Here is a 54059-nt window from a genome sequence, read left to right on the forward strand (position 1 = left end):
TTGTTCCGCGCTGGCAGAGAATGACTATGCGGCGCGCGAAACGCCTCGATTCGGCGCAAAACGCATCCCGGCGCGACAGCTCACTAAACGTCAACAGCCCCTAGAGCTTGTGAACCTGAAAGCGGTATTGGATGAGATACCTTCCACGCCTCAAGAAATCATCCAATGGCTTCGGCATGAAGCAAAGGAAGTCTTGCGGGAAGGTTTGGGGCTGTCGTCAGGCGATGTTTCAGAAATGATCATGCTGCGCAAACAGGACTTGAAAACCCTGATATCGGAAGGTTCTGGGGCGCCAGCGGATTTCATGAAGCTGGAAGCCAGTTTGGAGCTGCTTGATGCTGCTGCCGCGAAGACTGACAAGCAGAGGTGCTAGTGCGTGTTGGATCGGGCCGGCGAGATCGATTTGGAGTGGCATGGCTGTATGCATTCATATCAATGGTATTTGTTGTGCCGCTGGCTACTCGTGAGGCCCACTGTCTCGCAATGTCGCGCTAAGCTTTCTTGGATGAGAAAACCCGCCTTGGCGGGTTTTCATATTGCTGGTCCTGCGAGCAGAGTCAGGCGAGAGCAACCGAGTGATTGATCGGTTTGCCGTTAGCAGTGACGCCGTTTTCAGTGATGCTGATGTTATCTTCAGGGAAGACGATGTAGGCGGTGCTCTTGCCGCGTACTTGCAGCGACATCACGAAGCCGCGAAAGTCAGTGCGGTCCCAGCTGTCGTTTTTGCCGGGAGTCAATGCAAAATAGCTGGTATCGCCGCCGGTACCCCATTGGTTGATCGCGACTTGGTAGGTTTCGTTCGAGTTGTTGGTGACTTTGATGGTCATGATTCAGCTCCAGAAATAAAGTTGGGTGGAGAGTGCTACGGTGAAGCGCATGTGTTCATCCCGACTGAGCACATTCGCGGGCAACTCTTAATCAACCATCCTCACATCACACTTGTAGGTATGGGTGCCTACAGTGAATTGGCCTTGGCCGGTCCAGTCAGCGCCGAGACCGAAGCTGGCGGAGAAGGGGGCGAGGTAGGTGCCGATCGCCGGCGGGGCGACGGATACAGCGGCTTCGCCATGAACGGCGCCAACCCTGGTGATGTGGCCAAAGCCAGTGCTATGCATGGCGCCTGTGGCCGGGGAGCTGAAGGTTGGGGAGTGCTGCGTGCCTTCCAGGATGGAGCCATGTGCTTGGCCGTGTAGAGCGCCGGTGGAAGCATTGACCGTTACGGCCAGCGTCATGGAGCCTGCGCCAGTCATGCCTTTTTCGGGAGTGAAGCTCAGCTTAAGCAAATACAGGCCTGTCTTTTCCATAAGAAAATCTCCATTGAATTCAACAGCGTTGATATGACTTTCAATCGTCTTTCCAGGCTGAGCAGATGCCGATTAGGCCTGCTTGGTTCAGCCGGAACATACGATGCTGCCCCCTCGTACTGCCAATCTGAATCGCATCAGCCACTCGCAGGGTGGCGATGGATCAAATGCTCTCCCCCAGGGAGGGGAGGTGGTTCGCCCCCTCGCTTATCGTGATAAACGAGAGGGCATTTCTTGAACTCTTACTCCATGGCCAAGGTGAGCTGACCATTCTGGTTGGAAATATCCAGCAGGGAAGCGGCCTGTGTGGCGTCGAACGTAACGGACGATTTCACAAGCTGGCCCGCGATGTTCCGGCATGAGGCATTGATGGTGATGGACACCGGCTGACCAGTCAGGATGTAGCTGCCTGCAGGTATGAAGGGGTTGCCACTCGGCGTCGGCATGCTGGGCGTCGCGCCCGAGGCAGCAAGAGCCAAGGTCAGCTCGCCGTTCTGGTTCGATATGTCGCAAAGCCGGACGGCTTGGCCCGCGGAGTAGGTAATGGACGTGGTAACCGGGACGCCGGCAACGCTGAAGCAACGAGCTTCAAATGTGACCGAGATATCTTGGCTGGAGAGGTTATAGCTGCCGGCTGGCACAAACGGGCTGCCGCTGTGGGCCAGCGCGGCCGATGAGGCCATCCAGTTGATGGCCAAAGCCAATGCCGCATTCTGGCTATTGCTGACGTTGTCGGTGTAGAGGATGTTGGGGTAACACTGGCTGGTCAATGACGGCCACAGCATGCTGGGCAGTGCCGGGTTGGCGGTATTGGCCAAGTCCAGGATGCTATCGATACCAGGCAAAGTGAAGCAGGTCGCGGCTTGGGTATCGCTTTGGGTCAGAGTCCAGGACAGCAGGAACGGGTTGGAGTTTTGGCTCGTTCTTTGCTCCTTCATCTTGGTCATTTGGTCCGACGACATGTGGTTCAGGTCGTTCGTGCCTGTGTAGCTGTCGTAAACGTTCAGGTTCTTGTTGGTGTAGAAGCCTTGGGAGGCGAAGTTGCCAAGCGTGATGGAGTTATCGCTTGGTTGAACAATGATCAGCACGCGCGCCTGCCGATTGCCGATGTACGCGCCAAGGGTTTTGTTGCTCAGGTCAACGGTTGTCGGATTGGGGTCGATGTAACGGTTGTTGATGCCTTCCAGAGCGGTCAGCAGAGCGTTCCACTCACTCTGATTGAATGACCTGTAACTGCCGTTGCCCACATCCGTGTTCAGGTCGTGAGACAGATTCAAGATCACCAGCTCGCTGTTTGATGCGGTGTATGCGTTGACGTCGGAAATAATGGAGGCGATCGACTGACCGTTGGCGCCTTGCCAAGAGCTCAATGCGCTGATTTCAGAGTAATGGCCGGTGTAGTACTCGCCGCCGCTGATCACTGGGCGGAGATCGAAGTAACGCGCGCCCTGCGTGAGCTGGCCAAACAGGTTAAGCGTTTGCGTGATGGTATTGCACGGCTGGCCGAAGGCGGTGTGGGAGTGGTTCTGGCTCATGCCGGAATCGTGGGAGCCTGGGAGGCAGAGCTGGCGCAATGTCCGCTGTCGTAAGAAGATCAGGTTGCTCTGCATCCATGATGTCGGCGGATTGCTGGATGTGAAGGATCCAACTTGCCCGGCTAGGATGAAGTTGACGTAGCCATCATGATCCCAGCCTAGCGGCAGGACGCTGCCTTGGGGATTGTTCTGCGTGGCAATGCTGAGGAAAGCGATTTGCAGGTTGAAGCCATTGCTGGCGCGTGCTTGTACTTGGAAGGAGAGAGGGATGCCTCCGGCGTTCATGGTATAGGTCGCTTCCCCTCCGTCGTCGCTTGTGTGGTGGAAGATGTTCTGATCCCACTCCACGTAAACGGTTGCAGCCGTTCCCGCAGGTATGGTTTGCGGGAAGGACCAGCTGTTCATTTGATACGAGTGCTCATAGCTTTTATTCCAGTCGTAACTGGTGCTATTGACGAGGGTAATGCGGCCACCTTGACCCATAATTCTCTCCTTGACTCGTTTGATTGCAAAAATTCAAGATGCCCTGAAATGAAAAAAGACCGCAATTAGATGATGCGAGCTTTTTAATCCACGTACTCACAAGAACAGCTTGTGTATTCCAGCTTTGTGTTTACGTATACGTGGCATGACTTTTCATGCTTATTGTTTTTGTAGAGCCTAACGGTTAGGTGAGTATTTTTGTCAGTTGGAGTCTCATGCGGGCCAGCTACAACCATTGCGCCGGAGGTTTGTCCGGCCATGCTGTAATAGGCTTTGACGGTGCTGCATTGCATGACCACATTGCTAGCGGCTTTTTTGGACATGGGCTTTGTCGATGGCGCATCCCAATTCGAACTGAAATCCAAATAGCCCGCCATGGCATTGTGAGATGCCATCAAAAAAAGAGTGGCGATTGCCGGTAGGACAATTTTTCTCATGCGAGCGCAATCCTTGGCTTGGTTCAAAGGCGACTTGGATGTGTCTTGGAACTGGGCGTCAGGCTAGAGCTCGGCTGGGAGGGTGTCAAAAAGGGTTGTGATTTTCCAAATCACGACATTTTGTCATGCATTTGAATATTGGGTTGGGTGGTTTATATTTGCAGTTTGCGTCGACTCATAGCGCAGATTTCTTATGACCTCCCCCGGAGGCCCCTTCGGCTCGGCGTAAGCCGAGTGCATCGCCTGCTCAAGTTGGCTAACGTTCTTCTTGCCGTAGCGATGCAGGGTGGTGTGGTGGACGCCGTGGCGGTCGCCCAGGTCGCGGCAGCTGGGGCCTTTGCCGGTGGCCCATTTGCGGATGATGTCCCGGTCGGTTTTGAAGCCGTACTTGCAGAGCGTGTGGGGGGTAAATCATTTCGGTTTCGCGCTGGACGTGCAGGGCCCATAGCATGGCGCGCTGAAAATTGAGCAGCCGGTTGATCTTGGCCATGATCATGGCGGCCTGGGCCTTCTTCTCTTGCATCGTCAGCGCCTCGAATTCGGGCGGTTCGTACTGGCCAAAATGCTGGGTCTTCAAAAGCAACGTGGTTTCCATTTGGAAGCACAGCCCCGCCAGGTTCTGAATCGTCGATGCGTGCATCTCGCCCCTGCTTGCTCAGCATGCGGCCTGGGCGTTTTCGATCGGCTTGATCGTGATCTTTACCCCTGGTTGTTCTGCGTACCCATGTCAATCAGTCCCGGCCGGCCAGATTGAGCTCATCCAACTGATAGTCCGCGAGCTGACCGAAAACGGCGTGATGGAGCCGAGCCGCTTATTCGAATCGCCGTTTACCAGCCTGAGCGCGACCGGGCCAATGGCGATTTTCCCGGCAGCTACGGTCCAGCGCATCATCGCCGTGCTGGGCGACATCAAGCAGAAGGCGGCGGGGTAGGCGTGGCAGTCGATCTGCCGGAATCTATACACACATAAGCAAGATTGCAGAGAACATTTTTGTGTGTAGTTAATTGGATGATGGCGTGTTTGCCGTGGCGGGGGCGAATGGCAAAGGCCCGGACGATCTATCCGGGCCTTTTGTATTGGCGGAGGCTGTGGGATTCGAACCCACGGACGGTTGCCCGTCGGCAGTTTTCAAGACTGCTGGTTTAAACCACTCACCCAAACCTCCAAAATCTCAAATTTTCCGGCTTATCCAAAACCATGGCATGAAAACAGCTTTGCCTGGTTGCGGAATCGGTAAGAGGCGGCAATTCTAACCGGAATCGCCGCGCTTGGCTAGAGGGCGGCGGCGTTGGCTGCCAGCATTTCCGCGGCGTGTTCGCGCGTGGTTTGGGTCAGTTCGGCGCCGCCCAGCATGCGGGCGATTTCCAGCACGCGCTGTTCGGCGTCCAGCGGCGCGATGCGGCTGAGCACTTGGCCTTTGTGTTCGCGTTTGCTGACCTGCCAATGGTTTTTGCCGCAGGAGGCCACCTGGGGCAGGTGGGTGATGCACAGCACCTGATAGCGCTGGCCCAGGTCGCGCAGCATGTGGCCGATGACCTCCGCCACGCGGCCGCCGATGCCGACGTCCACTTCGTCGAAGATCAGCGTGGGCACGCTGGCCACCTGGCTGATCACCACCTGCATTGCCAGGCTGATGCGCGACAGTTCGCCGCCGGAGGCCACCTTGGCCAGGGGCCGCAGGCTGGTGCCGGCATTGGCCGCCACCAGGTATTCGATGGATTCCATGCCGTGCGCGCCGGGCTCGGCCAGCGCGGACAGTTCGATGGCGAAGCGGGCGCCGCCCATGGCCAGCTTTTGCATCTCTCCGGAGATGCGGTCGGACAGTTCGCTGGCGGCTTGGCGGCGCTTGCCGGACAGCGCTTCGGCCAAGGTGCGGTAGCGCGCCAGGCTGGCGGATTCGGCCACGCTCAGCGCTTCCACGTCCACGCTGGCTTCCAGCGCGGCCAGTTGCCGCTGCCAGTCCGCCAGTTTGTCGGCCAGGTCGGCCGGCTGTACCCGGTATTTGCGGGCGGTGCTCATCAACAGGTCCAGCCGGCGCTCCATTTCCACCAGCTGGCTTGGGTCCTGGTCGATGTCGCTGGCGTAGTCGCGCAGGCTGTACACCACTTCGCGCAGCTCGGCGTCCACCGAATCCAGCAGAGACAGCGTGTCGGCCAGCCTGGGGTCCAGATTGGACAGCTTGGACAGGCGGTTCTGCACATGGGCCAGTTGGCTCAGGCAGCTATCGTCGTTTTCTGACAGCACGTCTACCGCCTGCAGGGCGCTTTGCACCAGTTCGGCCGAGTTGGCGAGCCGGGTGTGGCTTTGGTTCAGCACCACCCATTCGTCCGGTTGCAGATTGAGTTCGCTCAGCTCGCCGATCTGCCAGGTCAGGCGTTCGCGCTCCACTTCCGATTCGCGCGATAGCCGTTCGGCGTCCTGCCGGGCCTGGCGCGCGGCCTGCCATTCCTGCCAGGCCTTGTGCACATCGCGCGCCAGGGCGGCGGAGCCGGCGTAGGCGTCCAGCAGCTGGCGCTGGGTTTCGCTCTTCATCAGTGACTGATGCGCGTGCTGGCCGTGGATGTCCACCAGGAATTCGCCAAGCTGTTTCAACTGGGCCAGGGTGGCGGCCTGGCCGTTGACGAAGCTCTTGGAGCGGCCGTTGCGGTCGATCAGCCGGCGCAGCAGCAGTATGCCTTCGTCGCCGGCCAGCTCGTTTTCCGCCAGCCAGGCGTCCACTTCCGGTCGTTGCGCGATGGAGAATTCCGCGGTGATTTCGGCGCGCTCGGCGCCTTCGCGCACTTGGGCGCCTTCGGCGCGGTCGCCCAGCAGCAGGCCCAGCGCATCCAGCATGATGGATTTGCCGGCCCCGGTTTCGCCGGTGAGCACGGTGAAGCCGGGTGTGAAGTCCAGCGCGATGCTGTCGACGATGACGAAGTCTTTTACGGTCAGCGAGAGAAGCATGGTGTGTGGTGTGCCGGTTAGATCAGCCGTTCGCCCCAGTGCAGCTTGTGGCGCAGCATGTCGTAGTAGTTGTAGCCCTCGGGGTGCAGGATGCGCAGCGGATTGCGGTAGCGGCGGATCAGCACCCGGTCCATTTCCATCAGGTCGCAGTGCAGCTGGCCGTCGAAGTGCACGCGCGCGTCCAGCCCGCGGGTGAGCATGAATTCCACCTCGCAGGAGTCGTTGACGGCAATCGGCCGATTGGACAGCGATTGCGGGCAGATCGGCACCAGGGCGATGGCCTGCAGCGTGGGGTGCAGGATGGGGCCGCCAGAGGCCAGCGAGTAGGCGGTGGAGCCGGTGGGGGTGGACACGATCAGGCCGTCCGAGCGTTGGCTATAGACGAACTGGTTGTCGATGAACACTTCAAACTCGATCATCGACCCCACCGCGCCGCGACTGAACACCACGTCGTTGAAAGCCAGCGCGCTGGCCACCTCGGCGTCCTCGCGGATGACGGCGGCCTGCAGCAGGATGCGGTCTTCCGGCACGAATTTGCCGAGCAGGATGGCGTCTATCGAATCCAGCATCTCGTGCAGCGGGATGTCGGTCATGAAGCCCAGCCGGCCCTGGTTGATGCCGACCAGCGGCACGCGGTACGGCGCCAGTAAGCGGGCGATGGACAGCATGGTGCCGTCGCCGCCCAGCACGATGCACAGATCGGCCAGCTTGCCCATGTCGTTGCGGTCGATCAGCGCATGGCCGCCGGCCTCGTCCGCGGCGATGCTGTCCTTGTCGATCAGCACCGTGGCGCCGCCGGCTGCCAGATGATCAGCCAGCTGCAGCAATGAGGGCGTGATGCCGGGTTTGCTGTGGCGCGCTACTAGACAAATGTGTTTGAACAGTCTTTGCATGCGACGATTTTACTGGTTTGGCGGCGGTTCGTTGAAAAAAACGTCGTCGCTGCGTTTTTTGCCGGTGGCCTCCAACGCCTTGAGGTAGAAACGCACCAGGTCGGCCAGGGAGTCGACGCCGAGCTTGCTGAACAGGTTGGCGCGGTGAACCTCGATGGTGCGCGGCGACAGGTCCAGTTCGCGCGCGATTTCCTTGCTGGACAGGCCATCCGCCACCAGCTCCAGCACTTCGCGCTCGCGGCCGCTGATGCGGGAGAGCTGGCTCATGACCTCCTGGGTTTCCTCTTCCTGCTGGTGCTGCTGGATGCTGATGCGGATGCCGCGGCGCAGGCTGGAGATCAGCCGGTTCTGGTCTATCGGCTTGGTCAGGAAGTCGATGGCGCCGGTCTGGAAAGCGCGCCGGCATTGTTCGATGTCGCCATGGCCGGTGATGAAGACGATGGGGATGTTGATGTCGCGCTCGATCAACTGTTCCTGCAGCGCCAGGCCGGTGATCTGCGGCATGCGGATGTCCAGCACCAGGCAGCAGATCTGGTTGCCTTGGTAGGCATCGAGGAATTCCATCGCGTTGGGATAGCTGACGGTGCGCATGCCCTGCGCGGTGATCAGCATGGCGAGCGAATCCAGCACGGCGGGATCGTCGTCGACGATGAAAACGGTAGGGGTGGTATTTTGCATCAGGCTTCTACTCCGGATGGTGCCGCCACGCAGCTTGCGGCGCATGGCAGGTCGATGATGAACTCCGCTCCCGAGCCGGGTTTGTTGCCGGCGATCAGCTTGCCGCCAAAGGCTTCGATCGCTGTCTGGCAGATGGCCAGACCCAGGCCCATGCCGTTTGGCTTGGTGCTGAAAAACGGGTCGAAGATCCGGTCCAGCGTGTCCGGGGGAATGCCGCAGCCATTGTCGCCTATGATCAGCTGCACCCGGTCTCCCTGTTTGCGGGTGGTGATGCTCAACCGTCCCCAGGGGCGGGTCTGCTCCATGGCTTCTACCGCATTGCGAGCCAAATTCAGCACCACTTGTTCAAGCTGGATAGTGTCAGCGTATACCAACGGCAACTCATGTGCGAAGTTTTGCTCGATATGGATGTCGTGATCATGCAGCTCGTAATCCAGCAGCGATAGCGCATTGTGCACGGCCTGATTGAGCTGCAACGGCACCAGCTGCTGGTTTTTGCGGGTGACGAATTCGCGCAGGCGGTGGATGATGCGGCCGGCGCGGTCGGCCTGGTTGACCGACGAAGTGAGGGCACGGCGCAGCATGGCCATATCGGTTTCGTCGTCATCCAGCAGGCTCAGCGCGGCCTGGCAATAGCTCATGATGGCCGATAGCGGCTGGTTGATCTCATGGGCGATGCCGGAGGCCATTTCGCCCATGGTGTTGATGCGCGCCACGCGGGCGAGTTCCATCTCATGCTGGCGCAGACGGGTTTCGCTGGCCTCCAGCGCGGCTAGCATGCGGCGCCGGATCGGCGCCGTGTCGCGGAAGGTCAGCACGGTGCCGATCAACTGGCCGTTGCGGCCCAGCAGCGGCGACACTGAACCTTCTACCAGCAGCTTTTCGCCGCCGCGCCGCTTCAGGTAGCAGTTTTGCGCCAGGTATACCACTTGCAGCGTGGCTACGGCTTGTTCCACCGGGTCGCGCACCGGCTGGCGCGAGAACTCGTAATGCAGCGGCGCCACCTGCTGCAGGCGCCGCTGCAGCGCCTGGGCGGCGGGCAGGCCCAGCAGCATTTCCGCGGCCGGGTTCAGGTACTGGATGATTTGCTGGGTGTCTATGCTGATGACGGCGTCGCCGATGCTGCGCAAGGCGACGCTGGCGTATTCGCGTTCGCGGTAGATATCGTCCTGGCTGCGTTCGCGCGCGCGGCGTTGTTGTTCCAGCAGCGCCAGCGCCAGCCACAGCAGATAGGCCGGCAGCAGGGCGAACAAGCCGCATAGCGCGGCTTCGCCCCATGTGGCGCGTTCGAAGCTCAGCTGTCGGCTCAGCAGCAGGTCATAGGGCAGGCCGGGCAGGCTGTCCTGGCGTTGCAGCATGGGCAGCCATTCGCTCAGGCCGTTTGCCAGGCGTTCCCGCGCCAAGGGCAGCGCGGCGGGCGTTTCGCCATCGCGCCGCAGCAATTGCACGGTGTAGCGTTGGGCGGCGGCGTCCGGCAAGGTCAGCAGCGGTTTCAAATAAAGAATCTGCATGACCACGCCGGCCGATTGTTCTATCCGCACCATGGGCACCGGCGAGGGCGGCTCGACGCGGTATACGGTTTGAAATAGCGCCACGCCGGGTTCGCCATTGTAGAGCCGCAGCGTGGGGGAGATGGCCTGCATGTGGCCCAGCGCCTGGTGGATTGAGGCGCTGAGCACGCTGTCGTCCAGCAGGTCCAAGCCCATTTCGCGCCAGTCCGGGGAGGCCAGCCCCGGTTCCGCCATGCTCAGAGGCAGATAGCGGGAGCGGGCGGGGGCCTCGCGCCAGGCTGCCGGATTGCGCCAGCTGTTGTTCTGGTCGTGCAGGTAGTCCTGTATGCGATAAGGCTTGCCCAGCGCGCGGGCCTGTTGTTGTTCGAAGCGCTTGCGTTCCGGCTGGCTGATCAGCGGCTGATAGCCGATGAAGTAAAGTTGCGGTTGGTTGGGCGCAGCCGCCTGGGCCAGTTCGCGGATTTGGGATTGGCTATTCTGCGGCGCGGCGGCGGCGATCTCCTGCGCTCGGTTCTGCAGGCGCAGGCTGTCGCGCAAGGCGCGATCGGCGCTTTGCCGCAGCAGGCTGGCGGTTTCGTGGAATGCCTGGCGCTGTTGCCGGATATCCTGCAGCAGGGTGTGGCCAAACAGCATGCCGAAGGCCAGCAGCCAGCATAAGGCGCTCAGCCATTTGCTGCGGCTTGAGGCGTCTCGCAGCAGTTGCAGATGAGTAGACAGTGCGCAGAGGGCAGAGGAGCGGGGCACTTCAACGTCTGGCATGCTTCTGGCTTCGGTGGGGGCAAGTATGTGGGCGGAATGTCAATGCGGTTGGGCGCGCGCCATTATACCGGCCCCGCCCGGCATTGCGCCTAGCTGTTTTGCAATAAATGCGAGAATTTTTGCCTAATCTTGCTCAGTTTGGGCGAAATCACCAGCTGGCAATAGTTTTGCTGCTGGTTTTGCGCATAGTAATTCTGATGATAGTCTTCTGCGGGGTAGAATGTGGCCGAGCCTTCCAGCCGGGTGACGATGGGCGCGTCGAATACGCCGTCCTGCTCCAGCTGGCGCATGGTTTCCACTGCGACGGCGCGCTGCGCGTCGTTCTGGCAGAAAATCACCGAGGCGTACTGGCTGCCGACGTCGTGTCCCTGGCGGTTCAACGTGGTCGGGTCATGCACGGCGAAGAAGACTTGCAACAGGGTGGCGTAGTCGATGACCGCCGGGTCGAAGGTGACGCTCACCACTTCCACATGACCGGTGGCGCCGCCGCAAACCTGTTTGTAGCTGGGGTTCGCTTCCTGGCCGCCGCAATAGCCGGATACCACGCTGCTGACGCCGCGCAGCGGCGCGAAAGCCGCTTCCAGGCACCAGAAGCAGCCGCCGCCCAAAACCGCCTGTTCCATGTTTTCTCCTTCAGCTTCCATTGATTCGAGACGCCGCGGCGCGCAGTTCTGCGTCGCCAAAGGCGGCACAAGCCAGTCTGACGGTTTCCGCCTGGATTGTCACGGTGTCTTCTATCGGAACGGCGTAGCCGCCGGCCATGGTCAGCGCCAGCGCGGCATCATGGCGGCGGCATGCATCCAGCACCATGCGGTCACGCTCGGCCAAACCCTGCTTTGATAAGCCCAGTCGGCCTAACCGGTCGCCGTGGTAGGGGTCGGCGCCTGCCAGGTAGAACACCAAGTCTGGCCGGGAGGCCTCGAACACCTGCGGCAGGGCACGGGCCAGCGTGGCCAGATAGGCGGCGTCGTCCGTATTGTCCGGCAGGTCGATGTCCAGCGTGCTGGCCTCGCGGCGGAACGGGAAGTTGCGCGCGCCGTGCATGGAAAAAGTGTAGATGCGGGGTTCGTCCGCGGTCATGGCCGCGGTGCCGTTGCCCTGATGCACATCGAGATCCACCACCAGCACGCGGCGCACGCGCGCCTCGCTCAGCATCAGCATGGCGGCGACGGCGACGTCGTTGAACACGCAGAAGCCGCTGCCCTTGGCGCGGGAAGCGTGGTGGGTGCCGCCCGCCAAGTTGACGCCGCATCCCTCGAGCAGGGCGCAGCGGCTGGCGGCGATGGTGGCGCCGACCGAGCGCAGGCTGCGTTCGACCAACTCCGGCGACCACGGCAGGCCGATTTCGCGTTGCAGCCTGGGATTGAGCGTGCCGCTCAGCACGGCCTCTATGTAGTGCGGATCATGGGCTTGGGCCAGTTCCAGCCGCGTAGCGGCCGGCGCCGGCTCCATCCATGGCGCGGCGAAGGCCGCCACCCTGTCGGCCAGCAGCCGGTATTTCTCCGCCGGGAAGCGGTGGCCTGCCGGCAGCGGCAGCGGAAACTGGTCGGTGCGGTAGAGGCGCATCGCACGCTCAGAGAGGCTGGATCAAGGCAAAGCGCGGCACGACACGGCCTTCGTGCTCCACCGTTTCGGTGAACATCGCAGCCGGCCGCGCCCACAGGCCGTATTCGCCGTACAGCGCGCGGTACATCACGATAGGTTCATTGGTTTCCGTGTGCATGGCGACGTCCAGTACCTGATAGAGCTGGCGATTGCGGAAATGTTGATAGATGCCGGGAGCGGGCATGCTGGCCTCCTGCTTGGGTAGAACGGGGGGCGAGGATGCCGCAAGCCGGGCGGCAGCGTCAAGGATGCTCGCTGTTCCAGTAGTAGACCCGGAAATCCCGGTCCAGGGTAAAGCCGGTGCGCTCGTACAGTTGTTGCGCAGCATGATTGTCGTGCGCGGTCTGCAGCATGATCTCGCCGCCGCCCAGATCGCGGGCGTATTGCTGGCAGCGCTGGATCAGCAGCTCGCCGATGCCGCTGCCGCGCGCCTCCTGCGCGACGTAAAGGTCGTGCAGCACCCAGCAGGGTTTCAGCGTCAGCGAGGAAAAACCGGTGTACAACAAGGCAAAGCCCTGCGGCTGTTCGTTTTCGCTGGCGACGAAGGCCACGGCCTGGCGGCGGCGCAATCTTTCGCTTAGATAGTCCTGGCAAGCTTCGGCCGGGTGGCTGACGCGGTAAAAGCCCAGATAGGCCGTGAACAGCGGCAGCCAGTCCGCGACGGATTCCGGAGTGGCAATGGCGATGGAGGCGGGCATCGGTCAATCTCCCTGATGTTTATGTTGGTGTTGGGTTACAATAACGCCCTTTTTCTCAGCAGGTTAGACAATGAAGCTGGTCCTCGCCCCCATGGAGGGTCTGGTCGACGATGTGATGCGCGATGTGCTGACCCGCATTGGCGGCATCGATTTGTGCGTCACCGAATTCGTCCGCGTCACTTCCGTGTTGCTGCCCACCCGCACCTTCATGCGGCTGGCGCCGGAGCTGGCCCATGGCGGCAAGACCCGCGCCGGCGTGCCGGTTCGCGTGCAACTGCTGGGGTCGGATCCTGCCTGTCTGGCTGAAAACGGTGCCAAGGCCGCCGCGCTGGGCGCGCCGGGGGTTGATTTGAATTTCGGTTGTCCCGCGCCGACTGTCAACCGTCATCGCGGCGGCGCGGTGTTGCTGAATGAGCCGGAGCTGCTGCATCAGATCGTCGCCGCCACCCGGCGCGCGGTGCCGGCCGACATCCCCGTCACCGCCAAGATGCGGCTGGGCTACGAAGACAAGAGCCGGGCGCTGGAGTGCGCGCAGGCCATCGCCAGCGCTGGCGCCGACGAATTGACGGTGCATGGCCGCACCAAGGTGGAGGGCTACAAGCCGCCGGCGCATTGGGACTGGATTGCCCGCATCCGCGAGGCGTTGACGATTCCGGTGATCGCCAATGGCGAGGTCTGGACCTTGGACGACTATCGGGCGATCCGCGCGGAAAGCGGCTGCGACACGGTGATGATAGGCCGTGGCCTGGTGGCCTGTCCGGATCTGGCGGCGCGCATCATTGCCGGCGCGCCGGCGCAGCCTATGGCCTGGGCTGATATGCTGCCATGGGTGGAGGACTTTTTCCGCCAATGCTGGCAGAAGTCCGCAGAGAACCGTTATCCGGCGGCGCGGCTGAAGCAGTGGCTAGGTTTGCTCAAGCGCAGCTGGCCGGAGGCAGCGGAGCTGTTTGAGCAAGTGCGGCGCGAGCAAGAGGCTGAAAAGATTGAGGATATTCTAAAGTCAAAATTGGGTAAGTAGATATACTCATATCGCCAGCGGGATGTTGTTGATAACATCAAATGGCGTTGTGCTTTGGTATAAGCGCAACGTTGTAAATTCTGCCGGCCGCCTGGCTGCGGAACTTACACTTCCCCGATACCTTGCACCCTCCCTTAAAACGGGAGGGATTTTTTTTGTACTCTGTCATGAACTATTAATAAAACAAAAGTCGTGACGGAAAATACATGGAATCTCTTCCTGCGGTCGGCTGGCTGGAAAGCCTGATGTCCATTGCCTGGCATGGATCGCTGGCCTTGTTTGTCGGCGTGACGGCCTTGTTCGCCGCGCTGCTCTATGCCTTGCGCCACGATAGCCGCACACGCGTCGCGCGCTCCATGGGAATCGCGCTGTTTTGCCTGTTGCTGATCAACTTCAACCTGACTGGCGTTGTCGGCCAAGTGCTGCGTCAGGCAGCGGTGGTGGTGGTGGGCCTGGCGCTGATCCGCGTATGGGCCATGCTGCTGTTCCGCTTGCTGATTCCTGTCCTCAGGCTGCATCCATCGCGGATTCTCGAAGACATCGTCGTGGCCATAGGCTATGTCGGCTGGGGCTTGGTGTTATTGCGCCTGGCCGGTCTGGATCTGAGCCACATCGTCACCACGTCGGCCGTCATCACTGCGGTGCTGGCCTTTTCCATGCAGGATACGCTGGGCAATCTCCTGGCCGGGCTGACTCTGCAGTTTGACAACTCCGTCGATATCGGCGACTGGGTCAAGGCTGGCGATCTGATCGGGCGAGTGGTCGAAATCAATTGGCGCGCCACCATTCTGGAAACGCGCAACTGGGAAACCGTGGTGATTCCCAACAGCGTGCTGGTGAAGAACCACTTTTCCATCCTCGGCAAGCGCCATGGCGCAGCCAGGCAATGGCGGCGTTGGATCTGGTTCAATATCAATTGGGAGACGCTGCCGACGCAGATCATCAGCGTGGTGGAGCATTCCTTGCGCGAGGCCCAGCTGCCGGGCGTCGCCCAGTCGCCGGAGCCGAGCTGCATCCTGATGGCCTTTGAAAACGGCTTCAGCCGCTATGCGGTGCGCTATTGGCTGACCGATCTGTCGGCGGACGACTATACCGACTCCATCGTGCGCACCCATATCGACGCGGCCCTGCGCCGGCATAATATGCGCATGGCATCGCCGTTCTTCAATGTGCTGACGATCAAGGAAAACGAGAAGTACATCGAAGCGCGGATGAAGCGCCACCTGGAGGAACGGGTGCTGGCGCTGCGCAAGGTGGAGTTGCTGTCGGGCCTGAACGATGAAGAGATGGTGATCCTGGCCGACCGCTTGAAATTCACGCCGTTTGTCACCGGCGACATCATCATGCATCAGGGGGCGGTGGCGCACTGGCTGTACATCATGCTGTCCGGCGAGGTGGAGGTGTGGGTGACGCTGCCGGACGGCCGGCGCAAGCTGGTGGATGTGTTGAAAGCCGGCAGCTTCTTTGGCGAGATGGGCTTAATGACGGGGGAGTCGCGCAGCGGCACGGTGATCGCCCGGTCCAATGTGGAGTGCCTGAGGCTGGACAAGGAGGCGTTTCAGGCCATCCTGGTCTCGCGCAAGGAATTGGCCGAGACGATTTCCTCGATTCTGGCGGAACGGCTGGAGGAGCGCCGCAGGAAAATGCCGGAAGCGCTATTGGACGAGACAGAGGGGGTGCCGCATGGCGGCGAATTGGTGGAGCGCATCCGCAATTTCTTTGGGCTGAACAAGCATTGACCCGTCCTCCTGCCTGCCATTCCTGAGCCGCGCCTTGTCATTTGCCAGGACTTCCGGCCTGGCGAGGTTCAGACAAATTGCACCGGCACAAACACATGGCGGCCGGTGCGGCTGGTCAGCACCTGGGGTTGGCCTTCTATCATGGCGCGATAAGGGCGCGGCAGACGCTTCCAGTCGTTGAACTTCATCTTGATGTGATCGCTGTGCTTTCCCATGGAAGATCTCCTGTTTTTGCTTGAGCTGACAAAACAACGAGCTGTGCATTTGCTTGCCGATAGGCGCCGCTAAGCACGCCGTGATCCTGGGTTGCGCATTCTTGGCTAGCATGCGCTGCGAGGCGTGATTGGCGACGATTAGTCGACTTTGTGGATGACATTGGTCACCACGCCCCAGATATGAAACGAAGCGTCTTCCGGCACGGTTATCGGCTGATAGGCCGGATTTTCCGGCAGCAGCCGCAGGCCATTCGGGCCGCGTTCCAGCCGTTTTACAGTGAGTTCGCCATTGAGCGCGGCCACCACCACTTTGCCATTGCGCGGTTCGCTGACGCGCTCCACCAGCAGCAGGTCGCCATCATGGATGCCGGCGCCCTGCATCGAATCGCCCTTGACCCGCACCATGAAGGTGTCGCCCGGGCGGCTCACCAGGTGCGTGTTCAGGTCGATGTCGGCTTCCTTCATATCGTCCGCCGCCACCGGCGAGCCGGCGGGCACGCTGCCGGCGAACAGCGGCAGCGACAGCTCGCTCAACTGCGCGCCCAGCGTGCGGAAGTCGAAGGCTTGCTCGCTGTTGACGGTGCGCCAGCTGCGATAATCCTCCAGCCATTGCTGCAGAATGGCGCGCAGCGGCTCCGGCACGCGGACGGCGACGGTTTTGTCGCCGCCGAAGGCGGACTTGCGGCCGGCGCCTGAGCGTTTTCCGCCGTGCTGATTGGGCTTATCGGTTTCCATGGTTTGATTTTGTACAATTTCAAATGCAATTGCAAGCGGCCTGAACGGAAATGGCGCGGCAAACCGCGGAATCGTTGAGAATACAGGCTTGCACGCTGTGTGATTCCAGCCACAGCCCGGGCTGGGGTGGCGTGTCTCAGCGATTTGGCGCTCAGGCTAGGCCTGCGGAAGGCATTTCGGCTTGATGGCGATGCTTGCCAGGGTGGTTTTGCATAGCTAATATATGTTTCATATATTAAACGTATATCGAGAACCACATGGGCATCGTCAAGATTTCCGAGCAAATGCATGACAATCTGCGCACCGCCAGCGAGGCGCTGAGCCGCTCCATCAACTCCCAGGCCGAGCACTGGCTGCGCATAGGCATGCTGGCGGAGCTGCATCCCGACTTGCGCTACAGCGAAATCTGCCAGCTGTTGCTGCGCGCCAGCCAAGGCGGCATGGGGCTGGACCTGCAGCGGCAGGGCGAGGAGGTGGCGCGATGAGCCGGGTGGTGATCAAGTCCCCGGCCGAGGTGTCCAAGGCGCGCGAGGCGGGCAAGCTGGTGGCGGAGCTGCTGGCCATGATAGGCGAGCACGTCAAGCCCGGCGTCAGCACTGAGGAGCTGGATGCGCGCTGTCACGAGCACATCGTCAAGGTGCAGCGCGCCAAACCGGCCAATGTAGGCTATTACGGCTATCCGAAGACCATCTGCGCCTCGGTCAACCAGGTGGTGTGCCATGGCATTCCGTCGCCCAAGCAGATTTTGCGCGACGGCGACATCATCAATATCGACGTGGCGGTGATCAAGAACGGCTGGCATGGCGACAGCAGCCGGATGTTCTATGTCGGCACGCCCAGTCCGGAAGCGAGGCGTCTGGTGGACACCTGCTATGACGCGATGCGCGCCGGCATCCGCGCGGTGCGTCCGGGCGCTTCGCTCGGCGACATCGGACACGCCATCCAGACCCTGACCGAGGGCGCTGGCTTCAGCGTGGTGCGCGAATATTGCGGCCACGGCATCGGCAAGGTGTACCACGAGGAGCCGGAGGTGCTGCATTACGGCCGTCCGGGCATCGGCATGAAACTGAAACCAGGCATGGTGTTCACCATCGAGCCGATGATCAACGCCGGCCAGGCGTCCACCCGCCAGCTGGGCGACGGCTGGACGGTGGTGACGCAGGATGGTTCCTGGTCCGCCCAGTGGGAGCATATGGTGGCGGTCACCGAGCATGGCTATGAGGTGCTGACGCCATGGCCGGACGGGACCAACGGTTACCCTGCGATAAGCTGAGCCATGGCGCGTTCCGAACGACTGCTTGACTTGCTGCAGCTGCTGCGGCGCTATCGCCTGCCGGTGACGGCGCAAGCGCTGGCCGACCAGCTCGGCGTCAGCGTGCGCACCGTCTATCGCGACATCGCCAGCCTGCAGCTGCAGGGCGCGAATATCGCCGGCGAGCCGGGCATGGGCTACCAGTTGCGGCCGGGCTTCCTGCTGCCGCCCTTGATGTTTGCCGAAGAGGAGATCGAGGCGCTGGTGCTGGGCATGCGCTGGGTGGAAAAGCGGGCCGATGCGCGTCTGGCCCGCGCCGCCGGCAATGCGCTGGCCAAGGTGGCGGCGGTGCTGCCGGACGATCTGCGGCGGCGGCTGGAGGATGAAACCTTGCTGGTCGGGCCGGCGGAGGGGCCGCAGATGGCCGTGGACATGGCCGCGTTGCGCGACGCCATCCGCCAGCAGCGCAAGCTGGCCTTGTGTTATCGCGACATCAAGGGAGACGATAGCCAACGGATCGTGTGGCCATTCGCCGTCGGCTTCTTTGAAAAAGTGCAGGTGCTGGCGGCATGGTGCGAGCTGCGGCAGGATTTCCGCCATTTCCGCTGTGATCGGATTCAACAGTGCGACAGCCTGAATGAGCGCTACCCGCGCCGCCGCCAGGCTTTGTTAAGGGAATGGCGGCAGCGTTTGGGAATCGCCGCCGATGCGGTTTGACGACATGTCAACGTAGTGCCGCCCGCACAGAGGCCCTGAGCCAAGGCGCGCGACAAGGAGGCAAGCTAAGCCCGCTTGCGATGCTCGGCGGCGTGCATGGCCAGGTAGGCATCCAGGTCGGCGCCGCCGAAGCCCAGCGTATTGAGAATTTCAGCCATGAAACTCACCGGCGCGGTGCCCGGGGCCGTGACCACGCCTTGGTCGGCAACCGCGTAAGGCACATCCTGATAGTAAGCGGCGCCCGCGTAAGCAAGCGCAGACAAGTTGTCCGCGGAGTTCGAAGTGTGGCGGACCTTGTCTAGCACGCCGGCTTGCGCAAGCACGCGGGTGCCGTCGCAAATGCCGGCAAGCACAATGTTTTGGGCATGGGCGGCGGCCAGCAAGGCAGTCAGGTCCGGCGCTTGATCGGTTTGCCAGATGGTGCCGCCGCATACGATGAGCAGGTCTAGCCCATCGAGTTGAATGGACTCAATGGCCAGATGCGGGGTGACCATCAACCCGCCGGAGGAGGTGACGGGCGTGCCGCCGGGTGTGGCAAAGCGCACCTCGCAGCCATAATAAAAACGCAGCGAGGAGTTGATCAGGGCTGTTTCCCAGTCGGAAAAGTGCTCGGTGAGGAGGGTAATGGCGCGCGTCACAGGATTGTCCTTGTCAAGTTTTGGATGGCCCGGGGCTGTGCCGGGTGTCCGGAATGTAATCCATGACGCGGTCAGTTTCTGTCAGTAGCCCTGTTGGTCCTGCCGCCAGCCGCTTCGCTCTGCCCATTGTTCCGCCGCCAGGTAGATCAAGTCCACCGCCGGATCCTTGACGTCGGGATAGGTTTCCCAGTCCTCCAGGCTGTTTGCCAGCCTGCGCTTCAGTTCCCCATAGGCGGCCGCCATGGCCGGCTGCGCGCGCAGGTAGTCGCGGAACAGCAGGGCGTAGCGCTGGTTGGCGCTGCCGGCGCGGCGCACATGGATATGGGCGCGGCGTTGGCCCGCGGGTTCGCGGAAAAAGAATTTTGCCCATTGCTCCGGCGCATCGTCGCTGCCTGGCGGCAGATGGTCGCGGTGGAACGGCTTGCGTTCGAAACCGGCTGCGCTCAGGCGGCTGGCCGCGGTCTCGTCCAACTCCGCCACCGTGATCTGTACGTCGATCACGTCCTTGGCGGCCAGGCCGGGCACCGCGGTGGAGCCGATGTGGTCGATGCGCAGCGCCAGCTGGCCCAAGGCAGCGCGAAGCTGGCTGGCGAGGGCTTGGAACTCCGCGGCCCAGCGGGCTTGATGCGGCACGATCTCAATCATGTCGCAGGCTTTCCGAGAAGTGGAAGGCCACTATGTCCATCTTGCGGTTCAGATAGAAACGATGGGCGCGATGGCGCTGCACGCCGGAGTCCAAATGGATTTCGCTGCAGCCCTGATCCTTGGCCAGCTGGCGCAGCCAAGCCATCATCGCCGCGCCGTGGCCATGGGAGCGCGCGCTGTCGTCGGTGGCCAGGTCGTCAACGTACAGGCTTTTGCCGGCCACCAGCGTGCGCTGGATACGGAAGCCAGCCACGCAGGCTACGGCATCGCCATCTAGCAGATAAGCCAGCTGGTATCCCTCCGCCATCTGCGCGCGCACGATGGCGACAAAGTTCTCCGCCTGCAGATGCGGCCGCAACTGGCGCATCACGGCGAAGCAGCGTTCTATTTCCTGGTCCTCTGTGGCCAATTGGATCATCTATCTCTCCTGTATATGGCTGTACATCCAGAAGTCGCGCGACGGGCCGCGCACCTTGCGATAGCTGCGCAGCAGCCCCTCGCGCTCGAAGCCGTTGCGCTCCAGCACCTGGATGGAGCGTTGGTTGGCCGGCAAGACCGTGGCCTGGATGCGGGCGAGGCCGATGCGAGTATGTCCCCAGGCCAGCAAGCTGGCGCAGGCCGCGAAGGCCAGGCCGCGCCCCCAGGCGGCGGGGGAGAGATCATACGCCAATTCCGCGCTGGCATTGACGGGCATGACGGTATGGAAGCCGGCGGTGCCGAGCAGGCGGTCGTTGCCGCGGTCGGCGATGGCGAAGCGCAGGGCGCTGCTATCGGTGAAACGCTCCGTTTGCCAGGCGTAGTGCTCCAGCTCGGCGGGGGACTGCACATTCCAGCTGGTGTGCTGGTAGACAGCCTCCTGCGTCAGATAGTCGAACCAGGGTTGGATATCGTCCTGACGCAGCGGGCGGAGGATGGCTTGTGGGTGGTTGAGGATGGGCATCTCAGTGAACAGCATGATGGTTTCTCCTCTGTTTTATCGCTTGCAGCTACGTTATGCGCCTCGGTGTTGTTTTAAATCGACGGCGTAGAAATATTCGATCGAACCATCCTTGTTGACGCCGGCCAGCTCGCCGACCTTGCGTCAGCCCAAGTCCGTGAAGATTTTCTGGCTGGCGAGGCACCAGTCTTCAGTGGAGGAGAGCAGCATTCTCCCTCTGGCCTGCCTGTATGGTTTCCACCAATTGCTTGGCTATGCCTTGTCCGCGCATGGCGGGTGCGACGCAAAGATAGGTCAGCAGCGGCTGGCCCAGCAGCCCGGCGGGCTGATAGCTGGCATAGGCCACGACTTGATCATGTTGTTCCGCCACCAGGCAGCAGCCACTGGCGATTTCTTGTTGGCGGTTGCCGCCCATTTCGTCAAAGCCAGCGATGTGGGCCTGGTCGCTTTCCTCTGCGTGGCGGATAGCGATATCTGGTGCTGTTTCGGATGCCAATTGGGTTGGCGGTGAGTCGCATGGGCTGGACGGAAGGAAATCAACAGATAGGTTTGGCATGGTTGGCGAGGTGCGGAAAGTGTCAGAAGTAAAAGCATATTGTCATATCTAAATTGTGCGCACTACTGACAAAATTTGACAGTGCCATGGCTTAGCATGAACGCATGCCGGGACCTGACCGGTGTTCAGCCAAGGAGAGTCGCCATGCAACACCCCAATTTTGTGATCCTGTATGTGGACCAGCCGGCGCGCAGCGCCCGTTTCTATTCGCAGTTGTTTGATCTGCAGCCGATTGAGGCGTCGCCCACCTTTGCGATGTTCAAGTTCGCTTCCGGCATGCGTTTGGGCTTGTGGTCGTGCCATACGGTGGAGCCGGGCGCCAAGGTCTTGGGCGGCGGAGGGGAATTGATTGTCCAGTTCGAGGATGCCGCCGCGCTGGAGGCGGGGCTGGCGCGTTGGCAAGCCTTGGGTTTGCCCATTTTGCAGCCTATGACCGATATGGACTTCGGCCGCACTTTTGTGGCCTTGGACCCGGATGGGCATAGACTGCGGGCTTACGTGGCGGCGGAGTGAAAACGGGCCGGCTTGGCCGGCCCGAGGCGAGGCTGCCGCGCGGGCGGATCAGTCGCGATGAAAGCATTGGCCGCATACGGCGCGGTAGCGCGCCTCGTCGCCGATTTCCACTTGCGGGCCTTCTTTTACCCGGTGGCCTTGGCCATCGATGCGGATGTGCATCGTCGCTTTGCGGCCGCATTGGCAGATGGTCTTGATCTCTTCCACGTCTTCCGCCAGCGACAACAGCCAGGCGGAGCCGGGGAAGGGGTGGCCGCGGAAGTCGGTGCGCAGGCCAAAGCAGATCACCGGAATATGGCGGGTGTGGGCCAGGCGGTGCAGTTGCTGCGCCTGCTCCGGCGTCATGAACTGCGCTTCGTCCACCAGGATGCAGGCCGTGTCGCCGTAGTCCTGCGCCAGAAAGTCGAATCCGGCGTCGAAGGTGTTGGCCTCGCGCTGGATATTCAGCCGCGAGGTCACCATGCCCACGCCGTAGCGGTCATCGATGGCGCTGGTGTACAGCGTCACCGCTTTGCCCATGGTTTCATAGTTGTTGGCGATCTGCAGCAGCTGCGTGCTTTTGCCGCTATTCATCGCGGCGTATCGAAAAAACAGTTTGGCCATGCTGATGGTAGGGAGTGCGAGTGCCGGGGCGCGCAGCATACCATGACGCGCCATGCTTGTGAGGCCCAGGAAGACGCGCAGCGATCTGCGCGGGCGGTTTTTTTCCAATATCGGGCGCGGTGTTGGAATGCGGGCAGGCGAATGATGAAACGATTCGCAGGGGCGAGAGAGGCGAAGAGGGCTGGCGCTGGCAGATAGTGTCATGACTGGGTCATGACGCGGCCGATTTGACGTGATTTTTCGAATGGAGAGGTAGGGATTTTCATTGCAATGCAAACGGAATTATGCGCATGAGTAGCTTTTTGTCATGTAGTTTTGTTTCACATAAAGAAACTTCAATTGAAGATTTGCCCATGAAAAAACGCGCCCTTGGCGCGTTTGGGGCCCGCTAGCGGTTTTTATAGATCGCCGCCGGTTTCCAGCACAAATTTAGCCTTGGCGTCCAGGCCCAGGTGCTGCACCAGGTAAGGCAGCGTTTCGTTCAAGGTTTGCGGCAGCGTCCACGGCGCGTTGAGGATGAACATGCCGCTGCCGTGCATGCCGAAACCATCGGCTGACGGGGCTTGCACATGCAATTCGGCGCGCAGCCAGTTCTTGGCCGGCAGCTTTTTCAGCGCCGGCAGCATTTCCTTCATTTCCACGCGCTGCAAACACGGATACCACACGGCGTAGACGCCGGTGGCGAAGCGTTTCAAACCTTCCTTCAGCGCGGTTTCCACGTTCTGGTAGTCGCGCTTGTCCTCGTACGGCGGGTCGATCAGCACCAGCGCGCGGCGCGGCGGCGGCGGCAGGACGGCCTTGATGCCGTCGAAGCCGTTGGCTTGCTGGATTTGCACGCGGCGGCCGGCGCCGGCGAAGTTCTGCTGCAGGATTTGCGCGTCGTTGGGGTGCAGCTCGAACAGCCGCAGCTTGTCGCTTTCCGGCATCACGTCGGCCGCGCACCATGGGGAGCCGGGGTAGAACTTCAGCTCGCCGTCCGGGTTCATGCGCTTGACTACGTCCACGTAGTTGCGCACCGCTTCGGGCAGATCGTCGCGCTGCCACAGCCGGGCGATGCCGGTTTCGAACTCGGCGTTTTTGGTGGCGTAACCCTCGGTCAGCGAGTAGGCACCGGCGCCGGCGTGGGTGTCGATATACCAGTAGGGTTTGTCTTTCTGGCCCAGATAATTCAGCAGTTCGATCTCGATCAGATGCTTGAGCACGTCGGCGTGGTTGCCGGCGTGGAAGGCGTGGCGGTAGCTGAGCATTTCTCTTGTTCTTTCAGATGGTTAATTCAATGCCGGCGGCCTGGGCGGCGGCGCTCCAGCCCAGGCGGGCGATCAGCGCGGAGAAGCCGGCTTCCAGCGGGCAGGCGATGCGCAGCGGCGCGCCGCTGACGGGGTGGGTCAGCTCCATTTCCAGGCAGGCCAGCAGCATGCGGCGGCAATCCAGCTCGTCGGCGAACATACGGTTGTGGCGGCCTTTGCCGTAGGTGGAGTCGCCGATGATGGGGTGGGCGATATGCTTCAGGTGGCGGCGCAGCTGGTGGCGGCGGCCGGTCAGCGGCTCCAGCTCCAGCAAGGCGTAGCGGCTGCTGGGGTAGCGTTCCACCATGATGGGCAGTTCCACTGTGGCTAGCGTGCGGTAGCGGGTTTGCGCCGCTTGCGGCGCGGTTTCCACCTTTTCGCCTATCCATTCCAGATCGTCCGGCCGGCGGCTCAGCGGGTGGTCGATCACCCCTTCGGCGTCGGGGTGGCCGCGCACCACGGCGAGATAGCGCTTCTGCACTTGCTGGCGCTCGAACTGCCACGACAGTTCGCGGCCGGCGTCCTTGTCCAGCGCGAACAGCAGGGCGCCGGAAGTGCCCTTGTCCAGCCGGTGCACCGGATAGACGCGCTGTCCTATCTGGTCGCGCAGCAATTGAACGGCGAAGCGGGTTTCGTGGCGGTCCAGCACGGTGCGATGCACCAGCAGATTGGCCGGCTTGTGGATGGCGATCAGCAGATCGTCCCGATACAGTATTGGCAGCATGGAAATGACGGTTTTGTCCAGGCGGCGATTTTAGGGCTTGCACGGTGCTTTGGATATAGACGAATTGCTTTGCTTTGAATCAATTTGAACATGAAAAATCAATATGCGAAACCATGACTATGGAATAAATCATGATTTGACGCGGCTTGCGCCAAATCGGGATTCTTTACGTAGAGCAATGTTTGCGACACGGTATTTCAAAGTCGAGAGGAAAATGTTTACAGCCCGGTTAACGGTCATTACAATTCGCCGCGCTCAGAAGAACGACAAAGTGGTGTCTGCAGCCGGTTTTTGCATTGCGCAGGGAGCGGTTCAGGCCGCTTCGGCACAGCTGAGGTTGTAGTTGGCAGGTTACATGCCGTCTGCAATTTCAGCTGTCACCATTCAAGTCCAGTCACTGTTGCACTCGCCGCGCCTGCATGGGGCCATGCGCGCGTTGACCAACTCAAGCCAAGAGTTATAGAGATGACCATCCAACTGAAACGAATCAGCTTCGCAGTGGCTGCCGCGGTTCTGTCCGCCGCCGCTTGCGCCAAGGACTTCACCCCCGCCGTGATCTACGATCAGGCCGGCAAGTTTGACAAGAGCTTCAGCGAAGCCGCTTACAACGGCGCCGAGCGTTTCAAGAAGGACTTCAAGGTCAACTACCGCGACGGTCAGATTTCTTCCGACGCGCAGAAGGAACAGCTGCTGCGCAAGATGGCCAGCCGCGATACCGACATCGTCGTCGCCGTCGGCTTCAACTTCGCCCAGGCCGTGGAAACCGTGGCCAAGGAATTCCCCAAGGTCAAGTTCACCCTGATCGACGCCGTGGCCAAGGGCCCGAACGTGCAGAGCATCGTGTTCAAAGAGCAGGAAGGTTCCTTCCTGGTGGGCATGGCCGCCGCGCTGAAGTCCAAGACCGGCAAGGTCGGTTACATCGGCGGCATGGACATCCCGATGATCCGCGCCTTCGGTTGCGGCTATGCCCAAGGCGCCAAGTACGCCAACAAGAACGTCACCGTGCTGCAGAACATGACCGGCACCACGCCGCAAGCCTTCAACGATCCGGCGCGCGGCACCGAGCTGGCCAAGAGCCAGTTTGACCGCGGCGCCGACGTGATCTTCGTCGCCGCCGGCGGCACCGGCATGGGCGTGCTGCAGGCTGCCAAGAACGCCGGCAAGTACTCCATCGGCGTGGATAGCAACCAGAACTATCTGTTCCCGGGCTCGGTCCTGACTTCGATGGTGAAAAAAGTGGACGTCGCCGTCTACAACACCTTCAAGGAAGCCAAGGATGGTTCCTGGAAGTCCGGCGTGAAGGTGCTGGGCCTGAAGGACCAGGCAGTGGATTGGGCGCTGGACAAGAACAACCGTCCGTTGATCACGCCTGACATGGAGAAGAAGATCGCCGATGCCAAGGCTGAAATCATCAGCGGCAAGATCAAGGTAGTGGATTACCGCGCCAACAATAGCTGCCCGGTGCAATAAGCGGAGCAGCCCTCTCCCCGGTCGGTCGGGGGCGCAGCCGCGGTGACTCGTTCATCGCGGCTGTTTGCTGTTGGCGCCGGCGATGGGGATATAAACGAAGATCGGGAACAGACAAAGCATGACCGAGTTTGCCATTGAGCTGACAGGCATCAACAAGAGCTTTGGCGCGGTGCAGGCCAACCGTGATGTGACGATGAGTGTGCCCAAGGGCAGCATTCACGGCATCATCGGCGAAAACGGCGCCGGCAAGTCCACCTTGATGAGCATCCTGTACGGCTATTATCAGGCCGACAGCGGTTCCATCCGCGTCAATGGCCAGGATGCGCGCATCCGCAACAGCCAGGAAGCGATCCGTCTGGGGATCGGCATGGTGCATCAGCACTTCATGCTGGTGGATACCTTCACTGTGCTGGAAAACATCGTGCTGGGCGCCGAAGGTGGCCGCTTGCTCAAGGGCGGCATGGACCAGGCCCGCGAGCATTTGAAGGAACTGAACAAGAACTACTCGCTGGAAGTGGATCCGGACGCGCTGGTTGGGGAACTGGGCGTCGGTCTGCAGCAGCGGGTGGAAATCCTCAAGGCGCTGTATCGCGGCGCCGACGTGCTGATCCTGGACGAGCCGACTGCCGTGCTGACGCCGCAGGAGGCCGACCATCTGTTCCACATCTTGCGTTCGCTGAAAGCGCAGGGCAAGACGGTGATCCTGATCACCCACAAGCTGCGCGAAGTGATGGACAGCACCGACAACGTCAGCGTGATGCGCGCCGGCACCGTGGTGGGCAATGTGCGCACCTGCGATGTGGACAAGGAAAAGCTGGCCGACCTGATGGTGGGCCGCAAGGTGTCGCTGAAGGTGGACAAGGCCGAGCGCGCGCCCGGCGCCGTGGTGCTGGACGTCAAGGGCCTGTGTCTGACCGACGAGCGCCAGGTCAAGCTGCTGGACAACCTGAATTTCCAGGTCAAGGCCGGCGAGATCGTCGGCATTGCCGGCGTGTCCGGCAACGGCCAGTCCGAGCTGCTGGAAGTGCTGGCCGGCATGCAAGCGCCGACCGCGGGCAGCATCGCCTACAAGGGCGAGGACCTGCTGAAGCTGCCGTGCAAGCGCAAGCCGCGCGCCGCCGTCTACCGCGAACGCGGCATCGGCCACATTCCGGAAGACCGTTCGCGCGAAGGCTTGGTCAAGGCGTTCTCCACGTTTGAAAACGCCATTCTGGGCTACCAGAACGACAAATCGCTGCGCAGCGGTTTCCTGTATTCGCGCAAGAAACTGGTGGAGCGCACCCGCGACTTCATCTCCCAGTTCGACATCCGTCCGGGCAATCCGCTGCTGCGGGTGGGCCTCTTGTCCGGCGGCAATCAGCAAAAAGTGGTGCTGGCGCGCGAGATCCACGCCAATCCTGACTTGCTGCTGATCGGCCAGCCGACGCGCGGCGTCGATATCGGCGCGATCGAATTCATCCACAAGCGGCTGGTTGAGCTGCGCGACGAAGGCAAGGCCATCTTGCTGGTGTCGGTGGAACTGGAAGAAATCCTGGCGCTGGCAGACCGCATCCTGGTGATGGCCGGCGGCCAGATCACCGGCGAAGTGGCGGCCAAGGACGCCGACACCATTTCCCTCGGCCTGCTGATGGGAGGGCACAAACATTGAAATTCGGACAACCTTCCACTTTGCCGCGCTGGGCGCAGCTTACCGTGCTGCCGGTGCTGAACCTGCTGGCGGCCCTGCTGGTGACGGGCTTCGTCACCTGGATGATCGGCGAGAATCCGTGGGAATGCCTGAAGCTGCTGGTTAGCGGCGCCTTCGGCTACGGCGAGGGCGTAGGCTACACGCTGTTCTACACCACCAGCTATATCTTCGCCGGCCTGGCGGTGGCCACCGCCTTCCATGCCGGGCTGTTCAATATCGGCGGCGAGGGCCAGGCTTATCTGGCCGGCCTCGGCGTGACGCTGGTGATGCTGGGCTTCGACCACACCCTGCCGTCCTATGTGCTGATCCCGCTGGCGGTATTGGCGGCAATGGGCTTCGGCGCGGCCTGGGCCTATATCCCGGCCTACCTGCAGGCCAAGCGCGGCAGCCATATCGTGGTGACCACGATCATGTTCAACTTCATCGCCTACTCGTTGATGTTGTACCTGATCAGCCACCAGTTGATCGAAGCCGGCTCGCAAAATCCGACCACCCGCATGTTCTCGGAAACCGGCTGGATTCCGCAGATGCATCTGCTGATTCCGGGCATGCCGAACTCGCCGCTGAACCTGAGCTTCGTGTTCGCCTTGCTGGCCTGCGTGCTGTTCTACCTGATCGTATGGCACAGCCGCTGGGGCTTCACGCTGCGCACCGTCGGCACCAACGACCACGCCGCGCGCTACGCCGGCATCAGCGTCAGCGCCGTCATCATCATCGCCATGTGCGTGTCCGGCGCTTTGTCCGGCCTGGCTTCGGTCAATGATCTGCTGGGCTCCTCGCACCGCATGAACGTGCTGTTCACCAACGGCGTCGGCTTCGTCGGCATCGCCGTGGCGCTGATGGGACGCAACCACCCGGTGGGCATCGTGCTGTCCGCGCTGCTGTTCGGCGCGCTGACCCAGGGCGGTTCCGATCTGTCGTTCGAGAAGCCGCTGATCACGCGCGAGATGATCCTGTTCATCCAGGGCCTGATCATCCTGTTCTGCGGCGCGCTGGAAAACCTGTTCGAGCCGTTCATCGCCGGCCTGTTCAAGCGCAAGGACAAGTAATATGGAAATGTTCTTCAGTCTTCTCGATTCCACCGTGCGCGTGGCCACGCCGCTGGTGCTGGCCGCGCTGGCCGGCATGTTCTCCGAGCGCTCCGGCGTGGTGGACATCAGCCTGGAAGGCAAGATGCTGGTGGCGGCCTTCGCTTCGGCCGCCGCCGCCTACCTCACCCACAGCCCGTGGCTTGGCCTGCTGGCCGGCATCATGGCCGCGGTGTCGATGGCCATGGTGCATGCCTTCGTTTCCGTCACCTATAACGGCAACCAGCTGATCTCCGGCATGGCCATCAATACCGTGGCCTCCGGCATCACCCCGGTGCTGGGCCTGGCCTGGTTCCAGCAGGGCGGCAACTCGCCGCAGCTGCCGGAGGACGCCCGCTTCCACGAGATCGTGCTGCCGTTCGCCGACGCCTTGCGCGATGTGCCGGTGCTGGGCCTGGTCTACAGCAAGCTGCTGTCCGGCCATTCCATCCTGGTCTACATCACCGTGTTCATTGTGATTCCGTTGGTGGCCTGGGTGCTGTACAAGACCCGTTTCGGCCTGCGCCTGCGCGCGGTGGGCGAGAACCCGCATGCCGCCGATACCGCGGGCATCTCCGTGGCCAAGGTGCGCTACACCGCCTTGCTCTGGGGCGGCGTGCTGTGCGGCATGGCCGGCACCTATCTGTCGGTATACCAGACCGGCAGCTTCATCAAGGAAATGACCGCCGGCAAAGGCTTCCTGGCGCTGGCGGCGCTGATCTTCGGCAAGTGGCGTCCGGTGCCTGCGGTAATCGGCTGCCTGCTGTTCGCCTTCGCCGACGCGATCCAGATCCGTCTGGAAGGGGTGGCGCTGCCGGTGATCGGGCAGATCCCGTCGCAGGCCATCGCGGTGATTCCGTATGTGCTGACCGTGCTGCTGCTGGCCGGCTTTGTCGGCCGCGCCGTGGCGCCGAAGGCCATTGGCGTGCCTTTCGTCAAATCGCGCTGATCCCGCCGTCGCGTAGGCATCGCCAAGCCCGTCGGCCTGCGCCGGCGGGCTTTTTGCGTCTTAGCGCATGCTATGATGCCAACTGCGAGCGGCGGGAAGGGGTCCGCCGCCGGACAGAACAGGAAACACGATGCTGAGCTATCAAGAGGCGCTGACCTGGCTGCTGGAGCGCGCCAGGCCGTTGAACACCCACCAGAATCTTTCCCTGCTGCAGGCTGCCGGCCGCGTGCTGGCTCAGCCGGTTACCGCCGCTATCGACGTGCCGCCGCATGATAACAGCGCGATGGACGGTTACGCCGTGCGCTGCGCCGAGAGCGGCGCCCCTTTGCCGGTGTCGCAGCGGATTCCCGCCGGCAGCGCGCCGCAGCCGTTGGCGGCCGGCAGCGTCGCCCGCATCTTCACCGGCGCGCCGATCCCGGCCGGCGCCGACGCCGTCATCATGCAGGAGCAGGCCTTGGTGGGCGAGGATGGCCAGGTGGCCTTCAGCGCCGCGCCGCAGGCCGGGCAGAATATCCGCCGCCGCGGCGAGGATATCGCCGCCGGGCAAACCATCCTGGCGCCGGGCCGCAGGCTGACGCCGGCCGATCTGGGCCTGGCCGCCTCGATCGGGCTGGCGCGGCTGCCGGTGCGTCCGCAGCTGCGCGTCGCGGTATTCTTTACCGGCGACGAGCTGGTGGAGCCGGGTCAGCCGCTGGCCGCCGGACAGATCTACAATTCCAACCGTTTTTGGCTGATCCCGGCCTTGCACAAGCTGGGCTGCGAAGTGATAGACCTCGGCCATGTCGGCGACACGCTGGAGCCGACGCGGCAATTGCTGCGCGACGCGGCGGCGGTGGCCGACGTGATCGTCACCTGCGGCGGGGTGTCGGTGGGCGAAGAGGACCATGTCAAGGCGGCGGTGGAGGCCGAGGGCGAGCTGACGCTGTGGAAGCTGGCGATCAAGCCCGGCAAGCCGCTGGCCTTCGGCAAGGTGGGTGATGCGGACTTCATCGGTTTGCCGGGCAATCCGGTGTCCGGCTATGTGACGCTGCAGACCTTGCTGCGGCCATTTTTGCTGCAGCGAATGGGATTGATAGAGACCGCGCCGTTCGCGCCGCGTTTCCCGGCTGCCTTTGTCTGGGACCGGCCCGATTCCAAGCGCAGCGAATTCCTGCGGGTGCGCAAGGTGGCGGGCGCGAGCGGCTGGGAGCTGCAACTGTATCCGCAGCAGGGCTCCGGCGTGCTGATGTCCTGCGCTTGGGCCGATGGCTTGGCTTGGGTGCAGCCGGGTCAGCGCATTCAGTCCGGCGATGAGCTGCCGTATCTGGAACTGGCATGACGCGCATCCGCTTCGTCAGCGACGGCGGCATGCTGCTGAATGAGAGCGAGGCGATGGCGGGCGACAACCTGCTGGACGTCGCCCGCTTGGCCGATGTGCCGCTGCACTGGCGCTGCGGCCAGGGCACCTGCGGCACCTGCAAGGTGCGCGTGGCCGGCATGGCCATGCCGCAGCGCCCCGGGCGCAAGGAGCGCAACGTGCTGCTGCGCGCCGGCGCGATAGACGCCGCGCTGGCGGCGCAGGACGAGTGGAACGAACCCATGCCATGGCGGCTGGCGTGCCATTTGGCGGTGGAGGACGGGCAGGGCTGGACAGTGTCTTGCCCGGATTATTGATGTCGTAGGGCGGAAGCCCGGCTATACCGGGCGTTCCGCCTTGCGCGCGCGGGTTTGGAGGAAGGGCAATGATGCCGGATCGCCCCGCTAGCGGGGCATCCGACCTGCGGCAGGTCAACCCTGCTCGCCCTCGCTGCTGATTTCTTCCACTTCCTCCCGTTCCAGCCAATGCCGCAGCATGGTCAGGCCCACAGCCAGCAGCGTCGGGCCGATGAACAGGCCGATCACGCCCCAGGCGATCAGGCCGCCGATGACGCCGAGGAAGATCACCGACAACGGCATCTGCGCGCCCTGGCTGATCAGCAGCGGCTTCAGGATGTTGTCTATGGTGTTGATCAGCAGGAAGCCCCACACCATCAGGAAGGTGCCCAAGGCCGTATGGCCGGTGTAGAACACCCATGCGGCGGCCGGCAGCCAGACGATCAGCGTCGGCAACTGCGCCACCGCGATGATGAAGCACAGGAAGCCCAGCACCAGCGAGCCGGGCACGCCGGCAATCAATAGGCCGATCACGCACAGCACGGTTTGCGCCAGCGCGGTGCCCACCACGCCGGTGGTGACGCTGCGTATGGTGCGGGCGATCACTTCCGGCAGCTCCCCGGCGGTTTCTCCGCCCAGCTTCAAGACGATGCGCTCCACCAGCTCCCACAGCTTGTCGCCGTTGATCAGCAGCAGGCCGGCCACCACGATGGCCAGCACGATTTCCAGCAGGCTCAGCCCGAGGTTGGCGCCGCCGGACAGCAGGAACAGCACGGTTTCGTTGACCGCGGGGCGAATCTTTTCGAAGAAGCCCGGCAGGTCGGCCTGGGTGCTTTGCCACATCTTGTTCAGACTTTCGCCTATCACCGGCAGGCTGGTCAGCCAGGCCGGGGCGTTGGGCAGGCGGAAATCGCCGAGTTCATGCGTCAGATTGGCCAGGTGCGGCAGAGTGTCCGCCAGCGTCAGCGCCATCAGGCCGATGGGGATGGCCAGGGCGCAGGACAGCCCCAGCACGATCAACAGCGCTGCCAGCTTGTGCCGGCCGCGCAGCCGGATCTTGAGCCGGCTGTACAGCGGCCAGGCGGAAATGGCGATGATGGCCGCCCAAGTCAGCGCGCCGAGAAAAGGTTGCAATATCTTGATGCAGGCCAGCACCAGCATGGCCAGGATGGCGATCTGGAAAACATTGAGGATGCTGAGGCTGGATCGGCCGGGAATGGGCAGCATGGTGGTATCCGCAAGGTGAAACGGGGCAGGCCGGCGGCATGCCGGCCCAGATTCGCGCTAGTGTGCCACCTGAGCCAGTTGGCTGGCAAACGTCTCGGCCGGAGTGAACCCGACGATGCGTTGCGCCTCCTTGCCATCGGCGCCGAACAGAATGATGCCGGGCGGTCCGAACAGGCCGAAACGCTTCAGCAGCGCCTGGTGTTCGGCGCTATTGGCCGTGACGTCGGCGCGCAGCAGCACGAATTGCCCCATCTTGGCGGCCACTTGCGGCTGCGGAAAGACCTCGGCTTCCATCTCCTTGCAGGCGACGCACCAGTCGGCGTAGAAGTCCAGCAGCAGCGGCTTGCCCGCGGCCTTGGCCTCGGCCAGCTTGGCATCGAGCTCCGAGGCGGAGCCGATGGCCTGGAAAGCATGGCCGGCGGAGCCGTCGGCGCTGCTGGCGGCGATGAACTTCAAGGGATAGCGCGGATTGTCCGCGCCGGACAGCAGGCCCACCAGCTGGGCGCCGCCCAGCAGGAACAGCAGCAAGCCCAGCGCCTTGCCCAGGCGGGCGCTGGCCTTGGCGTTTGTCGCCAGACTGTCGAACGCGCCAAGGAACACTGCCGAACCTATCAGCAGCGCCGCCCACAGCAACATCACCAGCGCGGCCGGCAGGAAGGGGGCGGCCAGCCAGATGGCCAAGCCCAGCATGACCACGCCAAAGGCTGATTTCACCGCCTTCATCCAGTTGCCGGCGCGCGGCAGCACATGGCCGCCGAAGGTGCCGATGACGATCAGCGGCAGTCCCAGTCCCAGCGCCATGGCATACAGCGCCGCGCCGCCCAGGACGGCGTCGCCGGTGCTGCCGATATAGCCTAGCGCCAGCGCCAGCGGCGGCGCGACGCAGGGACCCACCAGCAGGGCCGATAGCGCGCCCATCAGGAATACGGTGACGGCCTTGCCGCCGGACAGCTGGTTGGAGGTGTCGGCCAGCTTGGATTGCAGGGCGCTGGGCAACTGGATGGTGAACAAATCGAACATCGACAGCGCGAACACCACCATCAGCACGCTCGCAGTCAGCACCACCGCGGGCTGCTGCAGCCACACGGTCAGCAGCGAGCCGGTCAGGCCGGCCACCACGCCGACGGCGGTATAGGTGAGCGCCAGGCCTTGCACATACAACAGGGACAGCAGGAATCCGCGGCCGCGGGTGAGGGTTGCGCCCTGGCCGGCAATCAGCGATGAAACGATGGGCAGCAGCGGGTACATGCAGGCGGTGAACGCCATGCCCAGACCCGCCAGCAAGAAAGTGCCCAGTGTGGTCAGCCAACCCTTGGCCGCCAACTCGCTGTTACCGGCCGGCGATTTTCCCGCGGTGGCGGCGCCTCCGAGCCAGGCATTCGCTTTGCCGCCGGCCTCGCCGCTGACGGCGCCGATCTTCAGCTTGTGGGTATACGGCGGGTAGCAGACGCCGGCCTCGGCGCAGCCCTGCAGCCGCACATTCAGCTGGAACTCGGCCGGCGCGCCGGCGTTCAGCGGGACGACGATCTGCTGTTTGCCATGGTAAATCACCTGCTTGCCGAAGTACGGATCGTTCTTTTCCTGGCCGGTCGGCAGCGTCGGCTTGCCGGTCAGGTCGGCCGGCGTGGTGCTGATGGCGATGCGGTCGCGGTACAGGTAGTAGCCGGGCGCCACATCCAGCGTCAGTTGCAGCTTGTCGCCGCTGCGGCTGACCTCGGCGGCGAAGGCTTTCTCCGGCGGCAGCAGGTCGTCTTGGTTGACCGCGTGGGCGGGCAGCGCAATGCTGAGGCAGGCGACGAACGCCATCAGCCATTGCCATGCCAGGCGGTGAATGGAGTTGAGGTATGCTTGCACTTGCAGACTCTGGTTGGGGTTGCGATGAAAGTTAAGACGCGGCGGGCGCGGTACGGTTCCGTTTTGTCTCAGCGTGATGCAATATGCATCAAATTGCCTGGCGCGGCAAATGCGAAACCGCGCATTCCGCCAGCAGACGGACGGCTGCCAGTATATCCGGCGGAACTCCGCGCCGACAGCGCAGCGGATATGAAAAATAAGAATGACGTTATGCATGAGGGGTTATGCGAGAAACCATACATTTTGCCCATGCCAATAGTTTTCCGGCTTCGGTCTATCGCAAGATGCTGAACAAGCTGGCAGAGCGGCATGAAGTCGGTTACCTGGACACCATAGGCCATGATCCGGCCTTCCCGATTACCGATTGCTGGCCTCACCTGGTGGATGAGAGCATACGGCACATCGAGCGCAGCTATGCCCGGCCGGTGGTCGGCGTCGGCCATTCGCTGGGCGGTTTTCTGATGTTCTACGCGGCCAGGAGGCGGCCGGATTTGTTCCGCGCCGTCGTGATACTCGATTCCCCGCTGATGGGGCCGCGCCGTTCCTTCGGCATCTGGCTGGCCAAGCGGCTGGGCTTCATCCAGAAGGTCACGCCGGGCGGCAATACCCTGAAGCGGCGCGACAACTGGGCCTCGGTCGACATGGTGCATGATTATTTCGCGCGCAAGCCGATGTTCGCCCGTTTCGATCCCGAATGCCTGGCCGACTATGCGGAGCACGGTACCCAGGACGACGGGCAGGGCGGACGCAGGCTGAAGTTCCGGCCGCGGGTGGAGCATGATATCTACGCCACTTTGCCGCACAATTTCCCCTGCCACAAAGGCCGACAAAAAGTCCCGACCGGCTTCATCGCCGGCGCGGACTCCGATGTGCTGAGCGATGCCGACATCCATTACATGCGCCGGCATTTCGGCATCGAGGTGGAGTCCCATCCTGGCGGCCATCTGTTTCCGCTGGAGCGGCCGATAGAGACGGCCGAGCATATCCTGGCATTGGTGGAGCGTTTGCGCCATGGCTGAAACACGGTGCGCTTCGGGCGGGCAGCTGTTCGGTTCTGGCGATTGGCTTGGCGTCTGGCTGGTACTGTTGTCCGCTTGCGGTTTTGGCTCGATGGCGCTGTTCGCGGAACTGGCCTATGGCGATGGTGTCGATACTGCCAGCCTGTTGGCCTACCGCTTTGTCATTGCCGCGCTGGTCTTGGCAGCTTGGGGCCTTTGGCGTGGATGGCCCTGGCCTAGAGGGCGAGCCGCGATGGCGTATGGCCTGATGGGGGCGGTCTATGCGGCCATGGCCTGGGCATATTTTTCCGCGCTGCATTACGCCGCCTCGGCCACCGTGGCGCTGGTGCTGTACAGTTACCCCGCCCTGGTGGCGTTTGGCGGCGCAGTGCTGGGCTTGGATCGTTTCGGCCGGCCGGAGGCGCTGACCATTGCCTTGGCGAGCGCCGGTTTGGCTCTCATGCTTGGCGGCGGCCTGTCTGGCAGCCCGTGGGGATTGGTTTTGGCCTTCGGCGCCGCGCTGTGTTACGCCGGCTATATCCTGCTGGGCGGCGGCATTCGTTCCGATGCCCATCCGGTTTGCGTTTCTGCCCTGGTATTATCGGTGGCCGCAGCTATCTTCTCCTGCTTGGCAATTGGCCAGGGCCTGCGGTTGCCGCATACCTTGGCCGGCTGGGGTGCGGTCACCGCGCTGGCCTTGCTGGGCACCGCAGTCGCCATCGCGGCTTTCATTGCGGGGCTTATCCGCATTGGCCCGACCTTGGCCTCGGTGGTGTCGACTCTGGAGCCGGTGGTGACCGTGCTGCTGGGCGTGCTGTTTCTGGGAGAGTCGCTGGGGCTGCGCGGCCTGCTGGGCGGCTTGCTGATTCTGGCCGCCTCCCTGTCCCTGGTCTGGTTGCGCGGGCAGGCTGCGGCCGGCAAGGCTTGCGATGGATAGGGTTCTCGCGGAAACTATGGTTATTCCTCCATTAGCCGCATGAAAGATCCCTGCCCGTGACGATGGAACACCTGCTCAAGCAACACCGCGACGCCATCGACGCCATCGATGTCGAAATCCTCACTTTGCTCAACCAGCGCGCCAACCATGCCCGAGAAATCGGCGAGATCAAGGGCGGCGGCGTGATTTACCGTCCGGAGCGCGAAGCCCAGGTGCTGCGCCGCCTGAAGGACTTGAACCCCGGTCCGTTGCCGGGAGAGTCGATCGCCCGCTTGTTCCGCGAGGTGATGTCCGAGTGCCTGGCGCTGGAAAAGCCCTTGTCCATCGCCTATCTGGGGCCGGAAGGCACCTTCAGCCAGTTGGCCACCATCAAGCACTTCGGCCATGCCGCCCGCACCGTGGCCTGTAGCTCGATAGACGAGGCTTTCCGCCAGGTGGAGTCGCGCGCGCTGGATTACGTGGTGGCGCCGGTGGAGAATTCCACCGAAGGCGCGGTTGGCCGCACGCTGGACCTGATGGTCAGTTCGCCGCTGAAGATTTGCGGCGAGGTGGTGCTGCGCATCCATCATCATCTGCTGCGCGGCGCCGAGGGCATGGAGGGCATCCGCCGCGTTTATGCCCACGCCCAGGCGCTGGCGCAGTGTCACGAATGGCTGAACAAGAATCTGCCGGCCAGCGTGGAGCGCGTGTCCGTGGCCAGCAATGCCGAGGCGGCGCGCATGGCGGCCGAAGACGCCTCGGCGGCGGCGATAGCCGGCCAGGCCGCGGCCGAGCGCTTTGGTCTGCTTAAGTTGGCGGAGAACGTCGAGGACGAGCCCAACAACACCACGCGCTTTCTGGTGCTGGGCTTGCAGGATGTCGGCGCCACTGGCCAGGATAAAACGTCCATCGTGGTGTCCGCGCCAAACCGTCCGGGCGCCGTGCATTATCTGCTGGAGCCGATTGCGGCTAATGGCGTATCGATGAGCAAGTTCGAGTCCCGCCCTTCTCGCGCCGGCCTGTGGGACTATGTGTTCTTCATCGATCTGGAAGGCCATCGCCAGGACGAGAAAGTGCAGCAGGCGCTGAAGGGTCTGCAGGAGCGGACATCCTACGTCAAGATTCTGGGCTCCTATCCGGCGGCGGTGCTGTGACGGGCTGTGTATGATCCTGGGCCGGTTTTCCGGCCCTTATTGTTTTGGAAGCTTGGGAAGAAAAAGCAGATGAAATCGATTTGTTTGTTTTGCGGCTCCAACAAAGGCGCCAGGCCGGAGTACGAGGCGGCGGCGCGCGAATTCGGCCGCACGCTGGCAGAGCAGGGCGTCACGCTGGTCTACGGCGCCGGCAACGTAGGCCTGATGGGCGTGGCGGCGGATGCCGCGCTGGCCGCGGGCGGCCGCGTGGTGGGGGTGATCCCGGAGTTTCTGAAGGCTAAGGAAGTGGCGCATGTGGGCTTGAGCGAGCTGCATGTCACCGAAACCATGCATCAGCGCAAGGCGCTGATGGCGGAGCTGTCCGACGGTTTCATCGCCTTGCCGGGCGGTTTCGGCACGTTTGACGAATTATTCGAGATCCTGACCTGGGCGCAGCTGTCGGTGCATGACAAGCCGGTGGGGATGCTGGATGTCGGCGGTTTCTTCAAGCCGCTGCAGGCGATGGTCGATCGCGCTGTTGAAGAGGGCTTCGTGCCGGCCGGCAACTTGAACCTGTTCCAGCGCAGCGAAAGCCTGCCGGCGCTGCTGGATTGGATGCGCGAGTATCGTCCGCAGCCGGTGCCCAAGTGGCTGGACCTGAGCAAGACCTGATGCCAAGGCCCTCGTCGATGTCGTCCAAATCCGGCATTTGGCCGAGATGTCGGCGCGCCCTGGCTTGGCCGCTAGCCTTGTTGCTGGCGGCCGTCATCGTGTTTGAAGAGTACGCCTGGGACGAATTGGCCGGCGCAGTGGCCTGGTTGGCCAAGTGGCCGCCGCTGTCTGCGCTGGAGCGCCGCATCGCCGCCAGCTCGCCAAAGGTGGCCTTGGCGCTGTTTTTGGCGCCGGCCCTGGCGCTGTTGCCGGTGAAACTGGCGGCGTTGTTTCTGATCGAGCAGGGGCATGCCCTGCTGGGGCTGGCGGTGATTGTGCTGGCCAAGCTGGGCGGCACCGCGCTGGTGGCGCGCTTGTTCACGCTGACGCGGCCGGCTTTGATGCAAGTGCCGTGGTTTGTGCTGCTATATGATGGTTTTCATCGCTGCCGCGCCTGGGTGTTTGAGCGTCTGCATGCGTCCTTGCCGTGGCGCTGGGCCCGGATTGCCCTGTTCAAGCTGCGGCGGCGTCTGCCCCAGCCTTCGGCCTTGTCCAGGTTGGTGCGGCGGGTGGCGCGCAAATGGCGCAATAAGATGGATGCTGGCGGGCGGCATCATGGTGGAGTGCGGAAATGATCATCGTAATGAATGGCTCTGCGACGGATGCCGAGATTGCCGCCGTGGTGGCGCGCATCGAAGCGCAGGGCTTGACGGCGCATGTGTCGCGCGGCAGCGAGCGTACCGTGATCGGCGCGGTGGGTCAGGAGCGCGGCCTGGAGCCGGCCTGGTTCGAATCGATGCCGGGCGTGGCCCGCGCCTTGCGCGTGGTCAGCGATTACCGCATCGTTTCGCGCGAGGCGCAGCCCGAAGACAGCATCGTGCGAATCGGCGATGTCGCCTTTGGCGGCGGCGCGCCGGCCTGGTTGGGCGGTTGCGGCCATGACTGGACCCGCGACTCGCTGACCGCCGCCGCGGCCCGGGTCAAAGCTGCGGGCGGCCGCTTGTTATTCGCACGCCGCGGCGGCCATGACAACCCATATCGTTACCGCCCCATGGGCGCGGCTGACCTGGAAACCTTGAGCGAGGTGGCGGCGGAGCATGGGCTGGTGGCCGTGGCGGAGCTGCGCGATTTGCGCTTGCTGGATGTGTATCTGGAATTGCAACTGGGCGGCTTGCTATTGCCGCCGCATTGCCTGCAGCAGGTGGAATTATTGCGAGAAGTCGGCCGCATCAACAAACCTGTCATCTTGCAGCGGAATAATCGGGTGAGGCTTGGCGAGTGGCTGCTGGCGGCCGAGCATGTGGCGGTGGGCGGCAATCATAGAATTATCCTGTGCGACTGCGGGAGCGAGGGCGAGGCGGCAGGCCTGAATGTGGGCGAGCTGGCCTGCTTGCGGCGCGAAACGCATCTGCCCGTGATGGTGGCGCCCGTGGCGGCGGGCGGCGCGAACTTGGCGCCAGTTTTGGCCGCTTCGGCCTTGCTTGCCGGCGCATGCGGCGTGTTGATGGAAATGGATGCGGCCGAGGCGCTGAATTTGGACGCAGTGCTTGCGGGCATGGCGAGGGCTGCTTTACTGGGCCATGCGCATGGCTGAGCCTGTGGAGGCGCTGCTGCTGGATATCGCGGCTTGCCGGCACTGTGAGGCGTATTTGCCGCACAGTCCGCGCCCGGTGCTGCGGGCTGCGCCGAATTCCCGCATTCTGCTGGCGGGTCAGGCGCCGGGGCGCAAGGTCCACGAAAGCGGCATTCCCTGGCAGGATGCGAGCGGCGAGCGTTTGCGAGATTGGTTGGGTGTGGATGCGGCGCAGTTCTATGATGCAAGCCGCTTCGCCATTGTGCCTATGGGTTTTTGCTACCCGGGCGCCGGGCGCAGCGGCGACCTGCCGCCCAGGCCGGAGTGCCGGGCGCTGTGGCATCCGAGGCTCATGCCTTTGCTGCGCGATGTCAGGCTGGTGCTGGCCGTGGGCGAGTATGCGCAGGCCTATCATCTGCCGCAGCGCAATAAAACGCTGACCGAGACGGTGGCGGCCTGGCGCGAATACTGGCCTGCCGTTGTGCCGCTGCCGCACCCCAGTCCGCGCAATCAGTTGTGGTTGCGGAGAAATCCCTGGTTTGAGAGCGAGTTGCTGCCGGCGTTGCGGATTTTGGTGAGAGAGACGTTGGCTGGATAGGCCGGCTGCGCCGGGCGCCATGAGCAAAAACTCTAAAAATGTGGATTTTCCGTTTTTTGCGGGTGATAATCCGCCCCAGCACTTAGGGGAGAGCCGTCAAAATGAAGTGTGTTGATGATTTTCGCCTGCAGCTGGGCAACAAGCAACTAGTGCCGATCATGATCGGCGGCATGGGGGTGGATATTTCCACTGCCAGGTTGGCGTTGGAAGCTGCCAGGCTTGGCGGCGTCGGCCATATATCCGACGCGATGGTGCCGACGGTGACGGATCGCCGTTTCGACACCAAGTTCGTCAAGACCAAGCTGGCGAAGTACAAATTCAATGTGGACAACCCGGATAAGTCGGTTGTCCAGTTTGATCTGGGCGTGTTGGAAGAGGCCACGCGGCTTCACGTCGGCAACGCCATGCAGCAGAAGCAGGGCGATGGCCTGATCTTCATCAATTGCATGGAAAAGCTGACCATGAACGCGCCCAAGGAGACGCTGCGGGTGCGCATGCGCGCCGCCTTGGATGCCGGCATCGACGGCATCACGCTGGCGGCCGGCCTGCACCTGGGTTCGTTCGCGCTTATCGAGGATCATCCGCGGTTTCGCGATGCCAAACTCGGCATCATCGTGTCCTCGCTGCGCGCCCTGCAGCTGTTCCTGAAAAAGAACGGCCGTTGCGGCCGGATGCCGGATTATGTGGTGGTGGAAGGGCCGTTGGCCGGCGGCCACCTCGGTTTCGGCATGGACTGGGCCGAGTACGATCTGGCAAGCATCTTTACTGAAATCCGCGACTGGTTGAAAGCCGAGCAGCTGGATATCCCGCTGATTCCGGCTGGCGGCATTTTCACCGGCAGCGACGCTGCGGGTTTCTTGGAAGCCGGCGCCGGCGCGGTGCAAGTGGCGACCCGTTTCACGGTGACGCGCGAATGCGGCTTGCCGGAGAAGGTGCAGCAGGAGTATTTCAAGGCCGACGAAGACGATATCGAGGTCAATCAGCTGTCACCCACCGGTTATCCGATGCGGATGATCAAGGGTTGTCCGGCGATTGGCGACAGCATCCGACCCAATTGCGAGGCTTACGGCTATCTGCTGGATGCGAAGGGTGGCTGCTCCTATATCGAGGCTTATCATAAAGCGCATGAAGCCCATCCGGGCGAGCGCCGCGTGCCCGTTTGGGAAAAGACCTGCCTGTGCACCCATATGCGCAATTTCGACTGCTGGACCTGTGGCCACTATGCGTATCGTCTGAAGGACACCACGCATCGTCTGGCGGACGGCAGCTACCAGTTGCTCAGCGCGGAACATGTATTCCACGATTACCAATACAGCACGGATCATAAGATTGCGCTGCCTAAGCGCGAGGTATGCCTGCTGGCCGGTTGAGCCTCAGTGCATGCAGTCAGAACGGCATTCGCTTCCATGCAAGCGGATGCCGTTTTTCTTTGACCTGCCGCATGCGGCGCGTCAAGGACTGTTCATGCCAAATCATTTTGTTGATGTTCGCGGTCTACTTATATAGCATTGACGTTTTGAGCGAGTTGCCCGGGAGAAAGCCGCTGGCGTAGCCGTGGATGCGGGTTGCGGATGGCGAGGTTTGCATGCCGTCATCAGCTGCACTACCATCGGCTCACTATGCCAAGCTGGCTATGAAGAATTCAGGCCCGATGCTATCTTCCGCCATGGGTGATTGGTGTATATTCGAAATGATTTCCATTTTCTTGCGAACTAATAATCAACAATGAGCAAAACCGACAAGCAGAACCAGCCGGAATCCGTTTCCCAAAAGATTCGCTACCGTTTGCAAGAGGCCGGCGCGCGTTTCCATGCTAACGATAATATCGCCGACTATATCGAAGACGGCGAACTCGATGCGCTACAAGACGAAGTCCAGGCTAAATTGAAAACAGTGTTGGAGAGCCTGGTCATCGACATCGAGCATGATCACAACACGCATGAGACGGCCAAGCGCGTGGCCAAGATGTTTGTGCGCGAAGTGTTCCGCGGTCGTTATGTGCCGATGCCGCCCAGCACCGAGTTTCCCAATGTGGAGCGCTTGAACGAATTGATGATCGTTGGGCCGGTGACCGTGCGCAGCGCCTGCTCCCATCACCTGTGCCCCATCATCGGCCGGGTGTGGGTAGGGGTGATGCCGAACGAGAATTCCAATCTGATCGGCTTGTCGAAATACGCCAGGCTGATCGAGTGGGTGATGTCCCGCCCGCAAATACAGGAAGAGGCGGTTTCGCAAATCGCCGACCTGCTGATGCGCAAGCTGCAGCCTAATGGCCTGGCCATCGTGATGGAGGCCGACCACTTCTGCATGCACTGGCGCGGCGTGAAGGACAGCAATAGCAAAATGACCAATAGCGTGATGCGAGGATCGTTCCTGACGGATGCCACGCTGCGCCGGGAATTCCTGTCGCTGATGCATAAATGATCGAGGAGCATGGCCATGCTGGTTCGCCTGATTTACTGCAGCCGGGCGCAACAACCGATAGAACAGGCGCTGGTGGATGATATTCTGCTAGCGGCGCGCAAGTATAATCCGCCGTTGGGCATCACCGGCCTCCTGTGTTACAGCAAGGATGTGTTCGTGCAGGTGCTGGAGGGCAGCAGGGTCCATGTCAGCCGTCTGTATCTGAAGCTGGCGCGCGACGCCCGCCATCATTCGCTGACCTTGTTGTCGTTCGCGGAAATCGAGCAGCGCAAATTCGCCAATTGGAGCATGGCCGAGGTGGCGTTGGATCAGTTGAACGCCTCCATCCTGCTGCGCCACTCGTCCTTGCCCGTGCTGAACCCGTTCATCATGCCGGGCGCCAGCGTCGAACGCCTGCTGGAGGATCTGGCCGAATCCGGCACGATTCAGTACCGCTAGCGGTGGCTGGCGGTGTTCTTATATTTTTCCCGATGAAGGAGTTATGTTGCTGAACCGCATTGTTCCCGCTCTGGCGCTGCTGGCGCTCGCCGCATCGGCCCAGGCCGCAGCTACGCAGACCTTGCCGTCTGGCGTCACGGTCGAAATCCTGAGCCAGGGCAAGGGCGTCAAGCCCAAGCCCACCGATACCGTCAAGGTCAACTATCGCGGCACATTCAAGGATGGACGCGAGTTCGACAGCTCGTACAAGAATGGCGGCCCGATCAGCTTCCCGCTGAATCGGGTGATTCCGTGCTGGACGCAGGGCGTCAGCGCCTTGACCGTGGGCAGCAAGGCCAAGCTGTTCTGCCCGGCGGCCACCGCTTACGGCAGCCGCGGCGCTCCAGGCGCGATTCCGCCGAATACCGATCTGTACTTCGAGGTGGAGTTGCTGGATATCCAGAAATAATCGCGGAGCGATCCATGCGATGAAACAGGCCCGCTGCTGGCGGGCCTGTTTCATTATCGTGGCGGCGTGTCAGGCCGGGAATAAGGCGCCCAGCGGCGCTACGATGCGTTCCAGATAGTCGGCATCGATCTGATCGAAACTGGCCAATTGGTCGGAGTCGATATCCAGCACCGCCACCACTTTGCCGGAGGCGTCGCGCACGGGCACCACCACTTCGGAGCGGGCGCTGGATGAGCAGGCGATATGGCCGGGGAAGGCGTCCACGTCCTCCACCAGCTGCGTGCGGTTCTGCGCCCAGGCGCTGCCGCAAACGCCGCGGCCATGCGGGATTCGGGTGCAGGCGATCGGCCCCTGGAAGGGGCCGAGCACCAATTGCTCGCCCTTGACCAGATAGAAGCCGGTCCATAACCAGCCAAAAGTCATGGCCAGGGCGGAGGATAGGTTGGCCAGCGCGGCGATGACGTCGGTTTCGCCATCAATCAGGGCGTGCGCCTGCGGCAGCAGCGTCCGGTACTTGTCTTCCTTGTTGTCGCCTTCGATGATCAGATTTTCTGCCATGGGTATTGCGCATTCGGGTTGGGGAAGGCAATAGCATACACGGGTTGGCCAAAAAGAAAACGCCGCCCTGGGCCGGGCGGCGTGTCAGTGTGCGGAGCCTTGGCGGACTTACATCATGTGTTGGCCGCCGTTCATCGCGATATTGCTGCCGGTGATGAAGCCGGCGTGTTCGGAGCTGAGGAAGCCGACCAGCGCGGCGATCTCCTCCGGCTTGCCAAGACGGCCGACCGGAATCTGCGCGATGATCTTGTTGCGCACGTCTTCCGGCACCGCCATGACCATTTCGGTGGCGATGTAGCCCGGGGAGATGGTGTTGACTGTCACGCCCTTCTTGGCGACTTCCTGCGCCAGGGCCATGGTGAAGCCGTGCATGCCGGCCTTGGCCGCGGAGTAGTTGGTCTGGCCAAACTGGCCTTTCTGGCCATTGATGGACGAGATATTGATGATGCGGCCGAAACCGGCTTCCAGCATGCCGTCCAGCACCGGCTTGGTCATGTTGAACACCGAATCCAGATTGGTGCGGATGACGGCGTCCCAGTCGTCCTTGGTCTGCTTCTTGAAGCTGGCGTCGCGGGTGATGCCGGCGTTGTTGACCAGAATGGAAACCGGGCCGAGATCCTTGACGATGCGCGCCACCATGGACTGGCAGGCGGCGAAATCGGCAACGTCGCACTGGTAGCAGTGGATGTCGGTGAAGCCCAGGCCTTTCATGTCGGCCAGCCAGGCTTGTTCACGGCCTGATTTGCTATAGGTGGTGACTACGGTGTGGCCGGTTTCGGCCAGAGTCTTGCAAATGGCGGTTCCGATACCGCCCATGCCGCCGGTGACTAGCGCGATTTTTTTCGTCATGATGCTGGCTCCTCTTTTGGTGTTGAGTTTATGCTTGCGTAATACTGAACCCCTTTTCTTACAGAATATTTAGCGCGATATAAAAAGTAAATAAGAAGTGTGTGCTTGCTTATTTACAAAGGCGCTTTCGACAGCTCCTGCGTCAAACGCTGCAATAAGCCCAGTCTATGCGCCGCAATCTCGCCTTTTTCCGCGGCATTCATGATCGCACAATTAGGTTCGACCCGGTGCGTGCAGTTATGGAAACGGCACTGTCCAATATACCTGCGCAGCTCCGGGAAATAATGAGTCAGATCAACTGCTTTAAGGTGCTTCAAGCCAAATTCTTGCAGGCCGGGCGAATCAATCAGATGGCTGCTTTCGTCCAGGTGGTAAAGCGTGGCGTGGGTGGTGGTATGACGACCGGAATCCAGCGCGGTGGAGATGTCGCCAATGCGGGCGTTGGCCTCAGGCAGCAGGGCATTGGTCAGGGTGGACTTACCCATTCCGGATTGCCCGACCAAAACGCTGGTCTGCCCTTGCAGCAAGGGTTTCAGCGGGGTGAAGTCCTGTTTGGCCGACAGTGTAACCAGCTTGTATCCAAGTTTCACATACAGTTGCAATTTTTCCAGCAGCGCGGCGGTTTCCGGCAGGTCGCATTTATTGACGACGATGACAGGCTCGATGTCTCCGGCCTCGGCCGCGATCAGGCAGCGGCACAGCAGCTCCTCATTCGGCGAGGGCACGGCGGCGATGACGAACAGGATGCGCGTGACGTTGGCCGCGATGACCTTGGTCTTCCAGTCGTCCTGGCGGTATAGCAGGCTGCGCCGCTCGTGAGAGCGCTCGATCACCGCCTGTTCCTGGTTCTGTACCAGGATGTCCACGATATCGCCGCAAGCGTAGTCGACGCGCTTGCCGCGGGTGGTGCAGTCATAGGTTTGGCCGTTGGCTTCAACGATGAAGCGACGGCCGTGGCTGCGGATGATTTGACCAACGCTGGCTGTCATGGGCGCTTGATCAAGGCTTCGGTCTTGGCTGCGCAGATGAAGTCGTTCAGTGTCAGCCCGCCGGCATCGTGAGTGCTGAAGTTCACGACGACTCGGTTGTAATGGACTGACAGATCCGGATGATGGTCTTCCTGATGGGCGATCCAGGCCAGCGCGTTCACAAAGGCCATCGTTTCATGGTAGTTGGCGAAACGATAGGTCTTGTTCAGCTCGATGCCGGCGATCTGCCATTCCGGCAGCGAGGACAGCAGTTGCTTGACCGTGTTGTCAGCCAGCGGGCTCTGGCCGTGTTGCGGGGTGCAGGACAATTCCAGCAGATTCATGCGTGGTTTCCTTTCAGATGTTGGATGCGCAGCGCGGCGGGCGGGTGCGAATCATAGAACATGGAGTGGATAGGGTCCGGCGTCAGCGTGGACGCGTTGTCGCGGTACAGTTTGACCAGAGCGCCGATCAGATCGTCGGCGCGGGTCTGTTCCGAGGCGAAATCGTCCGCCTCGTATTCATGCCGGCGCGACATGCGGCTGGACAGCGGCGTCAGCGGGAAGGTGAACGCCGGCGTTGCGGTGAAGAACAGGATCAGCGCCATCGCGGTGCTCGGCACGGTGACGCCGAGTCCGGCGTAGAACCACGGCGCGTGCAGCAGTTGGCCCAGCGCCCACAGCAGCGCCAGCGACAGGCCAAAGGCCATGGCGATGCGCTTGACGATGTGGCGGCGTTTGAAGTGGCCCAGCTCATGCGCCAGGACGGCCTCGATCTCGGCGTGGCTGAGCTGCGACAGTAAGGTGTCGAAGAACACGATGCGCTTGGCGGAACCAAAGCCGGTGAAATAGGCATTGCCATGGCTGGAGCGGCGCGAGCCGTCCATGACGAACACGCCCTGGCTCTTGAAGCCGGCTCTTTGCAGCAACGACTCGATGCGCGTCTTCAGCGCATCGTCCTGCAGCGGCTGGAACTTGTTGAACAGCGGGGCGATCACCGTGGGGAAGATGGCCACCATCAGCAACTGGAAAGCCGACCACACCAACCACACCCACAGCCACCATAGCGGCCCGGAAATGTCCATCAGCCACAACACCAGGGTCACCAGCGGCAGGCCGATGAGGGCGCCGATCAGCAGTCCCTTGACCTGATCCATCAGGTAGAGATCGATTGTCGTCTTGTTGAAGCCGAAGCGGGCCTCGATGCCGAATGTGCCGTACAGGCTCAGCGGCAGCGAAACCAGGCCGCTGATCACGGTAACGGCGGCGATCAGCGCCAGGCCGGACAGCAGCGGCTGGGCAAACCATTGCAGCGTGTGGACGGCCAGCCATTGCAGGCCGCCGCCGAAAGTCAAGCCGGCGATCAGCGCGGTGTCCAGCCAGGCCGACAGCAGGCCGAGCCGGGTCTTGGCGATGGTGTAATCGGCGGCATGGCTGTGCTGCTCCAGGGTGATGCTGTCGCGGAAGGCCGCGGGCACCTGCTTGCGGTGGCGGGCGATATGGCGGATGTGTCGTCCGCCCAGCCACAGTTTCAGACTCAACGTCAACGCCAGCGCGCAGGCGAACAGTAGGGAAAATGCGTCGGTCATGGGTATCGATATGGGTGTCGGGTTTGCCGCCGCGGCGGCAATGAAGGAAAATGGCAGGGTTTTCTCAAGATTGGCTAGTATGGCACAAGATACCAATAACCTCATCTGGCTCGACATGGAAATGACGGGCCTGAATCCGGATACCGATCGCATCATCGAAGTGGCGATGATCGTCACCGACAGCCAGCTGAATGTGGTGGCCGAGTCGCCCGTGCTGGTGATCCACCAGCCGGACGCCGTGCTGGACGCGATGGATGACTGGAACAAGAACACGCACGGCAAGAGCGGGCTGATCGAGAAGGTGAAAAACTCCGCGGTCAGCGAGGCCGAGGCGGAGCAGGCGCTGCTCGAGTTCATGATGCAGTATGTGCCCGAACGGACCACGCCGATGTGCGGCAACACCATTCATCAAGACCGCCGCTTTATGGCGCGCTGGATGCCCAAGCTGGAGGCTTACTTCCACTATCGCAATCTGGACGTATCCACCCTGAAAGAGCTGTGCAAGCGCTGGAAGCCGGAAGTGGCCAAGGGCGTGGTCAAGCGCGGCAAGCATGAAGCGTTGGCGGACATCCTCGAGTCTATCGAGGAGATGCGCTACTACCGCGAACATTTCCTCAAGCTATAAGCGCGAGGCAAGCCATCGGTGAGGGGCCGGCCCTTGGGCCAGCCTTTTTTTCCATTCTTGATATTCCATCGGCAGAAAACATGGCCGCACACCGCCACATCGACATCAATAGCACGCCAACCTGGGCCAAGCTGCATCAGCATCAGCGGGCGACGCGCCAGATGCATATGCGCGAACTGTTTCAACTGGACCCGAACCGCTTCCAGCGCTTCTCGTTGGAGTTGGACGGCTTGTTGCTCGATTATTCCAAGAACCGGATCACCGAGCGCACGCTGGAGTTGCTGTTCGATCTGGCCCGGGCGGCGGATCTGAAAGGCTGGATGGAGCGGATGCGCGATGGCGCGCGCATCAATATCAGCGAAGACCGCGCCGTGCTGCATACCGCGCTGCGCCTGCCGGAAGACGCCAGCCTGGTGGTGGATGGCCAGGATGTGGTGGCGGATGTGCATCGGGTGCTGCGGCGGATGCGCGATTTCAGCGACAAGGTGCGCGACGGCGCTTGGCTGGGTTTTGACGGCCAAAGGATTCGGGATGTGGTGAATCTTGGCATCGGCGGCTCGGATCTGGGGCCGCTGGTGGTCAAGGAAAGCTTGTCCGCCTATGCGCATCCGGAGTTGAATGTCCATTTCGTGTCGAATGTCGATGGCCAGCATCTGGCGCGGACGCTGGAGAAGCTGCATCCAGCCACCACGTTGTTCATCGTGGCTTCCAAATCGTTCACCACGCCGGAAACGCTGCTGAACGCCCAGGCCGCGCGCGGCTGGTTCCTGCAGGCGGGGACGGAGGCCGATATCGCCCGCCATTTCGTGGCCGTGTCCACCAATGAGCCGGCGGTGCGGGCTTTCGGCATCGATCCGCAGCATATGTTTGGCTTCTGGGATTGGGTGGGGGGACGCTACTCGGTGTGGTCCGCCATCGGCTTGCCGGTGATGCTGTCGGTAGGCTACGACCATTTCCGGGCCTTTCTCGACGGCGGTCACGCCATGGACCGGCACTTCTTCGAGTCGCCGTTCGAGGCCAATATGCCGGTGCTGCTGGCGCTCATCGGCATCTGGTACAACACCTTCTATCGGGCGCATACTCATGCCATCATGCCCTACGATCATGGCTTGCGGCGCTTGCCGGCCCACATCCAGCAACTGGATATGGAGTCCAACGGCAAGCGGGTGGGGCGCTGCGGCGAGGTGCTGGATTTCGACACCGGGCCGGTGATCTGGGGCGAGGAGGGCGCCAACAGCCAGCATGCCTTTTTCCAACTGCTACACCAGGGCACGCGCTTGGTGCCGTGCGACTTCATTCTGCCGCTGAACAGCCATTATCCGCTGGGCAATCAGCACGATGTGCTGGTGGCCAACTGCCTGGCGCAGACCGAGGCCTTGATGCGCGGCAAGAGCGAGGCCGAGGTGATGCAGGAGCTGGGGCATTTATCGGGCGAGGCATTGGACATGCTGCTGCCGCAGAAACTGTTTCCGGGCAACCAGCCCTCCAACACGCTGGCGCTGGACAAAGTCACGCCCTATGCCCTGGGCATGCTGATGGCTTTGTATGAGCACAAGGTGTTTGTGCAGGGGGTGATCTGGGGCATCAACTCGTTTGATCAGTGGGGGGTGGAGTACGGCAAGCAGCTGGCCAGGCGCATCCTGCCGGAACTATCCGGCGACACCGGCGCGCTGTCGCACGACTGCTCCACCAACGGCCTGATCAGGCACTACAGAGAACGACATGGCAAATAGCAGACAACTGGCCGCCGACCTCGGCGCGCTGCTGCTCGGACGCGGCGAAAGCATCGCTACGGCCGAGTCCTGCACGGGCGGACTGATCGCCGCCGCCATCACCGACATTCCGGGCAGCTCTGCCTGGTTCAGTCATGGCGTGGTCAGCTACGGCAATCAGGCCAAACAGCAGTTGCTGGGCGTACAGGCGTCGTCGTTGATGGATCACGGCGCGGTCAGCGAACGGGTGGTGCGGGAAATGGCCATCGGCGTGCAGACGCTGGCCGATGCCGACTGGGCTGTGGCGGTTTCCGGCATTGCCGGGCCGGATGGCGGTTCGCCGGAAAAGCCGGTGGGCCTGGTCTGGCTGGCCATCGCCCATCCCGGGGGGCAGACGGAGGCCTGGAGTTGCCACTTTGGCGGCGACCGCGAAGCCGTCCGGCGGCAAACTGTGGAAGAAGCGTTGGCGCGGCTGCTGCAGCGCATCCATGGCCACGCGCGAGCGGCTTAATTGTCTTCGTCGGTGTCGGGTTTGGCGGGCGCTTGCCGCGCCCGGGGGTGCGCCTGGTCATAGACCTTGGCCAGATGCTGGAAGTCGAGCGCGGTGTAGATTTGCGTGCTGGACAGGTTGGCGTGGCCCAGCAGCTCCTGCACTGCCCGCAGATCACCTGAGGACTGCAGCAGGTGGGAAGCGAAGGAGTGGCGCAGCATGTGCGGATGGACATGCTGGCTGGCGCCGGTTTTGATGGCCCAGTCGCGCAACCGTTTTTCTATCTGGCGGCCGCCCAGGCGGCGGCCGTGGCGGCCGGTGAATAGCGCCGGCTCGTCTATGGCTGCCTGGCGTTGCGCCAGCCATGCTTGCAGCCGGCGCATCGCTTCCGCGCCTATCGGCGCCAGTCTTTCCTTGCCGCCTTTGCCGCGAATCCGCAATAGCTGATCGGAGAAATCCACGTCTTGCAGATTCAGGCCCACTGTTTCCGACAGGCGTAGCCCGCAGCTGTAGATCAGCTCGAAGATGGCGCGGTCCCGCGCATCCAGTTCGTCATCGCCTTCCATCCTGTCCAGCAGCGCCGCCGCGCCATCGACCGGCAGCGCCTTGGGCAGCAGCTTGTCGCGTTTCGGCGCGCGCAAGGCGCTGGCGGGGTTGTCTTCGCGTTGTCCGCTTTGCTGTAGCCATTGATAGAATTGGCGCCAAGCGGAAAGCCGTCGCGCCAGGCTGCGGCTGCCCAGGCCGCGGGCATGTTGTTGCGCCAATGCTTTGCGCAAGTCCGTTGCTTGGGCTTCGGCCAGGATTTTGGGCTGCAACTGGCCGGTCAGCGTTTCCAGATCGGCGCGATAGCCCGCCAGTGTGTGCGGGCTGCGGCCGGCGACGGTCAGGTGGTCGATGAAGCGGGCGATGTCGTCGCGCATGTCAGCGCCGCAACCGCGCCATCTGCATCAGTCGATCAAACAATTGCAGATCCTGTTCGTTCTTCAGCAGCGCGCCGGCAAGCGGCGGCGGCGCGTTGCGCTCCTGCCGCGCGGCAAGCTCGGTTTCGCTGATGGCTTCGCCGGTCAGTAATTTCAGCCAGTCCAGCAGCTCTGAGGTGGTGGGTTTCTTTTTCAGGCCCGGCAGCTCGCGGATGGAGAAGAACACTTCCAGCGCCTGCTGCACCAGCTGCTGGCGGATGTTGGGGAAGTGGGCGTCGACGATGGATTGCATCGTCTCGGCGTCCGGGAAGCGGATGTAGTGGAAGAAACAACGGCGCAGGAAGGCGTCCGGCAGCTCCTTCTCATTGTTGGAGGTGATGATGATGATGGGGCGTTGTTTGGCGCGCACGAATCGCTGCGTCTCGTGAACGAAGAATTCCATCTGATCGAGTTCGCGCAGCAGGTCGTTGGGAAACTCGATGTCCGCCTTGTCGATTTCGTCGATCAGCAGCACTGGCGCTTGATCGGCTTCGAAGGCCTGCCACAGCTTGCCCTTGACGATGTAGTTGGCGATGTCGTGGACTTTCGGGTCGCCCAGCTGCGAATCGCGCAGCCGCGACACGGCATCGTATTCGTACAGGCCGTGCTGCGCCTTGGTGGTGGACTTGATCGGCCAGACGATCAGCTCCCGGCCCAGGCTGGTGGCGACTTCTTCGGCCAGCATGGTTTTGCCGGTGCCGGGCTCGCCCTTGATCAGCAGCGGGCGTTGCAGGGCGATGGAGGCATTGACGGCCATCATCAGGTCGTCGGTGGCGATATAGCGTTCGGTGCCAGTAAAACGGGTATTCATTGAGTCAACTATGGCAATGGGTGAGAGAAAGGGGCGCGGCTGCAAGGCAGGCGCCCCGGGCATGCGGATCAGCGGGCGAACTCGCGCTCCAGGTCGTCCAGCGTGATGCTCCAGCTTTTCATCATGTGGCTGAGCAGGGCCATTTCGCTGTCGCTGATGGTGCCGTCGGATTTGGCGATGTCCATCGCCAGCACGCAGGTCAGGATGCGCTTGCGCCGGTCGCTAACCTCGGCCAGCAGGTTGTCTACCCGCTCGCGATCCAGCAGGCGGATGGAGCCGTCTTCGCCGGCTTCGTCGGAAAGGTCGTCGCAGTAGTCGCGCAGCACTTGGGCAAACTGTTTGCGCGGCAGATTGATCAGGTGGTAGACGTGCAGCTTTTCCAGCAACTCGAGTTCGCGCGGGTCCATATTGCCGTCTGTGATCATGAACATGGCCAGGAGCCTGGCCATCGCCTCTGGGCTGTTGGGCGAGTAATTTCTCATGGCGCTATTCCTTATTTGCTATTGGCTAAGCTTTCCGGTAAAGGCTTCCGGCATTAGGGCGACTTTGCGTGTCTGATAATCGAAGAAGACGACACCTGTTTTCAATCTTGCCACTTCTTTGCAGCTGTTGTCATCGACTGCCTGATAAATCAGATCGAAACCATGACGGTTGATGTCGTCGGCGCCGAGGCGAAAGCGCAAGGCATCGCCATGAAAGGCCTCGGCGCGGTAGCAAATGGCGGTGTCCGCCACGATCAGCCCCAGTCCTTCCACTTGCAGCTCATGCCGGTAGCCGAGCGATTTCAGCCAACGCAGCCGCGATTCGTGGGCTAGCCGCAGCACCGCGTCGTTGCCCAGATGGCCGGCGTAGTTGATGTCGCTGATCCGGATGTCCAGCGTGGTCTCGAAAAACATGCGCTCTGGAAGTTCAAGTTTGATGCGTGCCATGGCTTGGTATACTGAAAAGGTGAGAGGCGGATATGGCCTTTATGTCTATAAGACCTAATCTGTGTCAAACATCATGATGCGGGTCTTGATAGACTGGGAGTGTAAGCCAAATTCATATAGGAGCTGCATGTCATGTATCAGAAAATCTTTGTGCCGGTGGATGATAGCGACACCTCCATGATGGCGCTGATTGAAGCTTGCAAGCTCGCCAAGGCGTTCGCTTCGACGGTTCGGCTGGTTCATGTTGTCGATCTGGCGCAGTTTGGCTGGGGCGGTACCGAGTTCCTGGATGCGACGGAGCTGCAGAAGTCGATCAAGCAGGCCGGGGAGCAGGTGCTGCAGCAGGCGGTGGAGAGGGCGAGATCGCTGGGCGTCGAGTCGGAGTGCCAGATTCTGGAGAGCTGGGGCGACAAGATCGCCTTGGTGTTGGCCGATGACGCCAGCGCCTGGGGCGCCGATCTGATCGTGATGGGCACGCACGGTTTGGGCGGACTGATGCATTTGCTGATGGGCAGCGTGGCTGAGGGCGTGCTCAAGGTGGCGGATGTGCCGGTATTGCTGGTCCGTTATGCCGGGGAGTAGGCGGCGTCAAGCGGCAAAAAAGCCGACGCGGGTAGGCCGCGTCGGCTTTGTTTCTCTTATATTTATGGCAATCAGTTGGCGGCCGCTTCGGCGCCGCCTTCCTGAGCTTCGATCTTGGTGCGAACCGCTTTGCGCAGGCTCTTGTACAGATCGGGGTGGGTTTCCTTCAGGTATTCCACAATCTCGAAATCTTCGCGGCGTACCTTGGACAGGTCGATTTGCTCGACGTGAACCAGGCGCAGCAGCTCGCGTACCGGTTTCGGCATGTTGCGGCCGCTTTCGTAGCGGGAGCCGCCGGACTGGGTAACGCCGATGCGGCTCCAGAACTCTTGCTGATTCAGGCCGAGCTTGCGGCGGATTTCCCGCGGGTTCGGGATCTTTTCAAACAGTTTCATGAGTGTTCCTCTCGTATCTGAAACAAATGGTTCTAATATTTTTTAGGACTTCGCCCTGCTTACTAAAAATAGCAAAAAAAATCCAACAGGAATATTTATGATG

General features: G+C 62.0%; 64 protein-coding genes and 1 tRNA gene. 29 read left to right on the plus strand and 36 right to left on the minus strand.

The genetic code is table 11. The features are described 5' to 3' along the window. On the plus strand, positions 1-373 hold a 373-nt coding region (locus QUG01_RS07385), incomplete at its 5' end, for a hypothetical protein (RefSeq protein WP_500829560.1). Between the two features lie 184 nt (positions 374-557). Here QUG01_RS07385 and QUG01_RS07390 read toward each other — a convergent pair. The 5 genes from QUG01_RS07390 to QUG01_RS07410 all read right to left on the minus strand — a co-directional run bounded on the left by QUG01_RS07390 (position 558) and on the right by QUG01_RS07410 (position 4399). After that, entirely contained in the window at positions 558-827 is a 270-nt protein-coding gene (locus QUG01_RS07390; protein WP_500829561.1) for a hypothetical protein, read from the minus strand. An 87-nt stretch (positions 828-914) separates the two neighbouring features. Further along, positions 915-1304: a hypothetical protein gene (locus QUG01_RS07395; RefSeq protein ID WP_500829562.1), complete on the minus strand. Its 390-nt coding sequence runs from the start codon at positions 1302-1304 to the stop codon at positions 915-917. 242 nt (positions 1305-1546) lie between these two features. Beyond that, complete coding sequence (locus QUG01_RS07400; protein ID WP_500829563.1) at positions 1547-3322, minus strand: PI-PLC domain-containing protein; 1776 nt, start codon at positions 3320-3322, stop codon at positions 1547-1549. A gap of 83 nt (positions 3323-3405) precedes the next feature. Further along, positions 3406-3759 carry a hypothetical protein gene (locus QUG01_RS07405; protein WP_500829564.1) on the minus strand — a complete coding sequence of 118 codons (354 nt, stop codon included), beginning with the start codon at positions 3757-3759 and terminating at the stop codon, positions 3406-3408. A 256-nt stretch (positions 3760-4015) separates the two neighbouring features. Continuing rightward, complete coding sequence (locus QUG01_RS07410) at positions 4016-4399, minus strand: hypothetical protein (RefSeq protein ID WP_500829565.1); 384 nt, start codon at positions 4397-4399, stop codon at positions 4016-4018. Between the two features lie 52 nt (positions 4400-4451). Here QUG01_RS07410 and QUG01_RS07415 point away from each other — a divergent pair, with 52 nt between their 5' ends. Beyond that, complete coding sequence (locus tag QUG01_RS07415) at positions 4452-4691, plus strand: type I restriction-modification enzyme R subunit C-terminal domain-containing protein (RefSeq protein ID WP_500829681.1); 240 nt, start codon at positions 4452-4454, stop codon at positions 4689-4691. Positions 4692-4837: 146 nt separating this feature from the next. Here the strand turns inward: QUG01_RS07415 and QUG01_RS07420 are convergent. From QUG01_RS07420 to QUG01_RS07460, 9 genes are all read right to left on the minus strand, one after another. Next, positions 4838-4925: transfer RNA gene (locus QUG01_RS07420), tRNA-Ser, on the minus strand. A 107-nt stretch (positions 4926-5032) separates the two neighbouring features. After that, positions 5033-6703 carry a DNA repair protein RecN gene (recN, locus tag QUG01_RS07425; protein WP_500829566.1) on the minus strand — a complete coding sequence of 557 codons (1671 nt, stop codon included), beginning with the start codon at positions 6701-6703 and terminating at the stop codon, positions 5033-5035. 17 nt (positions 6704-6720) lie between these two features. Then, positions 6721-7596 (minus strand): NAD kinase, encoded by an 876-nt coding sequence (locus QUG01_RS07430; protein WP_500829567.1) that lies wholly within the window; start codon positions 7594-7596, stop codon positions 6721-6723. Positions 7597-7605: 9 nt separating this feature from the next. Next, a complete protein-coding gene (locus QUG01_RS07435) occupies positions 7606-8274 on the minus strand; it encodes a response regulator transcription factor (protein WP_500829568.1) in 669 nt (222 codons plus the stop codon). Beyond that, positions 8274-10544 carry an ATP-binding protein gene (locus QUG01_RS07440; RefSeq protein WP_500829569.1) on the minus strand — a complete coding sequence of 757 codons (2271 nt, stop codon included), beginning with the start codon at positions 10542-10544 and terminating at the stop codon, positions 8274-8276. The genes QUG01_RS07435 and QUG01_RS07440 overlap by 1 nt, the downstream gene beginning before the upstream one ends. A gap of 89 nt (positions 10545-10633) precedes the next feature. Continuing rightward, a complete protein-coding gene (gene msrA, locus QUG01_RS07445) occupies positions 10634-11167 on the minus strand; it encodes a peptide-methionine (S)-S-oxide reductase MsrA (RefSeq protein WP_500829570.1) in 534 nt (177 codons plus the stop codon). A gap of 10 nt (positions 11168-11177) precedes the next feature. Next, positions 11178-12110, minus strand: coding sequence for a histone deacetylase family protein (locus tag QUG01_RS07450; RefSeq protein WP_500829571.1), 933 nt, complete (start codon positions 12108-12110; stop codon positions 11178-11180). A 7-nt stretch (positions 12111-12117) separates the two neighbouring features. Continuing rightward, positions 12118-12333: a DUF1653 domain-containing protein gene (locus tag QUG01_RS07455; RefSeq protein WP_103320541.1), complete on the minus strand. Its 216-nt coding sequence runs from the start codon at positions 12331-12333 to the stop codon at positions 12118-12120. 58 nt (positions 12334-12391) lie between these two features. Next, positions 12392-12847, minus strand: coding sequence for a GNAT family N-acetyltransferase (locus QUG01_RS07460; protein ID WP_500829572.1), 456 nt, complete (start codon positions 12845-12847; stop codon positions 12392-12394). Positions 12848-12917: 70 nt separating this feature from the next. Here QUG01_RS07460 and QUG01_RS07465 point away from each other — a divergent pair, with 70 nt between their 5' ends. Together QUG01_RS07465 and QUG01_RS07470 are read left to right on the plus strand one after the other, a co-directional pair. Continuing rightward, positions 12918-13865, plus strand: coding sequence for a tRNA dihydrouridine synthase (locus QUG01_RS07465; RefSeq protein ID WP_500829573.1), 948 nt, complete (start codon positions 12918-12920; stop codon positions 13863-13865). A 206-nt stretch (positions 13866-14071) separates the two neighbouring features. Beyond that, positions 14072-15604 carry a cyclic nucleotide-binding domain-containing protein gene (locus QUG01_RS07470; protein WP_500829574.1) on the plus strand — a complete coding sequence of 511 codons (1533 nt, stop codon included), beginning with the start codon at positions 14072-14074 and terminating at the stop codon, positions 15602-15604. A 68-nt stretch (positions 15605-15672) separates the two neighbouring features. Here QUG01_RS07470 and QUG01_RS07475 read toward each other — a convergent pair whose 3' ends face one another. After that, positions 15673-15819 (minus strand): hypothetical protein, encoded by a 147-nt coding sequence (locus QUG01_RS07475; RefSeq protein ID WP_169829033.1) that lies wholly within the window; start codon positions 15817-15819, stop codon positions 15673-15675. 138 nt (positions 15820-15957) lie between these two features. Beyond that, positions 15958-16554: a LexA family protein gene (locus QUG01_RS07480; RefSeq protein WP_500829575.1), complete on the minus strand. Its 597-nt coding sequence runs from the start codon at positions 16552-16554 to the stop codon at positions 15958-15960. A gap of 257 nt (positions 16555-16811) precedes the next feature. Between QUG01_RS07480 and QUG01_RS07485 the strand changes: the two genes are divergently transcribed. The 3 genes from QUG01_RS07485 to QUG01_RS07495 are packed head-to-tail and all read left to right on the plus strand — an operon-like array spanning position 16812 to position 18523. After that, the gene (locus QUG01_RS07485; protein WP_500829576.1) at positions 16812-17039 is read left to right on the plus strand and encodes a ParD-like family protein; all 228 of its coding nucleotides are present in this window, start codon (positions 16812-16814) and stop codon (positions 17037-17039) included. Further along, entirely contained in the window at positions 17036-17827 is a 792-nt protein-coding gene (gene map, locus QUG01_RS07490) for a type I methionyl aminopeptidase (RefSeq protein ID WP_500829577.1), read from the plus strand. Before QUG01_RS07485 ends, map begins: the two co-directional genes overlap by 4 nt. A gap of 3 nt (positions 17828-17830) precedes the next feature. Continuing rightward, positions 17831-18523, plus strand: a complete 693-nt coding sequence (locus tag QUG01_RS07495) for a helix-turn-helix transcriptional regulator (protein WP_500829578.1) — start codon at positions 17831-17833, stop codon at positions 18521-18523. Positions 18524-18588: 65 nt separating this feature from the next. Here the strand turns inward: QUG01_RS07495 and QUG01_RS07500 are convergent, their stop codons facing one another. From QUG01_RS07500 to QUG01_RS07520, 5 genes are all read right to left on the minus strand, one after another. Continuing rightward, positions 18589-19161, minus strand: coding sequence for a DJ-1/PfpI family protein (locus QUG01_RS07500; RefSeq protein WP_500829579.1), 573 nt, complete (start codon positions 19159-19161; stop codon positions 18589-18591). An 81-nt stretch (positions 19162-19242) separates the two neighbouring features. Then, positions 19243-19806 (minus strand): GrpB family protein, encoded by a 564-nt coding sequence (locus tag QUG01_RS07505; RefSeq protein ID WP_500829580.1) that lies wholly within the window; start codon positions 19804-19806, stop codon positions 19243-19245. Beyond that, positions 19799-20224 (minus strand): GNAT family N-acetyltransferase, encoded by a 426-nt coding sequence (locus QUG01_RS07510; RefSeq protein ID WP_500829581.1) that lies wholly within the window; start codon positions 20222-20224, stop codon positions 19799-19801. The genes QUG01_RS07505 and QUG01_RS07510 overlap by 8 nt, the downstream gene beginning before the upstream one ends. Further along, a complete protein-coding gene (locus tag QUG01_RS07515; protein ID WP_500829582.1) occupies positions 20225-20761 on the minus strand; it encodes a GNAT family N-acetyltransferase in 537 nt (178 codons plus the stop codon). A gap of 172 nt (positions 20762-20933) precedes the next feature. Continuing rightward, positions 20934-21299, minus strand: a complete 366-nt coding sequence (locus QUG01_RS07520) for a GNAT family N-acetyltransferase (protein WP_500829583.1) — start codon at positions 21297-21299, stop codon at positions 20934-20936. Positions 21300-21443: 144 nt separating this feature from the next. On the opposite strand from QUG01_RS07520, the gene QUG01_RS07525 reads away from it, so the two are divergent. Further along, positions 21444-21812: a VOC family protein gene (locus tag QUG01_RS07525; protein ID WP_500829584.1), complete on the plus strand. Its 369-nt coding sequence runs from the start codon at positions 21444-21446 to the stop codon at positions 21810-21812. 48 nt (positions 21813-21860) lie between these two features. On the opposite strand, the gene QUG01_RS07530 is transcribed toward QUG01_RS07525, so the two are convergent. From QUG01_RS07530 to QUG01_RS07540, 3 genes are all read right to left on the minus strand, one after another. Next, positions 21861-22469 carry a thymidine kinase gene (locus QUG01_RS07530; RefSeq protein ID WP_500829585.1) on the minus strand — a complete coding sequence of 203 codons (609 nt, stop codon included), beginning with the start codon at positions 22467-22469 and terminating at the stop codon, positions 21861-21863. A gap of 344 nt (positions 22470-22813) precedes the next feature. Then, positions 22814-23662 (minus strand): 23S rRNA (adenine(2030)-N(6))-methyltransferase RlmJ, encoded by an 849-nt coding sequence (locus QUG01_RS07535; protein WP_500829586.1) that lies wholly within the window; start codon positions 23660-23662, stop codon positions 22814-22816. 13 nt (positions 23663-23675) lie between these two features. Then, the gene (locus QUG01_RS07540) at positions 23676-24425 is read right to left on the minus strand and encodes a tRNA pseudouridine(65) synthase TruC (RefSeq protein ID WP_500829587.1); all 750 of its coding nucleotides are present in this window, start codon (positions 24423-24425) and stop codon (positions 23676-23678) included. A gap of 465 nt (positions 24426-24890) precedes the next feature. On the opposite strand from QUG01_RS07540, the gene QUG01_RS07545 reads away from it, so the two are divergent. From QUG01_RS07545 to QUG01_RS07570, 6 genes are all read left to right on the plus strand, one after another. Then, positions 24891-25895, plus strand: coding sequence for a BMP family lipoprotein (locus QUG01_RS07545; RefSeq protein ID WP_500829588.1), 1005 nt, complete (start codon positions 24891-24893; stop codon positions 25893-25895). A 118-nt stretch (positions 25896-26013) separates the two neighbouring features. Next, entirely contained in the window at positions 26014-27543 is a 1530-nt protein-coding gene (locus QUG01_RS07550) for an ABC transporter ATP-binding protein (RefSeq protein ID WP_500829589.1), read from the plus strand. Next, positions 27540-28631 carry an ABC transporter permease gene (locus tag QUG01_RS07555; protein ID WP_500829590.1) on the plus strand — a complete coding sequence of 364 codons (1092 nt, stop codon included), beginning with the start codon at positions 27540-27542 and terminating at the stop codon, positions 28629-28631. Before QUG01_RS07550 ends, QUG01_RS07555 begins: the two co-directional genes overlap by 4 nt. A gap of 1 nt (position 28632) precedes the next feature. Next, positions 28633-29598 carry an ABC transporter permease gene (locus QUG01_RS07560; RefSeq protein WP_103320562.1) on the plus strand — a complete coding sequence of 322 codons (966 nt, stop codon included), beginning with the start codon at positions 28633-28635 and terminating at the stop codon, positions 29596-29598. Between the two features lie 130 nt (positions 29599-29728). Then, positions 29729-30916, plus strand: a complete 1188-nt coding sequence (locus tag QUG01_RS07565; protein WP_500829591.1) for a molybdopterin molybdotransferase MoeA — start codon at positions 29729-29731, stop codon at positions 30914-30916. Next, positions 30913-31251 (plus strand): 2Fe-2S iron-sulfur cluster-binding protein, encoded by a 339-nt coding sequence (locus QUG01_RS07570; protein WP_500829592.1) that lies wholly within the window; start codon positions 30913-30915, stop codon positions 31249-31251. Before QUG01_RS07565 ends, QUG01_RS07570 begins: the two co-directional genes overlap by 4 nt. A 114-nt stretch (positions 31252-31365) precedes the next feature. On the opposite strand, the gene QUG01_RS07575 is transcribed toward QUG01_RS07570, so the two are convergent. Continuing rightward, entirely contained in the window at positions 31366-32457 is a 1092-nt protein-coding gene (locus tag QUG01_RS07575; protein ID WP_500829593.1) for an AI-2E family transporter, read from the minus strand. A gap of 57 nt (positions 32458-32514) precedes the next feature. Then, entirely contained in the window at positions 32515-34311 is a 1797-nt protein-coding gene (locus tag QUG01_RS07580; protein ID WP_500829594.1) for a protein-disulfide reductase DsbD, read from the minus strand. A gap of 224 nt (positions 34312-34535) precedes the next feature. On the opposite strand from QUG01_RS07580, the gene QUG01_RS07585 reads away from it, so the two are divergent. From QUG01_RS07585 to QUG01_RS07635, 11 genes are all read left to right on the plus strand, one after another. Continuing rightward, positions 34536-35330: an alpha/beta fold hydrolase gene (locus QUG01_RS07585; RefSeq protein WP_500829595.1), complete on the plus strand. Its 795-nt coding sequence runs from the start codon at positions 34536-34538 to the stop codon at positions 35328-35330. Beyond that, positions 35323-36246, plus strand: a complete 924-nt coding sequence (locus QUG01_RS07590; protein ID WP_500829596.1) for a DMT family transporter — start codon at positions 35323-35325, stop codon at positions 36244-36246. The genes QUG01_RS07585 and QUG01_RS07590 overlap by 8 nt, the downstream gene beginning before the upstream one ends. Before the next feature lie 62 nt (positions 36247-36308). Further along, a complete protein-coding gene (gene pheA / locus QUG01_RS07595) occupies positions 36309-37379 on the plus strand; it encodes a prephenate dehydratase (protein ID WP_500829682.1) in 1071 nt (356 codons plus the stop codon). A gap of 69 nt (positions 37380-37448) precedes the next feature. Further along, positions 37449-38030, plus strand: a complete 582-nt coding sequence (locus tag QUG01_RS07600) for an LOG family protein (RefSeq protein WP_500829597.1) — start codon at positions 37449-37451, stop codon at positions 38028-38030. A gap of 77 nt (positions 38031-38107) precedes the next feature. Further along, the gene (locus tag QUG01_RS07605) at positions 38108-38644 is read left to right on the plus strand and encodes a hypothetical protein (protein WP_500829598.1); all 537 of its coding nucleotides are present in this window, start codon (positions 38108-38110) and stop codon (positions 38642-38644) included. After that, positions 38641-39603 (plus strand): 3-deoxy-7-phosphoheptulonate synthase, encoded by a 963-nt coding sequence (locus QUG01_RS07610; RefSeq protein WP_500829599.1) that lies wholly within the window; start codon positions 38641-38643, stop codon positions 39601-39603. Before QUG01_RS07605 ends, QUG01_RS07610 begins: the two co-directional genes overlap by 4 nt. A gap of 4 nt (positions 39604-39607) precedes the next feature. Then, entirely contained in the window at positions 39608-40180 is a 573-nt protein-coding gene (locus QUG01_RS07615; protein ID WP_500829600.1) for a uracil-DNA glycosylase family protein, read from the plus strand. A 101-nt stretch (positions 40181-40281) separates the two neighbouring features. Continuing rightward, positions 40282-41550, plus strand: a complete 1269-nt coding sequence (locus QUG01_RS07620) for a nitronate monooxygenase (RefSeq protein WP_500829601.1) — start codon at positions 40282-40284, stop codon at positions 41548-41550. A 355-nt stretch (positions 41551-41905) separates the two neighbouring features. After that, entirely contained in the window at positions 41906-42604 is a 699-nt protein-coding gene (folE, locus tag QUG01_RS07625) for a GTP cyclohydrolase I (RefSeq protein ID WP_103320574.1), read from the plus strand. 15 nt (positions 42605-42619) lie between these two features. Continuing rightward, positions 42620-43042, plus strand: a complete 423-nt coding sequence (locus QUG01_RS07630) for a BLUF domain-containing protein (RefSeq protein WP_500829602.1) — start codon at positions 42620-42622, stop codon at positions 43040-43042. 43 nt (positions 43043-43085) lie between these two features. Further along, positions 43086-43490 (plus strand): FKBP-type peptidyl-prolyl cis-trans isomerase, encoded by a 405-nt coding sequence (locus QUG01_RS07635; RefSeq protein ID WP_500829603.1) that lies wholly within the window; start codon positions 43086-43088, stop codon positions 43488-43490. Between the two features lie 69 nt (positions 43491-43559). Here the strand turns inward: QUG01_RS07635 and QUG01_RS07640 are convergent, their stop codons facing one another. The 5 genes from QUG01_RS07640 to QUG01_RS07660 form a co-directional block, all read right to left on the minus strand. Next, a complete protein-coding gene (locus tag QUG01_RS07640) occupies positions 43560-44048 on the minus strand; it encodes a GAF domain-containing protein (protein ID WP_500829604.1) in 489 nt (162 codons plus the stop codon). A gap of 108 nt (positions 44049-44156) precedes the next feature. After that, complete coding sequence (locus QUG01_RS07645) at positions 44157-44897, minus strand: beta-ketoacyl-ACP reductase (RefSeq protein WP_043625426.1); 741 nt, start codon at positions 44895-44897, stop codon at positions 44157-44159. A gap of 113 nt (positions 44898-45010) precedes the next feature. Beyond that, the gene (gene rsgA / locus QUG01_RS07650) at positions 45011-45886 is read right to left on the minus strand and encodes a ribosome small subunit-dependent GTPase A (RefSeq protein WP_500829605.1); all 876 of its coding nucleotides are present in this window, start codon (positions 45884-45886) and stop codon (positions 45011-45013) included. Next, entirely contained in the window at positions 45883-46209 is a 327-nt protein-coding gene (locus QUG01_RS07655) for a 4a-hydroxytetrahydrobiopterin dehydratase (protein WP_103320577.1), read from the minus strand. The genes rsgA and QUG01_RS07655 overlap by 4 nt, the downstream gene beginning before the upstream one ends. Continuing rightward, positions 46206-47453: a M48 family metallopeptidase gene (locus QUG01_RS07660; RefSeq protein WP_500829606.1), complete on the minus strand. Its 1248-nt coding sequence runs from the start codon at positions 47451-47453 to the stop codon at positions 46206-46208. Before QUG01_RS07660 ends, QUG01_RS07655 begins: the two co-directional genes overlap by 4 nt. A 79-nt stretch (positions 47454-47532) precedes the next feature. Between QUG01_RS07660 and orn the strand changes: the two genes are divergently transcribed. From orn to QUG01_RS07675, 3 genes are all read left to right on the plus strand, one after another. Continuing rightward, complete coding sequence (orn, locus tag QUG01_RS07665; protein WP_500829607.1) at positions 47533-48078, plus strand: oligoribonuclease; 546 nt, start codon at positions 47533-47535, stop codon at positions 48076-48078. Positions 48079-48158: 80 nt separating this feature from the next. After that, positions 48159-49811: a glucose-6-phosphate isomerase gene (gene pgi / locus QUG01_RS07670; RefSeq protein WP_500829608.1), complete on the plus strand. Its 1653-nt coding sequence runs from the start codon at positions 48159-48161 to the stop codon at positions 49809-49811. After that, a complete protein-coding gene (locus tag QUG01_RS07675) occupies positions 49801-50301 on the plus strand; it encodes a CinA family protein (RefSeq protein WP_500829609.1) in 501 nt (166 codons plus the stop codon). The genes pgi and QUG01_RS07675 overlap by 11 nt, the downstream gene beginning before the upstream one ends. On the opposite strand, the gene xerC is transcribed toward QUG01_RS07675, so the two are convergent. From xerC to QUG01_RS07695, 4 genes are all read right to left on the minus strand, one after another. Next, positions 50298-51200 (minus strand): tyrosine recombinase XerC, encoded by a 903-nt coding sequence (gene xerC, locus QUG01_RS07680; protein ID WP_500829610.1) that lies wholly within the window; start codon positions 51198-51200, stop codon positions 50298-50300. The two genes, QUG01_RS07675 and xerC, sit on opposite strands and share 4 nt — an antisense overlap. A gap of 1 nt (position 51201) precedes the next feature. Further along, complete coding sequence (locus tag QUG01_RS07685) at positions 51202-52050, minus strand: AAA family ATPase (protein WP_500829611.1); 849 nt, start codon at positions 52048-52050, stop codon at positions 51202-51204. 68 nt (positions 52051-52118) lie between these two features. Then, complete coding sequence (locus QUG01_RS07690; protein WP_043625403.1) at positions 52119-52532, minus strand: TerB family tellurite resistance protein; 414 nt, start codon at positions 52530-52532, stop codon at positions 52119-52121. A gap of 18 nt (positions 52533-52550) precedes the next feature. Continuing rightward, entirely contained in the window at positions 52551-52946 is a 396-nt protein-coding gene (locus QUG01_RS07695) for an acyl-CoA thioesterase (RefSeq protein WP_500829612.1), read from the minus strand. 165 nt (positions 52947-53111) lie between these two features. On the opposite strand from QUG01_RS07695, the gene QUG01_RS07700 reads away from it, so the two are divergent. After that, a complete protein-coding gene (locus tag QUG01_RS07700; protein WP_071110580.1) occupies positions 53112-53561 on the plus strand; it encodes a universal stress protein in 450 nt (149 codons plus the stop codon). Positions 53562-53632: 71 nt separating this feature from the next. Here the strand turns inward: QUG01_RS07700 and QUG01_RS07705 are convergent, their stop codons facing one another. Continuing rightward, the gene (locus tag QUG01_RS07705; protein ID WP_043625385.1) at positions 53633-53956 is read right to left on the minus strand and encodes a helix-turn-helix domain-containing protein; all 324 of its coding nucleotides are present in this window, start codon (positions 53954-53956) and stop codon (positions 53633-53635) included. Positions 53957-54059: the final 103 nt, after the last annotated feature.

Source organism: Chromobacterium sp. CCUG 76385 (assembly GCF_059916625.1).

Coding starts and splice junctions, on each gene's coding strand:
- QUG01_RS07390 (WP_500829561.1), bottom strand. CDS start 827: ATGACCATCAAAGTCACCAACAACTCGAACGAAACCTACCAAGTCGCG.
- QUG01_RS07395 (WP_500829562.1), bottom strand. CDS start 1,304: ATGGAAAAGACAGGCCTGTATTTGCTTAAGCTGAGCTTCACTCCCGAA.
- QUG01_RS07400 (WP_500829563.1), bottom strand. CDS start 3,322: ATGGGTCAAGGTGGCCGCATTACCCTCGTCAATAGCACCAGTTACGAC.
- QUG01_RS07405 (WP_500829564.1), bottom strand. CDS start 3,759: ATGAGAAAAATTGTCCTACCGGCAATCGCCACTCTTTTTTTGATGGCA.
- QUG01_RS07410 (WP_500829565.1), bottom strand. CDS start 4,399: ATGCACGCATCGACGATTCAGAACCTGGCGGGGCTGTGCTTCCAAATG.
- recN (WP_500829566.1), bottom strand. CDS start 6,703: ATGCTTCTCTCGCTGACCGTAAAAGACTTCGTCATCGTCGACAGCATC.
- QUG01_RS07430 (WP_500829567.1), bottom strand. CDS start 7,596: ATGCAAAGACTGTTCAAACACATTTGTCTAGTAGCGCGCCACAGCAAA.
- QUG01_RS07435 (WP_500829568.1), bottom strand. CDS start 8,274: ATGCAAAATACCACCCCTACCGTTTTCATCGTCGACGACGATCCCGCC.
- QUG01_RS07440 (WP_500829569.1), bottom strand. CDS start 10,544: ATGCCAGACGTTGAAGTGCCCCGCTCCTCTGCCCTCTGCGCACTGTCT.
- msrA (WP_500829570.1), bottom strand. CDS start 11,167: ATGGAACAGGCGGTTTTGGGCGGCGGCTGCTTCTGGTGCCTGGAAGCG.
- QUG01_RS07450 (WP_500829571.1), bottom strand. CDS start 12,110: ATGCGCCTCTACCGCACCGACCAGTTTCCGCTGCCGCTGCCGGCAGGC.
- QUG01_RS07455 (WP_103320541.1), bottom strand. CDS start 12,333: ATGCCCGCTCCCGGCATCTATCAACATTTCCGCAATCGCCAGCTCTAT.
- QUG01_RS07460 (WP_500829572.1), bottom strand. CDS start 12,847: ATGCCCGCCTCCATCGCCATTGCCACTCCGGAATCCGTCGCGGACTGG.
- QUG01_RS07465 (WP_500829573.1), top strand. CDS start 12,918: ATGAAGCTGGTCCTCGCCCCCATGGAGGGTCTGGTCGACGATGTGATG.
- QUG01_RS07470 (WP_500829574.1), top strand. CDS start 14,072: ATGGAATCTCTTCCTGCGGTCGGCTGGCTGGAAAGCCTGATGTCCATT.
- QUG01_RS07475 (WP_169829033.1), bottom strand. CDS start 15,819: ATGGGAAAGCACAGCGATCACATCAAGATGAAGTTCAACGACTGGAAG.
- QUG01_RS07480 (WP_500829575.1), bottom strand. CDS start 16,554: ATGGAAACCGATAAGCCCAATCAGCACGGCGGAAAACGCTCAGGCGCC.
- QUG01_RS07485 (WP_500829576.1), top strand. CDS start 16,812: ATGGGCATCGTCAAGATTTCCGAGCAAATGCATGACAATCTGCGCACC.
- map (WP_500829577.1), top strand. CDS start 17,036: ATGAGCCGGGTGGTGATCAAGTCCCCGGCCGAGGTGTCCAAGGCGCGC.
- QUG01_RS07495 (WP_500829578.1), top strand. CDS start 17,831: ATGGCGCGTTCCGAACGACTGCTTGACTTGCTGCAGCTGCTGCGGCGC.
- QUG01_RS07505 (WP_500829580.1), bottom strand. CDS start 19,806: ATGATTGAGATCGTGCCGCATCAAGCCCGCTGGGCCGCGGAGTTCCAA.
- QUG01_RS07510 (WP_500829581.1), bottom strand. CDS start 20,224: ATGATCCAATTGGCCACAGAGGACCAGGAAATAGAACGCTGCTTCGCC.
- QUG01_RS07515 (WP_500829582.1), bottom strand. CDS start 20,761: ATGCTGTTCACTGAGATGCCCATCCTCAACCACCCACAAGCCATCCTC.
- QUG01_RS07520 (WP_500829583.1), bottom strand. CDS start 21,299: ATGCCAAACCTATCTGTTGATTTCCTTCCGTCCAGCCCATGCGACTCA.
- QUG01_RS07525 (WP_500829584.1), top strand. CDS start 21,444: ATGCAACACCCCAATTTTGTGATCCTGTATGTGGACCAGCCGGCGCGC.
- QUG01_RS07530 (WP_500829585.1), bottom strand. CDS start 22,469: ATGGCGCGTCATGGTATGCTGCGCGCCCCGGCACTCGCACTCCCTACC.
- QUG01_RS07535 (WP_500829586.1), bottom strand. CDS start 23,662: ATGCTCAGCTACCGCCACGCCTTCCACGCCGGCAACCACGCCGACGTG.
- QUG01_RS07540 (WP_500829587.1), bottom strand. CDS start 24,425: ATGCTGCCAATACTGTATCGGGACGATCTGCTGATCGCCATCCACAAG.
- QUG01_RS07545 (WP_500829588.1), top strand. CDS start 24,891: ATGACCATCCAACTGAAACGAATCAGCTTCGCAGTGGCTGCCGCGGTT.
- QUG01_RS07550 (WP_500829589.1), top strand. CDS start 26,014: ATGACCGAGTTTGCCATTGAGCTGACAGGCATCAACAAGAGCTTTGGC.
- QUG01_RS07560 (WP_103320562.1), top strand. CDS start 28,633: ATGGAAATGTTCTTCAGTCTTCTCGATTCCACCGTGCGCGTGGCCACG.
- QUG01_RS07565 (WP_500829591.1), top strand. CDS start 29,729: ATGCTGAGCTATCAAGAGGCGCTGACCTGGCTGCTGGAGCGCGCCAGG.
- QUG01_RS07570 (WP_500829592.1), top strand. CDS start 30,913: ATGACGCGCATCCGCTTCGTCAGCGACGGCGGCATGCTGCTGAATGAG.
- QUG01_RS07575 (WP_500829593.1), bottom strand. CDS start 32,457: ATGCTGCCCATTCCCGGCCGATCCAGCCTCAGCATCCTCAATGTTTTC.
- QUG01_RS07585 (WP_500829595.1), top strand. CDS start 34,536: ATGCGAGAAACCATACATTTTGCCCATGCCAATAGTTTTCCGGCTTCG.
- QUG01_RS07590 (WP_500829596.1), top strand. CDS start 35,323: ATGGCTGAAACACGGTGCGCTTCGGGCGGGCAGCTGTTCGGTTCTGGC.
- pheA (WP_500829682.1), top strand. CDS start 36,309: ATGGAACACCTGCTCAAGCAACACCGCGACGCCATCGACGCCATCGAT.
- QUG01_RS07600 (WP_500829597.1), top strand. CDS start 37,449: ATGAAATCGATTTGTTTGTTTTGCGGCTCCAACAAAGGCGCCAGGCCG.
- QUG01_RS07610 (WP_500829599.1), top strand. CDS start 38,641: ATGATCATCGTAATGAATGGCTCTGCGACGGATGCCGAGATTGCCGCC.
- QUG01_RS07620 (WP_500829601.1), top strand. CDS start 40,282: ATGAAGTGTGTTGATGATTTTCGCCTGCAGCTGGGCAACAAGCAACTA.
- folE (WP_103320574.1), top strand. CDS start 41,906: ATGAGCAAAACCGACAAGCAGAACCAGCCGGAATCCGTTTCCCAAAAG.
- QUG01_RS07630 (WP_500829602.1), top strand. CDS start 42,620: ATGCTGGTTCGCCTGATTTACTGCAGCCGGGCGCAACAACCGATAGAA.
- QUG01_RS07635 (WP_500829603.1), top strand. CDS start 43,086: ATGTTGCTGAACCGCATTGTTCCCGCTCTGGCGCTGCTGGCGCTCGCC.
- QUG01_RS07640 (WP_500829604.1), bottom strand. CDS start 44,048: ATGGCAGAAAATCTGATCATCGAAGGCGACAACAAGGAAGACAAGTAC.
- QUG01_RS07645 (WP_043625426.1), bottom strand. CDS start 44,897: ATGACGAAAAAAATCGCGCTAGTCACCGGCGGCATGGGCGGTATCGGA.
- rsgA (WP_500829605.1), bottom strand. CDS start 45,886: ATGACAGCCAGCGTTGGTCAAATCATCCGCAGCCACGGCCGTCGCTTC.
- QUG01_RS07655 (WP_103320577.1), bottom strand. CDS start 46,209: ATGAATCTGCTGGAATTGTCCTGCACCCCGCAACACGGCCAGAGCCCG.
- QUG01_RS07660 (WP_500829606.1), bottom strand. CDS start 47,453: ATGACCGACGCATTTTCCCTACTGTTCGCCTGCGCGCTGGCGTTGACG.
- orn (WP_500829607.1), top strand. CDS start 47,533: ATGGCACAAGATACCAATAACCTCATCTGGCTCGACATGGAAATGACG.
- pgi (WP_500829608.1), top strand. CDS start 48,159: ATGGCCGCACACCGCCACATCGACATCAATAGCACGCCAACCTGGGCC.
- QUG01_RS07675 (WP_500829609.1), top strand. CDS start 49,801: ATGGCAAATAGCAGACAACTGGCCGCCGACCTCGGCGCGCTGCTGCTC.
- xerC (WP_500829610.1), bottom strand. CDS start 51,200: ATGCGCGACGACATCGCCCGCTTCATCGACCACCTGACCGTCGCCGGC.
- QUG01_RS07685 (WP_500829611.1), bottom strand. CDS start 52,050: ATGAATACCCGTTTTACTGGCACCGAACGCTATATCGCCACCGACGAC.
- QUG01_RS07690 (WP_043625403.1), bottom strand. CDS start 52,532: ATGAGAAATTACTCGCCCAACAGCCCAGAGGCGATGGCCAGGCTCCTG.
- QUG01_RS07695 (WP_500829612.1), bottom strand. CDS start 52,946: ATGTTTTTCGAGACCACGCTGGACATCCGGATCAGCGACATCAACTAC.
- QUG01_RS07700 (WP_071110580.1), top strand. CDS start 53,112: ATGTATCAGAAAATCTTTGTGCCGGTGGATGATAGCGACACCTCCATG.
- QUG01_RS07705 (WP_043625385.1), bottom strand. CDS start 53,956: ATGAAACTGTTTGAAAAGATCCCGAACCCGCGGGAAATCCGCCGCAAG.